Below are 49,257 nucleotides of genomic sequence, written 5' to 3' on the forward strand. Positions count from 1 at the left end.
GTCGATCCACAATATGCTCATCTTATAAAAATTGAAATACTGAGAAAAACCGAGAAAACAAAAGAGAAACCTTACTTTAATGAGGGAGTTTAAGTTGATTAAAGTATTAACGCATTAAAGTTAGTTTTCGATGTCCAGCTCAGGCGGACAGAACGTCCTACTGCCGGCAGGCATAAGGCCGTGACGTCCTTGCCGTCCAGGCGCCATCGTCCCTTAGGTCTCAGGGCCAATCCGTCCGAGAAGGTTAAAGAACAACCTTCCAGCCGGCTCGCCCGAATGCTTGTCGCCGAAGGGCTAGCGCCCCTGAGCTTTTCGTTCTGGAAGCTCGCTTATGAATGGGGTACAACCCTAAGAATAGGATAAAGGAGTTGTGTAAATGGCGAAAAGGCTGATCTTCATTTTTTTATGCCTTTTCCTCTTGTCAGGATGTGGACAACCTTCATTTACAGGAAAGCTTGAAAAAGTCGGTTTGCTCGTTCCTGAGACAATCAGTGACCAAGTTTGGGGGACAAAAGGATATAAAGGATTATTAACAATACAATCCAAGTTTAATGTTGATGTATTTTATAAAGAAGGAATGGATAATCGATTATCTGTCGAAAAAGCTGTCGATGATTTCCATCAAAAAGGAGTTAATTTGGTTTTTGGACATGGAAGTGAGTATGAGTCCTTTTTTAAAGACATCAGCAAAAAATATCCAGACATCCACTTTGTTTTTTTTAATGGAGATGCCAAAGGAGAAAATGTCACCAGTTTAAATTTTGAAGCTCATTCTATGGGTTTCTTTGGAGGGATGGTCGCCGGGGAGATGACGAAAACAAGAAAGGTTGGCGTTATCGCATCTTTCGAGTGGCAGCCTGAGGTGGATGGTTTCCGTGAAGGAGCTCATTATCAAAACGATCAAGTTGATGTGGAGGTGAAATATGTCAAGCATTGGGATGACATCGATGCAGCACTGAAGATACTTGATCAAATGATAGTGGAAGGCGTAGATGTTGTGTATCCGGCTGGAGATGGATACAATGTACCTGTAATCGAAAGATTAAAGGAAGAAGGTTTGTATGCAATTGGATTTATTTCTGACCAATCAGATCTTGGGGAAGGTACTGTTCTTACAAGCACGATTCAAGATGTTGATAAACTTTATGAACTTGTTGCACAGCAATACAATAAAGGGTCTTTGAAGAGTGGAGAGTTATCTTTTGATTTTAGCGATAATGTGATTGAGTTAGGAGAATTCAGCCCTCATGTAGATGAGGAATTTAAACAAAAAATCATGAAAGATATCGACACCTTTCGCAAAACAAAAAAGCTTCCAAACGAACTATAAGGAGGAATTTGAAATGGAACAACACCCAAAAACAATGGAATTTATGCAAATTGCAATGAAATACTTACCGGAGGCAAAAACAGCCATGGATGAAGCTGGAATCGAAGTTTCTATGGATCACCTTCAACCAATGCTCACTTTACTAACAAAAGCAATGGCTGATGCTTATGAATTAGGGAAACAAGAAGCAAGTGAGGAATAAAAAAAGTGCCATTTCGGCACTTTTTTTGATGAAAGGGATCCTGCTGCCAAACTTCCTAAACTAAACGGCGCCACTGACTATAGAAAACGGCGTAGTTAAACTTTTGGTATGAAAGTAGACGCAACTACTTTATAAGTTAGGACTTGAATTTCTTTTTGAAATAATCAACTACTGGTGAGAACTCACTGAGTAATGGTTTTAGCTCTTGGATCGATGAGTAGATATCCTCCAGCTGGTTCATGAGCTCCATGTAATCTATTTCTTGGCCAGTCTGATTTGTTGCATCTGACGGTTTTGCGGATTTTGGTTTTTTTTTACTTGATCCGAACATCATTTGAGAAAAAAAATCCCCCGGCTCATTCTTTGGTTGTTCATTTAACTGGTCCTCGTTCTCAGCGGTATTTTCTTGTTTTTCTTCCTCGCTCATATTAATCACCATCCTTTTTAAAATAAGGAAGTTTTATTAAGTTTTTGTGATTAGCCAGCCTCATGCGCCAATAGATCCAAGGCAACTAGTCAACCTGTCATTAAAGGACAACTTTATGCCGAACGTTCTTGTTTGTGCCTCCCAAGGACTTGAGCTTCTGCTTTTTTTATCATCCTGTTAATACTCTATGTATTTTTTGAAAATAGGATTAGACATAAATACAGTAAATATTGATATACTTTTGGAAATAAGATAATATTAGTACCAAGTACTAATATTTGATTATAAGTAATGGCTTATTTTAGAATGAACAGAAAAAAACTAGGCCTATATAAAGGGGTTGGGTATATGAACGCAGGTATTATTGGAATTGGACGCTACGTTCCAGAGAAAGTGTTAACAAATGCTGATTTGGAGAAAATGGTAGATACATCTGATGAATGGATTCGTACTCGTACCGGTATTGAAGAGAGACGGATTGCAGAGGATGATATGGATACATCACACATGGCATTTCTAGCAGCAAAAAATGCACTGGAGAATGCAAATGTGAATGCTGAGGACTTGGACATGATTTTAGTCGCAACCGTCACCCCAGATCAACCATTTCCGACGGTAGCTTGCATGCTCCAGGAACAATTGGGTGCAAAAAAAGCATGTGCGATGGATATAAGTGCTGCATGCGCTGGCTTTATGTATGGAATGGTAACGGCTAAACAATTTATTGAAGCTGGGACTTACAAACATGTGCTGGTCATAGGAGTTGAGAAGCTCTCAAAAATTACAAACTGGGATGACCGAAATACCGCTGTCCTGTTTGGTGATGGAGCTGGTGCTGCGGTTTTGGGACCTGTCCCCGATGGAAAAGGGATTTTATCATTTGAATTAGGAGCAGATGGTGTTGGCGGGAAACATCTTTATCAGGATGAAAAGATCATCATGAATGGAAGAGAAGTTTTCAAGTTTGCTGTCCGTCAAATGGGTGAATCCAGTGTAAATGTGCTCGAAAAAGCAGGATTAGGTAAAGAAGATGTAGATTTCCTAATTCCACATCAGGCGAATATAAGAATTATGGAGGCAGCACGTGAGAGATTAGAACTGCCGGAAGAAAAAATGTCAAAAACAGTTAATAAATACGGAAATACATCTGCTGCTTCTATTCCTATTTCTATTGTAGAAGAGGTTGAAGCTGGTAAAATAAAAGATGGAGACCTGGTTGTCATGGTAGGCTTTGGTGGTGGTTTAACCTGGGGTGCTATCGCGATGCGCTGGGGTAAATAACGGTAATCCCACTTTTAACGGGCAGTAAAACTCAATCTAATCTTCTGAGAGATAACGAAGATAGGTGGGGGATAACTGCCCGCAGATGTCCGGGAATAAGGAACACAGACTCAAAGCGCCGCATCCTGGCAAGTCTGTGTGACCACATTCTGTGGGCCTCGGGCTAACGATCAGTTGGGAAAGAAAAAATATTCTGATAGAAGTTTCACTTTATCTTTGGAGAAAGGAAGGGTACTCAAATATGAAAAATAAACGAGTGGTAGTAACAGGACTAGGGGCTGTCACCCCTTTAGGAAATGATGCAAAGACAAGTTTTGATCAAGCTGTTAAGGGAGTATCAGGTATTGGTCCCTTAACTCGAGTAAATGCTGAGGATTATCCAGCGAAAGTTGCAGGTGAATTGAAGGACTTTAATGTTGAAGAGTATATGGACAAAAAAGATGCTAGAAAAATGGATCGCTTCACACAATATGCAATAGCAGCCTCTTTTATGGCTGTAAAAGATGCAAATCTAGAAATTACGGATGAAAATGCACCCCGGGTTGGTGTATGGATTGGATCAGGCATTGGCGGAATGGAGACATTTGAAAACCAATTTCAAACACTTCTTGAAAAAGGACCGCGCCGGGTAAGTCCATTTTTCGTTCCAATGATGATTCCTGATATGGCAGCAGGACAAGTATCAATCGCACTTGGTGCAAAAGGGTTTAACTCTTGTACAGTTACAGCGTGTGCAACTGGTACAAATTCAATTGGCGATGCCTTTAAAGTCATTCAACGCGGTAACGCAGATGTCATGGTCACCGGAGGGTCAGAAGCTCCTTTAACAAGAATGTCGTTTGCAGGCTTTTCAGCTAATAAAGCATTGTCCACAAACCAAGATCCACAAACGGCAAGCAGACCATTTGATTTAAACCGCGATGGATTTGTCATGGGTGAAGGGGCAGGGATTCTTGTTCTTGAGGAACTAGATCATGCGCTTGCTAGAGGTGCTGAGATTTATGCTGAAATCGTGGGGTATGGATCAACAGGCGATGCTTACCACATTACAGCACCGGCTCCAGGCGGAGAAGGCGGTGTCCGGGCAATGAAGGAAGCCATTGCAGACGGAGGCCTTACTCCTGATCAAATTGATTACATTAATGCTCATGGAACAAGTACTCCATATAACGATAAATTTGAAACACTTGCAATTAAAGAGGTATTTGGCGAACATGCACAAAAGCTTGCCATCAGCTCAACAAAGTCAATGACAGGCCACCTCCTTGGAGCAGCTGGAGGCGTTGAAGCAATTTTCTCTATCCTTGCGATTAAGGAAGGAATCATCCCTCCAACAATCAACCTTGAAACTCCCGATCCAGATTGTGATCTTGACTATGTTCCAAACGAAGCAAGAAAACAAAACATAAACACAGCATTAAGCAACTCCCTTGGTTTTGGCGGTCATAATGCCACAATCGTCTTTAAAAAATATGAATAATTAATTATGAAGCTACTCTCTTATAATGGGGGTAGTTTTTTTGATTTTTACTAATTATCTGGAGGGTTAAAGCAAGTGAAGTCCTTTCACTAATAAAAAGAACAAATGGCCAGAATCCAGGGACAGCCGACAATAAAGATATCGTCGGGCCAATAAAATTGCCTTACGGAAAATAAAATCGCTCATCAGGCCAATAAATTCTCGGAAATGGCCAGTAAAATTCACGGTAAGGAAAGAAAGTGAGTACCCGCAGACAGTAAAAAGATGGTGTGGCCAGTAAATGGAGGATGGCAAAAGCAAGTGAAGTCCTTTCACTAATAAAAAGAACAAATGGCCAGAATCCAGGGATAGCCGACAATAACGATATCGTCGGGCCAATAAAATTGCCTTACGGAAAATAAAATCGCTCATCCGGCCAATAAATTCTCGGATATGGCCAATAAATTCTCGGATATGGCCAGTAAATTTCACGGTAAGGAAAGAAAGTGAGTACCCGCAGACAGTAAAAAGTTGGTGTGGCAAGTAAATGGAGGATGGCAAAAGCAAGTGAAGTCCTTTCTGCTAATAAAAAGTACAAAAATCCAGAATCTAGAAAAAGCCGACAATAAAAGTTACCGGCTTGAAGACCTGATTTCCCGGAATTCCCTCAATCTTCGCCGAAAAACAAAATAATTCAGTTGAATTAGATACTTGAATGTACATAAATGCATAGGATGGGGCATAAGGAGGGGAGTGTTAGCAGAGTGAGTGTACTTCCTACAAACAACTGGCTGAAGACGGCGGACAGGCGCGAGGATTTGTTGAAAAAAATTTATCGGTATTTTCCTGATAGAGGTGAAAGGGAAGTCAATCATACCTTGACATCATTTGGGATGTTTAAAACGATGAACAATGTGAGTGATTGGCTTGCTCGGGCGGAGGAACAGGGTTATTGGAAAACTGTGAAGCTCGAAGAACGGCGATTAATAAAGGAATGGGATGGACCAGATACAACTGTTTTTATCCTCCCTAATGATCACACAAATAGCGTTATTCAAAAGGAATATAACGGAAAGGCAGGATTAGCATTTCACGATAAGCTTTTTTTATTTCTTTCCAAGGATTGTAAAAAGAAGGATATCCAAGCAATAATCACACATGAATACAATCATGTGTGCCGGCTGGCTCGCGATCCAAAAGATGAAAAAGATTATACTCTAATCGATACAATTATTCTCGAAGGAATGGCCGAAAATGCAGTGAGAGTCAGGCTTGGAGAGGAGTCCGTTTCTCCGTGGGCCTCTGCATATTCTGATAAACAGTTAACCTATTTTTATAAAGAGATTATCTTGCCTAACGATCAGTTGACAAGAGCAGAAAGAAGATTCCCGCAGGTGATGTTTGGAACGGGATTCTATCCGAAGATGGTAGGATATGCTGTTGGCTACTACATCGTTAAAAATTTCATGAAAAAGGAAGGGGCAACGATAAAATCATTGCTAACAACAAAAAGTGAGGAAATAATAAATAGTTTAATGCTATAAAGCTTTATAGTAAAAAAGTTTACACAAAAACATTTTCATTCACTTGTAAAGAGATAAAGTAACTAAAAACTCTTATTATTAGGGGTTTTTTATCTGTGATAAATTTACTAAATGGTAATAATTTTAAAAATATATTGCACATGTAACATTTTTGTAATAATATCTTAGTCAAATATAATAAATATTAATAATCTTTTAAATATTCAGAGGTGTCAAATGAATCAGACTATTATTTTAGATAAAGAAACACCGCTGTTAGAAGTAAATAATTTAAAGACGGGTTTTAAGATTGATAAAGAATTTCATAATGCTGTAAATGGAGTCTCTTTTTCTGTGAAAAAGAGACAAATTGTTGGGGTTGTAGGAGAGTCTGGCTGCGGAAAAAGTGTAATGTCCCTGTCTATAATGAAGCTTTTACCTAAAGGTATTGGTCAAATAACAGGCGGAGAAATAAAATTTGAGGGGAAAAATCTAGCAAAGTTATCTGATAAAGAAATGAACAAGGTTCGCGGGAAAGAAATCAGTATGATCTTCCAAGAACCAATGACTTCACTTAATCCGGTATTTACAATCGGTTTTCAAATTGAAGAAGCAATGTTTAATCATATGAAACTCTCGAAGGCAGAGGCGAGAAAGAAATCGATTGCTCTTTTAAAAAGTGTAGGAATTTCACGGCCGGATAAAATTGTTGAAGAATATCCTCATCAATTATCTGGCGGTATGAGGCAGCGGGTGATGATTGCGATAGCCATTGCCTGTCAACCGAAATTGCTTATAGCGGATGAACCGACAACTGCACTGGATGTAACCGTTCAAGCTCAAATATTAGAGCTGTTAAAAGATATTCAAGAGAAAAATGAGATGTCGATCATCTTGATAACACATGATCTAGGGGTAGTAGCTGAAACCTGTGACGAGGTCATTGTGATGTATGCGGGAAATATTGTGGAACGAACAAATGTGGAAGCCTTGTTTTATGATCCGAAGCACCCTTATACAAATCTACTTCTAGGATCGATCCCGAAATTAGAAGGGGAAACCGATCGGCTTGCAAGTATAAAGGGAATCGTTCCTTCTTTAAAAAATATGCCTGCCTTCGGTTGCCGATTTACTGATCGCTGTCCAAAGGCAATGGAAGATTGCAAACATATTACTCCACAGCTGGCCAGGGTTTCAGATGGACATGAAGTGTCCTGCCTCTTATATGAAGAAAGTTATCCTATAGAGAGTGTGAGGTAGCTAAATGAGCCAAACAACAGAAAAAAATGTACTGTTAGATGTTCAAAATTTAAAGACCTATTATCCAGTAAAAGGCGGCTTTCTCAGAAGAACAGTTGGCCATGTAAAAGCTGTTGATAATATTAGCTTTAAAATCAAGGCAGGCGAAACACTTGGACTTGTCGGGGAGTCGGGATGCGGAAAATCTACTACAGGACGGACTATTCTCCGATTATTAAATCCGACAGATGGAAAAATTCTTTTTGATGGAAAAGATATTACGAGTTTAAGAGGAAAGTCTTTGCGTGATATCCGTCAAGATATGCAAATGGTATTTCAGGATCCTTACGCTTCCTTAAACCAAATGCAAATGGTCGGAGACGTCATAGCCGAGCCTATATTAAATTTTGGAAAGCGCTCAAAAAAGGCTTTGAAAGAAGAAATTATGGACCTTTTAGAAAAAGTAGGCCTACCACCTGATGCTTACTATAAGTACCCCCATGAGTTTTCCGGCGGACAGCGGCAAAGAATTGGGATTGCTAGAGCCCTCGCCCTGCGTCCGAAGCTGATAATAGCCGACGAACCGGTCTCTGCTTTAGATGTATCCGTACAATCTCAAGTTCTGAATCTACTAAATGATCTGCAGGATGAATTCGATTTAACATTTTTATTTATTGCCCACGACTTAAGTGTTGTGAAGCATATGAGTGACAGAATCGGAGTGATGTATCTTGGCAACATGGCAGAGATCGCAGATAACATAAGCATTTATGCAGATCCTCTTCATCCATATACTCAGGCACTTATCTCAGCTATTCCAGAACCTGATCCTAAAAAGCGAAAACAGCGCATAGTGTTAGAAGGGGATGTCCCAAGTCCGATAAATCCTCCGGTCGGATGTCCGTTTCATCCAAGATGTCAGCATGCAAAGCCAGAATGCTCGCAAATCAAACCTCAATTAAAGGAGGTGAAGAAGGGTCATCAAGTAGCTTGTCACCTATATTCATAAATTAGCGTTAGTTTATTCTACTTAACAATTGGCTATTTCTTTTGAACTTGTTGCTATTTACATACTAGAGATCGTTAAATAGAGGCAATCGATGAATCTCATATGCCTCAGAGTCTTACATCTAACCTCTCACAACATAAACTCACGAAGTGATGAGCTTTCCAGCAGGTAGCAACAAAGTAGAAAAAACAGCCTAACAATTAATAATTGGGGGGAAAAAGATGAAAAAAACATCATTATGGGCAATTGCATTGTTGCTCGTTATGTCAATGTTCTTGGCTGCATGCAGCGGCGGCCAAACGACGAGTAATGAAGGTGAAGGTGGAGAAAAAGAAGGAACATCAGGAGAAACAGGTGAAGCAAAAGAAGGGGGAATAGTAACATTTGCTGTAGATACAGCTCCTGAAGGGATTTTCGAAGGTGCATTTTCAGGAAGTGCAGTAGACGGCAACATCCAAGAGTTTATGACTGAAGGCGTCTACAAGGTTAATGATGAATTAAAATATGTGCCGAACTTTGCTGAATGGGAAATCAGCGAAGATAACCTAACTTATACATTCAAATTTAAAGAAGGAATTAAATGGCATAATGGTGAGGAGCTAACTGTTGAGGACTGGAAATTTGCATTAGAAGTTCTTGCAGACCCTGATTATAATGGACCTCGTTATAACTATGTTTCAGGTGTAAAGGGTGCAAAGGAATATAAAGAAGGTAAAGCTGACTCGATCTCTGGTATTGAGGTGGTTGATCCTTACACAATCAAAATTACATTTGCAGAGAAAAAGGTTAATAACTTAGAAAGTTTATGGTCTACTCCAATGCCGAAGAAAGAATATGAAGGCATTGCAATTAAAGATTTAGCCGAATCAGATCCAGTTCGTAAAAACCCGGTGGGACTCGGACCTTTCAAAGTAAAGAAAGTCCAATCTGGTGAATATGTAGAATTAGAGCGTTTTGATGATTATTGGCAAGGAAAGCCGAAACTTGATGGTGTAATTGTAAAAGTTATCGACCCTTCTTTAACAGCTGGTGCATTTGAAAAAGGTGAGATTGATTTAATGGGTATCCGCCCAGCTGACCTTAAACAAATTGGTAACCTTGATAATGTGACGATAGAAGAAACGAATGGGGTTGCTTATTCATATATTGGACTGCGTTTTGGTACTCGTGATAAAGCAACTGCAAAAAGTGTTCAAGATAATCCGAAATTTGAATCTAAAGAGCTGCGTCAAGCGTTATTATATGCCATTGACCGTCCTGCATTAATTAAAGCCTTTTTAGCTGGGAAAGCAAAAGTTGCTAACACAGTGATCCCAACTGCATTCTGGGCTACAGCACCTGAATCAGAATTAAATGAATACAAATACGATCCTAAAAAAGCGAAAGAGCTTTTAGCTGAAGCAGGCTATAAAGATACAAACGGTGATGGATTTGTTGAAGATCCAGATGGTAAAGAATTCAAAATTTCATTTGGACACTATGCTGGTCCTTCAGAATTTGAAGGCCGTGCTAAAGCCATTATCCAAAGCTGGAATGATATTGGTGTGAAAACAGAGCTTGCAACCGGCCAGTTAATTGAATTCAATCTGTACAATGAAATGAAAGACAATGATGATAAGTCATTAGATGCATTCTTTGGCTCTTGGTTTACTGGAGCTGACCCAGATCCAGAAGCATTATGGGGCTCACATGCTGAATGGAACTATGGAAGATATGTAGATGAAGAAAATGACAAGCTGATTAAAGCAACAGCAAGCGATGCGGCATTTGATGAAGAAGTTCGTAAACAAGGATTTATCGATTGGCAAAAATATTTTAATGAAAACTTGCTTGCGCTACCTCTTTGGGAAAACATGGATTTATATGCAGTGAACAAAAGACTTCAAGGAGTTCATGTGAATGCCTTGACCCCGCTAAACGACTCTTATAAATGGTATGTAACTGAGTAATAGTCACAGCTGAAATGACTAGATTTTCATCAGATAAGGAGAATGGTCAATGCTTAAGTTTACTTTACGCAGACTATTAGGCATGATTCCGATGTTAATCCTTGTCTCCTTCGTGGTGTTCACCCTGGCGAAATTAATGCCAGGGGACCCATTTGGAGGGGAGATTGATCCGACAAATACTGATCCTCAATATATTGAAGAAATGCGGGAAAAGTTAGGATACAATGATGCGATTCATATTCAATATTGGAGATGGGTGACAGATTTTGTTCAAGGAGACTTTGGAAAATCAACAGCTCATAAAATGCCTGCCGCAGAAATTATTGCAGAAAGGATTCCGAATACACTTTTCCTAGCGATTACCTCGCTTATTATTACTTATTTCTTTGCTTTTATCATGGGGATGTACTCTGGTAGAAAGCCCTATACAGTTGGAGATAACTTAATTGCGACATATAACTATATTGGTCTAGCGATTCCTTCTTTTATTGCCGGCATCCTCTGTATTTATTTCTTTTCCTTTCAATTAGGCTGGTTCCCTTTCAGCGGTTCCGTTCAGGTTGGAATGGAAGAAGGGACTCTCGCGTATTTTATAAGCAGACTCCATCATGTAACACTGCCGGCATTAGTTTTAGGATTGCTTGCAACCGCGCAATATACCCAGTTTTTACGCAATGATATTATCGATAATTCACGAAAGGACTATGTTCGTACAGCTCGTGCTAAAGGGACAAAAGAATCCGCTATTTATAATAAGCATATTTTGCGAAATTCCATTATTCCAATTGTGACATATCTTGGATTCGATCTAGTGACATTAATAAGTGGAGCAGTTATTACGGAAACTATCTTTACATATCCAGGGATTGGCTATTTGTTTTTGGAATCAGTGGAAAGAAGAGATTACGCAGTAATGATGGCCATTACAATGATGTTTTCTGTTTTAACAATAATAGGAAATCTTGTAGCCGACCTGTTATACAGTGTCGTTGATCCTCGTATTCGAGTCGAGTAGAAGGGAGGGAAACAGATGGAAGTCGTTACAAATAAGAATACACAGCAGATGAAGGCTGATAAAAGTCCCTCTCCATGGTCAATTGCAAGAAAGAAATTTTTGCGGAACAAACTTGCTGTTATCAGCTTAGCATTTTTGACACTTGTTATTATTTTGTGTGCATTGGCACCTTATATTACTACAAATGACATCAATCGAGTTGATTTTATGAAAATGAAATTAGAACCATCAGGAGAAAACTGGCTTGGTACTGATTCCAATGGCAGAGACGTGTTTACCTTACTATTATATGGGGGAAGAACTTCTTTACTCATAGGCCTCTCATGTATGTTTTCTATTACGTTTATTGGCACGCTTATCGGATCTATAGCAGGGTATTTTGGCGGCTTTATTGATAATGCTTTAATGCGTTTTACTGATTTTGTTTTAAACTTTCCGTTTTTAATCTTTGTAATCGTTATTAATACGATATTAACAGGTAAGCTTACTGGTCCTTGGGTACTGATTATCGTCATCAGCTTATTAAGCTGGGGAAGTGTGGCAAGAATTGTCAGAAGTAAAATTTTATCGGAGAAAGAAAATGAATATGTCCTTGCGGCTGTTTCGATTGGTTGTTCACCTGGAAAAGTCATTCGAAAACATATCCTTCCGAATGTAGCTTCGACTATTATTGTGCAAGCAACCCTAATTCTTGCTATTATGATCTCGGTAGAATCTGCATTAAGCTTTATTGGTTTTGGTGTTCCAGCTGATACACCAACATGGGGGAACATGCTGTCTGAAGCAAGGCAGTCCAATGTCCTTAGAAATCTTCCTTGGATGTGGATGCCACCGGCGGCAATGATTGTTTTGTCAATTTTGGCCATAAACTTCATAGGTGAAGGGTTGAAGGATGCATTAAATCCAAAATCCTCACGTTAAATCCATCAATAAAATTGTGATGGATTTTTCCCTTTTCACTCATTTAAAAACTTGTATAAAAGTGTTCTTTATAAAATAAAAAAAATGATCATCCATAATCTGAACAGATTGGAATAATTTTTCTTTATCCTGCCTATACTGAAAAACAAATAGTTTTGAAGTGAGGGGTAAAAAATGTTGTTTCTTCATGATGTATGGGTGAACTGGTTTGAAGGTGAAGAGAATGGATATAATGTTTGTCATTTCCACGAATGGCGCAAGGATGACAGTGTAGAGCTATTAGATCAAGTGCCGCTCATTCGAGTGAATTCGGTCTTATTTCATTATATTGAAAATGACTTATCTGAGTTGCCTCAAAGACTATTAAGCGACATATTCCAAAAGGCTTACATACGAAAAAATCATGAACGGACTCAGCTTGATTATTGCTTTGTAGTAACAGATGGAGAAGGTATACTTGCTGTAGATACGATCGGATACACCATTCCCATTCGAAAAAGCAGACTAATTCCGAGACAAGAACAGCTGGTTTTTGAAATGGTCAAAGAGGTTGAAGCGGAAGATTACAATTTTAGCCTTGAGCAATATGCACAAGAAAAGGAATTTCATATTCTTTCAGTAGCTCCTGATTATATGAGGGGACTGACTAGAAAAGAAAGACAGCTGAAGCAATTGTTGTGTATGGCGCTCGACCAGCTGCAGTCAACGAAAAATTCAGCGGAGGTCAAGTATTGGTATACAGAATGGAATCCGCAAAAATATGAAATCATCCAGGATATGAACTTTGAACAAGTTTGGGAGATGCTCTATCAGGAAACGATAGAAGGCTGGACAAGCAAGCACGCGCAACTGTGCGAGGATTTAATTAAAGGACAACCCTTCTTCGAGAAGCTGTGGGATATGGAGCATGGATCTAAAGTAAACTAATGTATAACTAAGAGGTGCCAGGCACCAAATTTAAAATTTGGTGCCTGGCACCTTTTTTTCGTCGCTCTATCTTTTCTTTCTGCCAAGTCCCATAGCATTTTCCATTTTCTTCAGCATTTTTAATGCGTCTTTATTTGCTTTTTCTGCCCCGTTGTCAAGGATTCGGTCAAGCTCTTCTGATTCCATAAGTTCATGATATTTATCCTGAATAGGCTTCAAGGCTTGAACAACTACTTGGGCAAGCTCTGCTTTAAATTCTCCATACCCTTTTCCTTCATATTTCGCTTCAATGGATTCGATTGATTCATGGGAAAGAATCGAGTAAATCGAAAGAAGATTTGAAACTCCTGGCTTATTCTCTTTATCAAATTTGACAAGCCCATCAGAGTCGGTTACTGCGCTTTTTATTTTCTTTTCGATTTGTTTTGGGTCATCAAGCAAGGAAATGAATGCTTTTTGATTTTCATCAGATTTACTCATCTTTTTATTCGGTTCAGCAAGTGACATAATTCTAGCACCTACTTTAGGAATCCGAACTTCCGGAATGGTGAAGATATCGTTATATTTCCTATTAAAGCGTTCCGCTAAATCACGGGTTAATTCCAAATGCTGCTTTTGGTCTTCGCCAACCGGAACTAAATCTGTTTTATATAACAATATATCAGCTGCCATTAGAGGCGGATAAGTTAATAATCCAGAAGAAACGGCTTCCTTGCCTTTTGATTTGTCCTTATACTGCGTCATTCTCTCAAGCTCTCCAATATATGAAACACATTGTAACATCCATCCAGCTTGAGCGTGTGCAGGTACTTCTGATTGAATAAACAAGGTAGATTTATTCGGATCAATACCAACTGCTAAGTATAGAGCTGCGAGACTTCTAATGTTTTTTCTTAAAGCAAGACGATCTTGGGGCATTGTAATGGCATGCTGATCAACAATGCAAAAATAACAGTGATAATCATGCTGCAGTTCAACAAATTGCTTCATTGCTCCAATGTAGTTGCCAAGAGTTAATGTCCCGCTTGGCTGAATACCGGAAAAAATTGTTTTCATTCTTCCACTTCCTTTTAAAAAATATATGCTGCCTTCGTAAGCTTTGTTGCCTTTGGAAAAAAGCCAATCACTTTTCTTGAAGTGACGTTTTAACTCGAGACAAAAAGTAATCGGCGAATTACCGACTGCCTTTATTAATACGTCCTTAAGAATGTTAAAGGCAGCAATCTAAAAAATAAAAAGGCCCATCCGTTCCTATCTGGATAGGGACGAATGGACCGCGGTACCACCCTAATTATTTCAAAACTAGCTTGAAATCACTTGAAAAACCTCTTTTAACGCAAGAGAAACGACTAAGCCTACGTGCTAGAAAAAGGTGTTTAGACACACGTTACTTAAATTGATATCCCTGACTTCTAATTAAAAACAGCAGAAGTGAGAGGTTAGATTTGAAACAAATGGCGAGATGCCAATTGTTGATTAAGTAACGATATGATTTCCAGTTTCGGTTAGCTGCTCAAAAGTCCATTCCACGAATTTCATTACCTGCTCACAGCACCCGCAGGCTCTCTTTAAATGATTTAAACGTGTACTAATCTTTGTCATCGCAAGTAAATTTAAATTTTTTATCATTATAAAGAATTCCATGATCATTATCAACAAAAACATTAAGAGCTATACATAATAAATAAACAAACCAGCCAGCATTATGATTCCAAGTAGAATGCCGGCAAATAAAATAGGTGCATATTCAATATCAATCATTTCAGATAGCGGAATCATTTCTTCGACTTCCTTTTTTGTAATCGTTTTTCCGCCCGACTGAAAAAGCCTTCTAAAGCCATAGGAAACTCCATCAAAAAAACCGCCGTTTACAACAACCAGCAGAAGTGAAAAGAGGATTAAGAGCCCTGAAATGATGAAAGAAATATTAATAAAATCAACCAGGCTTATTCTCTTGTATATGATAAAGCTTACAGTAACTGTGGCAAGCAGAGAGAAAATAAAAATAATAAATGCTTTTCTTATATACATGGAAATCTCTCATTTCTGTAAATTATAAGATGTTTATCTTGATTTAGTATTAATAATCCTGGTTATAGCCTAATTCTTTAGAGATGCAGACAACCGTACGATTATCTGCCCTTAGGCCATAGGCAATTCAAGAACAGCATTATCTTGGTCACAGAAAAACAGGAGACCTCCACTGTTCTAAAAATCAAACAATTAAAGTATAGCAAAATGACAAACCTGGTGCTAGTGAAGTTAAGTGAAAATGTTTTCTGGGAAATAAACAAGCCAGCTTGCATATATCTATTAAATCCTTTTCTATTTTCAGAAACTAAAGAAAGTCAAATTTTTCAAACACTTTTAGTCATGGTCCATCTTGGCTTGATCAGACTTAAATTTTAAGGTACAGAACAGGCATAAGGAGGATAAACGGCTGTATTCTAGCACTCGAGAAGTGGGGCTAATCGAATGAACCAACGCCAAATAAATTAGTCCAGTAAAGCGTTAATACTTTAATAGAAAAACAAAATGAGCTGAATTTGGTGAATATTGTTAATTTATTTGCGGTTTATAAATGCTGTGTAATGAATTTGTAGTCAATTTTACATTGAATTTAATAAAGGTTTACAAATCAAAGCACCGTTAGTCTTTTTAGTTGAAATAAGTGAAATGATTCATGAAAAAATAACCTATTAAATAGGCTGAAAGAATCATTTTTAATAGGCCTATTTCTTATAAATATTGCATTTGTGTAAATTTTTTTAAAAAAATGAATGCATAATAGTCCGAATACTTGTATAATAGTCCTTGTAATAAATTTTCAGAAAAATAAAAGGGAGGTCTTTCTGAGTGAAAAAATCAAAATTTTCATTGCTTTTAGTCCTTTCTCTAGTACTTAGTATGTTTTTATCAGCATGCTACGGCGGGGGAGAACAAGGGGCGTCAGATGGTAATAGTAGTGAAGGTGATTCAAAAGAATCAAATGCAAAACAAGAATTGAATGTAATCGAAACAAACGGTATTCCGTCTGTAGATAGTTCTGTAGCACAGGACACCATTGGTTTTACTACATTAAATAATGTTATGGAAGGGCTTTACCGTCTTGATAAAAATCAGGAGCCGATTCCTGGTATGGCAGAAGGGGAACCTGAGGTTAGTGAAGATGGTTTAACATATACGATTACACTTAGAGATGCAAAATGGTCGAATGGAGACCCTGTAACTGCAAATGACTTCGTATTTGCTTGGCAAAGGGCAATTGACCCTAAGACAGCTTCTCCATACGGCCCTTATATGATGGATGGCAAGATTAAAGGCGCTGCTGAGATTTCAAAAGCAGGTGCAGAGAAAAAAGAGTATGATTTAAATACATTAGGTGTTAAAGCAATCGATGATAAAACTTTAGAGATTAAGCTGGAAGTACCGATTCCATACTTCAAATCATTACTTGCGTTTCCAACATTCTACCCGTTAAATCAGAAGTTTGTTGAAGAACAAGGAGACAACTATGCGAAAAACGCAGACAGCTTAATTTATAACGGACCTTTCGTATTAAGTGACTGGAGCGGCACAACTGCTTCTAAATGGACATACGCAAAAAATGAAGATTATTGGAATACTGAAGAAGTTTCTTTGGACAAAATCCAATTTAATGTTTTAAAAGAGTCACAGGCACAAGCTAATGCCTATGAAACTGGTGAAACTCATATCACTTCAAAGCTTTCATCTGATATTGTTCCACAATATGAAGGTGACCCAAATGTAGTTAAATGGTTAGAGCCAACGATTTTCTGGCTGAAAATGAACCAACAAAATGAAGCATTGAAAAACGAGAATATTCGCAGAGCGATTGCAATGTCAATTAACAAGGAAGATTATGCGAAGAGTATTTTAAATAATGGTTCCCTTCCTGCAAACTATGCTGTACCTCAAGAATTTGTTGAAGGGCCAGATGGGAAGGACTTCCGTGAAGGTAACGGAGATTTACTAACACATAATGCAGAAGAAGCCAAAGAGCTATGGGCTAAAGGGCTTGAAGAGCTTGGAACTGACTCAGTTAAGCTAGTATACTTAGGTGATGATACTGAGAATGCAAAGAAAACAGCCGAATACATTAAAAACCAATTAGAAACAAATTTAGAGGGCTTATCCCTTCAAGTTGATTCTGTTCCGTTCGCTGTTCGTTTAGACCGTGAAAATTCACAAGATTATGACTTACAGCTTGCTGGATGGGGTCCAGACTACTTAGACCCAATGACATTCTCTGATTTATGGCTTACAGGCGGCGGTAACAACAAAATGGACTACTCGAATGAGCAATATGACAAGCTTGTGAAAGACGCTCAGACTACTCTAGCTCAAAAGCCTGAGGAACGTTGGAAGGCCCTTCAAGAAGCTGAAAGAATTTTATTAGAGGAAGACGCTGCTCTGGTGCCTCTTTACCAACGTGCAGCAAATATCTTAGTGAATGAAAAAGTCGAAGGGTTTACTTATCACTTAGTAGGACCTGAATACAGCTACATGTGGATTGAAATGAAAGAATAATAGATATTATAGTTGATGGAAAATGAAAATAAAAGAGAGTATATTTTGAGAATATACTCTCTTTTTCCCTGAAAAGGAATTGTCGAAATTTGTAGAATATGTACACAACAATAGGAGGTGCTACTTATGGTCAAGTATATTTCACAGCGTATCATTTATATGATCATTACATTATTCTTAATTGCCACTTTTACTTTTTTCCTCATGAAGTTAATCCCTGGTACTCCATTTGTAAATTTTAATAAGCTGTCAGAAGTCCAGCGTACCATAATGATAAATAAATATGGGTTAGACGAACCCATACCTGTTCAATATATGAATTATATGTTGAATTTAGTGAAGGGTGACCTTGGAATTTCATTTCAATTTGACAATACTCCGGTTACCGAAATTATAAAAGATCGACTAGGGCCATCAGCTGTCCTTGGATTTCAAGCAATTATAGTTGGCACAATTGTAGGTGTATTCCTTGGAATTGCTTCAGCATTAAGGCAAAATACGTGGGTGGATTATGGATCAACTTTTATTGCCGTATTGGGAAAATCAATCCCATCCTTTGTATTTGCGGGCTTACTGCAATATTTTGTTGGAGTAAAGCTTGGTTGGCTGCCGGTTGCTTTCTGGAGAGGACCGGAATATAGTATTCTCCCTACAATCGCACTAGCCATGTTCCCTATCGCTACTGCAGCCAGGTTTATGAGAACTGAAATGATCGAGGTGCTTGGCTCAGATTATATTACTCTAGCAAAAGCAAAAGGTGCCTCTTCATTTGAAGTAGCTTTTAAACATGCATTAAGAAATGCTTTAATTCCGGTAATTACAGTAATTGGACCTTTAACGGTCAGCTTAATGACTGGTTCTCTTGTTATTGAGAATATTTTTGGTGTCCCCGGGATTGGAGAGCAGTTTGTAACTGCGATAAATGTAAATGATTACTCTGTCATTATGGGAACTGCTCTTTTGTTTTCTACATTATTTGTTTTTATTATTTTAGTAGTGGATCTGCTGTATGGAATCATTGATCCGCGGATCCGTATAGCGGGAGGGAAGAAGTAATGGCTCAACATGATAAAAACTTTTCAAAAGATATGTTTGAACCCGCCCATATAGACTCTGCAAAAAGTGAAGAAATCTCAAAGCCAAGCTTAAATTATTGGCAGGATGCCTGGCTTCGTGTCAGAAAGAATACAGGTGCACTTATTAGCTTGGTCGTTTTACTTCTTTTAACGATAATGGCTTTCCTCGGACCAGTTATAAGCGGATACGACTCCGCGGCTCAGAAAGCAAGTCAATCTAACCTGCCGCCAAAAATTCAAGGATTAGAAAATATTAGCTGGCTTCCATTTGACGGAATGCTTGAGAGAAAAAATGGTGAAGTCTATGATGTCTATGAACAAAAGCAAGTAGATGAATACCATTGGTTTGGAACAGATAGTTTGGGAAGAGATATCTTTACACGTGTCTGGAAAGGAACTCAGATTTCTTTATATATTGCCTTGCTAGCAGCAGTTATAGATATGGTAATTGGTGTTGCATATGGAGCAATTTCTGCATTTTATGGCGGGAAAGTTGACAATGTCATGCAGCGGATTACGGAAATATTAGTTGGTATACCAAACTTGGTCATTGTAATCCTAATGATCATTTTGCTCGGTCCGGGTATTTTATCAATTACAATTGCTTTGACCATAACGGGTTGGGTAACGATGGCAAGGGTTGTACGTGCCCAAGTCCTAAAAATGAAGAACCAAGAATTTGTATTGGCGTCGAGGACGTTAGGTGCAAAGGACAATCGATTAATATGGAAGCATCTTTTGCCGAATTTAGCTGGCGTCATTATTATTAACACGATGTTTACCATTCCAAGTGCCATATTTTTTGAAGCCTTCTTAAGCTTTATTGGTTTAGGACTGCAGCCTCCCTTGGCATCACTAGGTACTTTGATTGATGAAGGGTTTAAAGTTCTACAATTATACCCTACGCAAATGATTTTCCCTGGAATAATAATAAGCTTAATTATGATTTGCTTTAATATGATTGCAGATGGTCTTAGAGACGCACTAGATCCGAAAATGCGTGACTAGAAAAGGTAGGTGACTATGATGGAGAAAATATTAGAAATTAAAGATTTGCACATATCGTTCCATACCTTTGCAGGAGAGGTTCAGGCAATTCGTGGAGTTGATATTGATTTATATAAAGGGGAAACCCTGGCTATTGTTGGAGAGTCAGGTTCAGGGAAATCTGTCACAACTAAATCCATTATGAGATTATTACCTGAATCCAATTCTGAAATCAAAAAAGGAGAAATTCTTTTTAATGGAAGAAATCTAGCCAAGCTATCTAATAAAGAAATGCAAAAGATCCGCGGGAAGGATATTTCAATGATTTTTCAGGATCCAATGACTTCATTAAATCCAACAATGAAGGTTGGAAAGCAAATTATGGAGCCAATTGTAAAGCATCAGAAATTAAGTAAATCTGCCGCTAAGGAACGGGCGATTGATTTATTAAAGCTGGTTGGTATTCCAAATCCAGAAGCACGGTTTGACCAATATCCTCATCAATTCTCCGGGGGTATGAGGCAACGGGTAGTCATCGCGATCGCACTTGCTTGTAATCCGAAGGTTCTCATCGCTGATGAACCTACTACTGCCCTTGATGTAACGATACAAGCTCAAATATTGGAGCTGATGAAAGATCTGCAAAAGAAAATTGACACATCAATTATTTTTATAACACATGACCTTGGTGTTGTAGCGAACGTAGCTGATAGAGTGGCCGTCATGTATGGCGGGAAAATTGTTGAAACGGGAACAGTTGATGAAGTATTTTATAACCCGCAGCACCCTTATACTTGGGGTCTGATTAGTTCCATGCCAAGTCTTGATACAGATGATGAAGAATTATATGCTATTCCCGGTACACCGCCAGACTTGTTAAATCCTCCTAAAGGAGACTCGTTTGCACCTCGTAATGAGTTTGTGATGAAAATTGATTTAGAGGAACAGCCGCCTATGTTCAAGGTATCGGATACACATTATGCTGCAACATGGCTGCTCCATCCTAATGCGCCTAAAGTAGAACCACCTGACGCTGTTAAGAAAAGAAAAAAATTATTCCCTGAAATAAAGGAGGGGAATTAAATGACCAATAAAGAAAAACTTCTTGAAATTAAAAATTTAAAGCAATACTTTAATATAGGGAAACCAAATGAAGTGAAGGCTGTAGATAATATCTCTTTTGATATCTATAAGGGAGAAACATTAGGGTTAGTAGGAGAGTCGGGCTGCGGAAAATCGACAACAGGACGGACAATTATTCGTCTTTATGATGCAACAGGCGGTGAAGTGCTTTTTGATGGAGAAAATGTCCATGGAAAAAAATCTTCCGCCAAGCTTAAAGCATTTAATCGTAAAATGCAGATGATTTTTCAAGACCCATATGCTTCTCTCAATCCGCGCATGAAGGTCTCTGATGTTATTGCTGAAGGAATTGACATTCACGGTCTTGCTAAATCAAAAAGTGAAAGAATGGAAAAAGTATACCAATTACTTGAAACAGTTGGACTGAACCGTGAACATGCAAACAGATATCCTCATGAATTCAGCGGCGGGCAAAGACAACGGATCGGAATTGCTAGAGCTCTTGCTGTACAGCCGGAATTTATTATCGCTGATGAACCGATATCTGCCCTTGATGTATCGATTCAAGCGCAAGTGGTTAATTTGATGAGAAAGCTTCAAAAAGAGAAGGGGTTAACATATCTCTTTATTGCCCATGATTTGTCTATGGTGAAATACATCAGTGACCGGATAGGGGTTATGTATTTTGGTCGCTTAGTAGAGCTCGCTGATGCGGATGAATTGTATAAAAATCCAATTCATCCATACACAAAGTCCCTTTTATCTGCAATCCCTCTGCCTGATCCCATTTATGAACGAAGCAGAGTAAGAACTGTTTATGATCCAACGAAGCACAAAATGCAGCCTGGCGAAGAAATGGAATTCCGTGAAGTCAAACCGGGGCACTATGTGATGTGTTCAAAAGAGGAATTTGCAGCCTATCAGGCAGAGTATGTGAAATAATAGAATGAAAAACGATCTCTTCAGGAGGTCGTTTTTTTGTGATTAAATCATGAACGAGGTGGATAAGCGGGTTTGTTTCCCAGCCCTTAACCCCTGTAAAATGCAATTTCTCTTTCCATCTAGCTAACCTCCTAAAGTTATAACTCAGAGTAAACCTCTATTTTATAACCAAGTGCCCCTTTAAAAATCTTTTTACACCGAATTTATTTTATATAATTCTCCCTTAACCCAAATCTGATGCCGTTATTTTATTACCAGAACTGCCGCTATTCTTTCTCTTTCTCTTGTTCTTGTTGATTTGTTAAGGCAAGATACGAAGCGTATTCAAGAGGTCTAGTCATTGAAAGATCATCTACACCTCTTAATGGATATGGGAGAGGGTTTACTTCAAAGATCCACAAATGTCCATTTTCATCTACTCCTAAATCGATCCCTAGATCTGCCATATGATGTTCAGATTTATCTAAAACGTGGCAAATCTTAAATCCAAGATTGACAACAGATATTTCAATATTTTCCATGTTTTTATTCTGGGGGTACATTTTAGGTAAATTACTAAAAGGATGAGCTGCTAAAATTCCCGGCATGCTATGGCTATCATTTGAAGCGATACGGAACAACAAAAGAGTTACTTCCCATTCACCTTTACCATTTTTATTCATATTAAGACGGATATCGGTTACCTTTTTACCCCATTTTATGGTTGCAATACTTTGTTGCACGATATAGTCCTTAAAATATTTCGGTGAAATCCAATCCTGGAATTCTTCATAAAATTCGAATGATTTCCTCCGTAGTCCTTTTTGTCGATAGGTAACCTCGATGCCACCTTCCCTCTGCAACTTTACCCGAACAATCCCTTTACTGTTATGTGCATAAATCGGATTGATAGGCTTTAAAAATATATCTTCATAATCGTACAAAAATTGTTGCAGATCTATTTCACTTTCTAGTTTCCGTGTATCCGGAAGATGATGACAAAGCACCTTATCATTTGCGAGTAGATGCCAGCCTTTCCATTTATCAAATATAAAACTATTAAATACCTTATGACCTATCACCTGTTCGAACTCTTTCAGCATCTTATGATCCAAATCACACTGCATGTAAATCACATCAGGAAAGGGAAAAATCCCCTTTGAACGGCTAATTTCACCTGCTCGCTTCTCTAAACAGGTTCCTCTCACATTGTGTTTTACCAAATCCACATCCTCAATATAGAAGGTTATGATGGTTGCATCATCGGGGTATTGTTGAAGTCTTTGTTTTACCAACTTGCGTAGTCTTCGTTTAGCTTTTGATACACAAATGCCTATATGGGGATGATCAGATTTCTCTTTGTCTATACTTCTCGCCTCCTTTAAAAACATCTCTCCTAAGGTTAATTTTTAATATCATTTATATTTAGTTGGCTAGGAATATTATGAGAGAGTTTTCTGTTATTAATAACTTACGCAGTTGAATTGTTCGTGTTCTATAAATATGACTAGAAATGGTTTTAATTAAAAAAACATGTATGCACGTGTATTGAAAATTTCCCAATCCATGTTTTTAGTTTCTATCCTCTTAAGAAAAAGGGCTGAAGACAATTCTATATTGTCTTCAGCCTAATACCACGCTTCGAGACCGAAAACACGATAGTTCAAAGTGATTTATTACTAATTAAGCTTCGCATTAAACTTCGCGCGAGCTTGATTTAACTTATTTTTGGCAGCAAGTGCGCCATCGATGTCATCACCAAACACACAATCGATTAAATCCAATAAACAATCGAAAGCTTCTTCTAAAAACTCTTCTAAAGAACCGCTTGTCAAAAATGCTACTACTATACAACCGATAAATTGTTCAACACATTCTTCACAACTTAATGGACCATTTCCCATTGATATCCCCTCCCTTCAGTTTTATTAATATATTATTATGAAAAATTCTATTAGCCCGTTATCTATTATGGTAGAAATATACTTTCAACCATAAATTTCACGTAACTACTTAGGTCCTCGTTCCATTTGAGTGCTTCCATCTATTCTGTGTTCCCAGATTTATTGCTTTTTTTAACGTCAACACTGGTGACTCCTAACGGATCAGGAGGTGAAGATCATGAAGCGAGAAGACATTTTACGTGCCTATCATTAAGGATCAGGAACAATAGCTTCTCTTTTTACTACGATAGTACGAGCTATGAACAACGGATTCTTAATACCTGTCATTTGAGGGAGAAGAAATCATTCTTAAAAAATATACAGTTTATAATGCATGTAACTGGAGAGATTTCAGAGAACCAATATCTCACTTGCTAACGTAAAAATCGTGTTTAGTCCTGAAGAAGCAATGAAACTAGTAAAAGAATTAAAAGTGCAGCTTTCTAATCCGGTAAAATAAATCTTAACTCCCACCTCCGACTTCTCACATCTAGAAGTGAGAATAGAAGCAATCGGCAAGGCACCGATTGCCTAATTTAAGAATTATAAGTTTATCGAAGTAATAAAAGGGTAAATGGTGGTACTTATAAACAGAAAAGCAATTCGCTGATTTCATCAATTCCCACCTCCGACCTCTCACCTTAAGATTTTTGGGGATGAACCTTGTGGAAATCAGTCCAAATTTATCTATTAACCTTACAAACTTTTCTTTATAATAGAATGAGAGATGTAATTTGGGGGTTTTACGACATGGATATCCTAAAAAGGTTGGTTACAGTCATTACTATTCTCTGTCTCTTTCTCCTTCTTTTTCCTTCTGTGGGAATTGCTGAACGAGAGCTAGTAAACCACAATCATCCCGCAAAGCAGCTAACATTAGAAAAAAGGGTCTTACCCGAGAGTATGGCGCGATTTGTCTATGATTCAGGCTTTGATTTTGAATATCCTGATGCTGTTAGAGGAATTTATGTGACTGGACATTCCGCAGGTGGAAGCAAGTTTGAAACATTAACGAAAATGATCGATCAAACAGAGCTGAATGCGATGGTCATTGATATTAAAGATGACTTTGGAAATCTTACCTATCTTCCAGAAGACAGGTCAAAGTATAAAGAGATAAGTAAACCATACATAAAAGATCCGAAAAAGATATTGAAAACGTTAGAAGAAAAACAAATATACCCGATTGCACGAGTTGTTGTGTTTAAAGATTCTATCTTAGCGAATAAAAGACCGGAGCTTTCATTTAAAGAAGGAGATCATGTTTGGAAAAATGGACGAGGTGAATCGTTCGTTAATCCTTTCTTAAAAGAAGTTTGGGACTATAATGTTGATATCGCAATTGAAGCAGCAATAATGGGTTTTGAAGAAATTCAGTTCGACTATGTCCGATTTCCCGAAGGATTTGAGACTCGTGATGATGTCTTAAAATATCAAACAGGTGAATATGAAGGGGGAGACGAGGACAATATTCGTAAACGAGTTAGTGCTGTTACTGATTTTGTAGAATATGCGAAGAAGAAGCTTGAGCCATATGATGTAAAGGTTTCTGTTGATATTTTTGGCTATTCAGCTACATTGCCTGAAGCACCGGGAATCGGTCAAAACTTTTCGATGATCTCAGAAAATGTCGATGTTATCTCTTCTATGATTTACCCAAGCCACTGGACATCCTATTTTGGCATTTCAAAGCCTGATACTGAACCTTATAATATTATTAATGAATATGCCAAGCTGGAAAATAAGAAGCTTAGTGAATTAAAGGAGAGGCCCATATCAAGACCTTGGCTTCAGGATTTCACCGCATACTGGTTAGGCAGCGGAAACTATATTAAGTACGGAAAATCTGAGGTTGAAGCACAAATAAAAGCCTTAAATGATAACGGAATCAAGGAATTTTTATTATGGAATGCAAGCAATGCGTATACGGAGGGTGTTGACTATACACCATAAGACTTCCTTAAAAGTCTAAAAAAAGAAATCGGTAAAGGAAGGAGCCGGTTTCTTTTTTTACATTTAAACAAACCGGAAAGGATTTGTACCCCTCCCGGTTTGTTTTTAATCCTTATTTTATATTTTATGGATTACGTCCGCCAACCTTCCTCCAGCCTTCTTGCGTTTTTAAGGAATGTGAGACGCTTACATTTTTGTTTTTACCCCCGAAAAATCTCTGACCAATTCCATTTATCAAAACCCCAAGCACTGCAGTGATTCCAATTACGAGCAAGGCAACTACAATAAAATCGAATAAATATTGTCCCATACTCACCATCCCTATAAATAATTTCTACTTTTATTGTAAATCATGTTTAGTAATGAAAAAAGAGGGTAAATAATACTTGGGTAAAAATAAAACCTTAACGGTAAAACTTATTAATCATAATAAGGTTTTATTATTACCTTAATAAATTGTAAGTGGTTTTTTTTGGTACACTATAAGAGTAATAAAAAACTAAGTGGTCATTAAGGAATCCATACGGCCAAAAATTCAAAGGGGCAGATCGATGAATTGGTATGAAAAGTTGAATCAATATTTCCCAGAAGAAGAGATGAAATCCAAAGAGCATATGGAAGCTCTTCTGAAGGAAAGGGGTAACATTTATTACAAAGATGAGGGTCCTCACCATGTAATGATGTATGCGGAACTGGATGATTTTTTATTCATTGATTACTTATTTGTTTCAAAAGATGCACGTGGTCAAGGGCTGGGACACAAGTTAATTGAAAAAATGAAAGTTAAGCAAAAGCCAATTCTGCTGGAAGTTGAACCAGTAGATGAAGATGATTTGGATACCGAGAAAAGACTGAAATTTTACCAAAGGGAAGGGTTTAAGCACGCGCATACAATTGGATACAGAAGACGTTCTATCGAAACAAATGAAATTAATCAGATGGAGATTCTTTTTTGGTCTCCGACAAATGAATCCGAGGAAGTCATTTACGAGGCTATGAAAAAAACCTATCAGCTTATTCACACATATAAAGATGAAGAGCTCTATGGTGCGTCTCATTGTGATGTGGAAGAAGTGCTGACTTTAGAAGATGATCAGAACCGGAAGAATATTTTCGATCAATTAAGCTAATTGAGAACGGAAAAGTCGTTCTTTCCTAATAGGTCAAATTGGTCAAAATGCAAATAAAAAAGTTATTTAGGGTTTTATTTTCGCTAAGGAATCAAGCAATAACAAGATTTTTAACTGTTTTGACAAACTTTTATTAAAAAAGTATATCACAACTTACTTTTTTATAGTATAATACTTCATATGGATTACTTAATTAAAGTAATTTCAATTTAGCATAAATGATTCGAAAGTTTACTCATTCTTTTAGAGGAGTGAAAGTTCATGGTTACATTATATACATCACCAAGCTGTACCTCATGCCGGAAAGCTAGAACATGGCTGGAAGAACATGAGATTCCGTATGAGGAGCGTAATATTTTTTCTGAGCCGTTGTCAATCGATGAGATTAAAGAAATTCTTCGTATGACAGAGGATGGAACGGACGAAATTATTTCAACTCGTTCAAAGGTTTTCCAAAAGTTAAACGTCAATGTTGAAAACTTACCTTTGCAAGACTTGTATAATATGATTCAGGAACACCCTGGATTACTTCGCCGTCCGATTATTATTGACGAGAAAAGATTACAAGTCGGCTACAATGAAGATGAAATTCGCCGTTTTCTTCCGAGAAAAATTCGTACGTATCACCTTAGAGAGGCACAGCGTTTAGTGAATTAATTTAAAAAAAGCATCAGATTATTCTGGTGCTTTTTCTGTTCCCTGAATTTATTGATAGATTTCATTAGTTTGGTCTGTTTTGAATAAAATGATTATAAACTAGCCCGCCAGCAATAATGAAAACTGTCATGACATAAGGGATACTTAGCGCAAGGTGCGGGTGGTAAAGTAAAAAAGGCTGCAGATTATGTTCCTGATTAATCATTTTTCCTGCGGTAAATGCCAGCATTCCGCCTCCAACATAAACAAGACCAGGAAAATGTTCCAATAGCTTTAAAATAAATCGGCTACCCCAAATAATGATCGGCACTGAAATAAGCAGTCCAATGATCACCAAAGTGGTTTTCCCATTAGCAGCTCCGGCAATTGCAACAACATTATCTAATCCCATCAAAATATCGGCAATCACGATCGTCTTTACCGCTTTCCAAAGCGATTGGTGACTTTGAATGTTGTCGTTCTTTTCATCTTTTCCAACGATTAAATGGTAAGCAATAAACAGAAGAAATAATCCGCCAATTAGCTGAAGAAAGGGAATTTTAAGTAAAATGACAGCAAAGCTGGTCAAAACAATCCGCACAGTTATTGCTAAAAAAGTACCTAGCAAAATCGCTTTCTGCCTTTGCTGTTCAGCTAAATTACGGCAAGCTAATGCAATAACAATGGCATTGTCTCCGCCAAGTATTAAATCTATTCCGATTATCATGAATAAGGAAATAAGAAACTCCTGTTCCATCCACTTAACCTCTTTCTGCTCGGTATGTAAATAATGGAAACTTCTTTATGCTTGTACTAAAATATATGACTAAGCCCAATGAATATGACTTAATGGTGCCAAAAAAGGGTGCCAAAAAAGGGTGCCAGGCACCAAAATGCACAACTGGTGCCAGGCACCAAACCACAAGCCCACAAATTACAAAAGGGGGTCTGACCCTAAATGGCAAAGAGTGCTTAACCTTCAAAACATGAAAAGGTTTTATAGAAGGGTGCCAGGCACCAAAATAAAAAAAGGTGCCTGGCACCCATAGTGGCACCCATAGGTAAATAACTGTTTTTTAGAATTGGGTGTTTTTTTATTTCTTTTACGATTGTTTTATCATAAAATAGGAGTACAAGAATTCTTCTTAACAAAAAGAGGGTTTTTGTACTATAAATGTTTTTAGCTGTTTCGCGCTAACGGTTAGAAAATAGACGTTTTGGGTAAAGTGTAGTAAAGTACAACTAATCGGGGGTTTAGTTGTCCCTTCAACATCTTAAATAGAGGGGAAGGATGACAAATGGAAATAGAGCGTATTAATGAACATACTGTTAAATTTTATATTTCTTACGGTGATATCGAAGATCGCGGCTTTGATCGTGAAGAGATTTGGTACAATCGGGAAAGAAGTGAAGAGCTTTTTTGGGAAATGATGGATGAAGTTCATGAGGAAGAGGATTTCATGGTTGAAGGGCCGCTTTGGATTCAAGTTCAAGCCCTCGATAAAGGACTTGAAGTAATCGTAACAAGAGCACAGATGTCAAAAGACGGACAGAAAATTGAGCTTCCTATTTCAGAAGACAAGCTAAAAGATCTCCCGGTTGATGAAAATATTGAATCAATGCTTGATCATCATTTTAATAAATCCGACCAAACAAAGGCTTCTTCTACAAGTACAGATGATACTCAGCAGCTTGAATTTGTACTGAAATTTGATGACTTTGAAAATCTCATCTCTTTATCAAAGAACACGGTCAATGGATTTGACAACAGTCTTTATTCCTTCGAGAATCAATACTATTTATTTGTAAATTTCGAGGAAGATGAACAAGAAGATGAAGAAGTTGAGAATATTTTAAGCATTCTGTTGGAATATGGACAAGAGTCAAAATTAACTATTCACCGATTAGAAGAGTATGGCAAAGAAGTCATCAAAAACCATGCTTTAAAAACAATACGGAAGCATTTTTCTTAATAGGAAATGCTGAAACTATATCCTATATAAAAACCCGTCATAAAACTTGACGGGTTTTTTCTTTTTTTGACAGGATTTCTTTGGTGACTGTCGAATTATAAGATGATTTGGCTTTTTCTTAAGGCAAATGGTGAATCTCCGACTGCTTCAAGTAAGCATCCTAACACTCACCCTGTTGGGGTGCCTAACTATGTTTCAATCACAGGAAAATAGTACAAAAACAGCTGGAGAATAAAAGGAGGTAAGCTCAGGTGTTTATTGCACAAGATGAAAAGGGGAAAATCTTTTCTTTAGCTGATTATCAAGATAAGCCCCATGAACTATTACATGTTAAAAAAAGTAAACGATTTTTTTGTCCGATTTGTAAAAATGGATTAGAGTTGAAATTAGGTAAGATTCGCACCTTTCATTTTGCCCACAAAAAAACAGAAAGCTGTTCATATCATTCTGAACTAGAGAGTGAGGAACATAGAAACGGCAAGCTTCACTTATATCATTGGCTAAAAAAACAAGACGGCGTAACAGCCCGCTTGGAGCATTATCTTCCCGATATCATGCAAAGACCAGATACATATTTTCAATGTCACAATGGTCAATTTGCAATAGAATTCCAATGTTCAACAATCGATCAAACCCTTTTTCGAAAAAGAACCCAAATGTATCTGGAAAAACGAATAACCCCAATATGGATCGTCTCATCAAAGTATATCAACAAATCTTCATCTACAATGTATCGATTTTCTCCATTTCTATGGCTTTTCCTTCAACAAGCGGGTTCATCAACAAGGATACTTGCTTACCACACTAGCAGTGAATCTCTACTTCATTTATCTTCCATAGTTTCATTTACAAAACAAAATGCGGCGGCAAATATGGAAATCATAAAGCTTTCTGAGCTCAATATAACATCTTTATTAAATAGGCAACCAGAATTTAGAATTCCGAAGGATTGGTTAATAAGGGTAAAAAATCACCGATTAAAACCAACTTTACATGAAACAAAGGAAGATCGAAATTTTAGAGAAAAGCTGTATATTGAAAAACAGCTCTCCATTCAAAATCTTCCTTCAAAAGTGTTCATCCCTGTCATGGCTGGATATGTTTTTGAAAACCATGTCTTTCAATGGCAAACTTATATTCTTCTTTTTTTAGATAAATTCTCCCTTCACACTTCATTTACAACAACATTAATTTCCAAGCACCTGAAATTCTTACTAAACAAAGAATATTTGAAAAAACGTTACCTTATAAATTCTCCTGACCTTTCCCTACCCATCCGCCAATACCTGGATGCATTATGCACATTCAACTATTTGAAAAAAACGAAAGATAATACTTATATAAAAGTAAAACCATTCGACTGGAATGACACAATTGATAACTTATTAAAAAGGGATAAACAAATCCTGATTCAAAAAAAGACATAAAATGAAGCAAAACAAGGAGAAAATCCTACCCATCAATTGGAAAATAGAGGGAGTTTTCCTACTAGTTTATACCTAATCTTAGGTTTGAACTGAACTTTAACCTTGAATCAAGAAGATTTGAAAAATAGAATTAATTTTACAAAAATCCCGAGGAGTATTTATATCCTCAGGCGTCTTTCCTAATTTCTCTTACTACATGAGTCATTTCAGGAATAATAAGCTTGTCCATTGCTAATTTTACTGCACCTGAAGAGCCTGGCATTGAAAAAACAGCGGTATCTTCGGCGACTCCTGCTATTGCTCTGCTTAAGATAGCAGCAGATCCTATATCTTCTAAATAGCTGAGCATGCGAAATATTTCACCAAACCCGTCTAATTGCTTATCTAAAAGTTCCTTGACAACTTCTACTGTAACATCTCGTTTTGCAATCCCGGTCCCGCCGTTTAATAAAATAACATCGACAGATCTGTCCTCACATCCAGAGACTATTGCTTCTTTAATTAAATGGTAATCATCTGTAACAATCTCATAGCCAAGAATTGAGTGGCCGTTTTCCTTTAATTTAGATAGAATCAAGCTGCCGCTTTTATCTGTTTCTTTTGTACGTGTATCACTAACTGTAATCACCTTGCATCTAATGGTTTTAGGTGCTTCCTCTTTATGTTGTTTAACACTCATGTACTCTCTCCTTTGAATTTTTTAATTTTAAATAAATTCTACTCTAATTTGTATGCTAGAGGCAATTAAGTGAAAAATAAATACCAGAAAATGAAGCTAGGGGCATATCTCTTGAAATACTAGAGCCATAAAGGATATTCTTAAGTTTATATAGAATATTAAGAGTACAAGCGAATAATTTTTGATAAGGGGGAATAGATACATGAGTGAACAAACAACGGTAAAGAAGCTGCCATCAAGAGATGAGATTTCTGCTGAGGATACATGGCGTTTAGAGGATATTTTTGAAAATGATGAAGCATGGGATAAGGAATTTCAGCAAGTTAAAGAAGCACTGCCGAAAATTGGTGAGTATCAAGGAAAACTTGGCGAATCTGCTGATGTATTATATGAAGCACTTGCTTATCAGGATGAAGTTATGGAACGTCTCGGAAAATTATATACATACGCACATATGAGATATGATCAGGATACAACGAATTCTTACTATCAAGGACAAAACGATAAAGCGGCAAATCTTTATACTCAAGCGTCAAGCGCTGCTTCTTATATTATCCCAGAGTTATTGTCGCTTGATGAAGAAAAGGTGAAGCAATTTTTATCGGAAAAAGAAGAGTTAAAGCTCTATGAACATGCTTTGGATGAAATTAACCGCCAGCGGCCACATGTTTTATCAGCTGAACAGGAAGCCCTGCTTGCTCAGGCCTCAGATGCTTTAAGTGCTTCAAGTAATACTTTTGGAATGTTGAATAATGCTGATCTTGAGTTCCCGTCGATAAAAGATGAAGACGGAGAAGAGGTTGAGGTCACCCATGGACGATATATTCGTTTCCTGGAAAGCTCTGACGGGCGCGTTCGCGAAGCTGCTTTTAAAGCGGTCTATTCTACATATGGCAGCTATAAAAACACGTTTGCCAGCACACTAAGCGGAGCTGTGAAAAAAGACAACTTCTATGCTCAGGTTCGAAATTATGAAAGTGCCCGTCAAGCGGCATTGAGTGACAATAACATTCCGGAAGAAGTATATGAAAATCTTGTGAAAACAGTGAATAAACACCTTCCGCTCCTACAACGATACATTGAATTGAGAAAGAAAGTGCTAGAGCTTGATGAACTTCATATGTATGATTTGTATACACCTCTGATTAAAGAGGTCAAAATGGAAATTCCGTATAATGAAGCTAAAGATTATTTGTTAAAAGGATTAGCCCCATTAGGCGAGGAATATTTAGAAATCTTAAAAGAGGGCTTTGAAAATCGCTGGGTAGATGTCCATGAGAATAAAGGGAAGCGCAGCGGAGCTTATTCATCAGGGGCATATGGGACAAACCCATATATCTTAATGAACTGGCAAGATAATGTGAATAACCTATTCACACTAGCTCATGAATTCGGTCACTCCGTTCACAGCTACTACACACGAAAGTTTCAGCCATATCCATATGGCAATTACTCAATTTTTGTGGCAGAGGTTGCTTCTACATGTAATGAAAACCTATTGAATGACTATTTATTAAAAACGATTGATGACGAAAAGCAGCGGTTATATTTGTTAAATCACTATCTTGAAGGTTTTAGAGGAACTGTATTCCGCCAAACGATGTTTGCAGAGTTTGAGCATGATATTCATAAAAAAGCCCAAGACGGAGAGCCGTTAACCCCTGAATTGTTAACCAGCACCTATTATGAACTAAATAAGAAATACTTTGGTGAAAAATTGGTGATTGATGAAGAAATTGGCTTAGAGTGGGCCCGTATACCACACTTTTACTACAATTATTACGTGTATCAATATGCAACAGGATTCAGTGCTGCTACAGCGTTGAGCAAGCAAATTTTAGAAGAAGGTCAACCGGCAGTTGACCGCTATCTTGAATTCTTAAAGTCGGGAAGCTCTGATTATCCAATTGAAGTTCTAAAAAAAGCAGGCGTCGATATGACATCTGCGGAGCCAATCGAAGAAGCGTTAAAAGTATTTGAAGAAAAGCTGACTGAAATGGAACAGCTGCTTTCATAATAAACCAAAAGAATGCACCGGAATCCGGTGCATTCTTCTATTTAGAATCCCTTAAATGTTTTTCGGTGACTAACTAGGTAGATTGTAACCAAGATCGTGATGAATAATAATGGTGAAGTAATGAACAAAGGTGCCATTTTCATTAACCCAAGAATGTTGAGAAAAAAAGTGAATACGATTGCCGCCACAGCAATGATCAATGGAACAAACCTCACAAAAATTCCTCCTTGTCCGTTCTCTTATACGTATATATGTAATGCTCCTTGATTTTATGCTTTGTGACATTTTTGTGAAAAAGGTCTGAACACCTTGTCAAAACTAGTCACAATTTGATATATTATAGATGTGAAGTTGATCACAAACAAACATTTACCCCTTTGTTTGACCGTGAAAAATTTCTCCCATCCCCTTTGTTGTCGTTAAGACATATTATTAGGGAGGTTGCGCTTTATCCCGAGCGTAACCTTCCTTTTTATATATTTTGTAAGCGATTTCCGATTTGGTGCCCCTGCTTTTTATTGAATGGAGAAAGTGGTGCCATAGAGCAGAAGACGACATGCATAGAACCGGTAAACTCATGCATTGAAGCAAAAAAGCCGTTCATAGGAAAGGGAAACTCGTTCATAGGACAGAGTAACTCGTGCATAGAGCAGAAGTCGTTCATAGAACCGATAAGCTCGTGTATAGAAGTAAAAAACTCGTTCATAGGACAGAGTAACTCGTGCATAGAACAGAAGTCGATCATAGAACCGGTAAACTCATGCATAGAAGTAAAAAGTTGTTCATAGAAAAGGGAAACTCGTTCACAGGACAAGAGGCCGTGCATAGAACTCGTTAACTAGTCCAAAAAGAGAAATAGCAGTTTTCGGATCTAATGATATCGTAAATCTAAAAAAGCACCTGAATATCCAGGTGCTTTACTCTATATATCGCCAGAAGGTAGCGTGTTTGACTGGGACTCTTTCCGCTTTTCTGGCAAGAATAAACTTTTTCATTTCTTTTTCTACTTCGTCCATAGTCATATTGTAGACGACAGCAATTTCTTTTGAAGCGACAAACTTGTAATAATGAAGAAAAACCTCTAAAGGTGGGTTTTCTGATGGTCTTGGGATATCTTCAAGCATTTCGAATAATACTTGTTCATATAAATCATACGAATAATAGCCAGTTACTTTTAGTCCTTCATCCTCAACTCTTTGATTAAAGAAGGCTAGTGTTGGAATTTCTGTAACTTCCATTTCTGAAGTAATCTTTAAATCACATTGTAATGCCTTGATGGCACTTGGAGAATGGAGGTCAGTTTGAAACAAATCGACATCAAGGTTAATTTCTTTGGCGATTTCTATTAGTACGCTCTCTTGGGCAATATTTTGTTTTTCGAGAAATAATACTTCCTGCATTTTTCTCAAGAAACGGATTCCGGCTCGCCTTCCTTGTAATTCGGCAGCCTTAATAGCAACTGATGCAATGTAGGGAGAATTGATTGGATTTTCAAACCAAATGTTTCCATCACAAGACATTCCTGAGCGGCTGCCTGTCTTTTCCCACGCTTCAGCCAATTTTTCCGGCTTCTTGCGTTTTGTAACATTCAGAGCAGCGATTTTTCCGCTAATAATATGGCGTAAAGTAAAAAAGCGGCCGTACTGAATTTGCAGCTTTTTTATTATAGGTTCTAAGGCCCAGCACTCAGGACATAATGGGTCAATAAACATATATATTTCAAGAGGCTTCTTTGAGTGGCCTTGACAGTGTGAGAAAAAGATTTTGTTTTTTTCTTGTCCACTGTTGAATAGCATCACGAAGACTCTCCTTTCTTATCTGTCTTGCCTTCAGGAGTATTTACCATGTGTTTTGCTGTCAACTCCAGCCGCGAATAGAAAAAATCTCGGAATTCCCCTTGTAATCCGACTTCATCCATCGCCTCAGCCATACAAGCAAGCCATGCCTTTGCATGGGATGGAGTGATAGGGAACGGCAAATGGCGGGCACGGAGCATTGGGTGTCCATGTTCGTCTGTATAATAAGAAGGACCGCCTAAATATTGGGTTAAAAACTGCTTTTGCTTTCTTGCAGTTTCTGTAAGATCTTCTGGGAAAATAGGGGCTAGTAGTGGATGCTTTTGCACCTTTGAGTAAAAGACATCGACAAGCTGCCAAAGAAGTTCTTCGCCAATTGCATCGTATGGTGTATGAAAAGACTCTGCCATGTTGATAACTCCTTTAACGAACATTCTATGTTTTCTTCAATTGATATATTTTATCCAATTATTCCTACTGGATTCAAAAAGAAAACTAATGGACTGAATTTCTTTAACCGTTATAAAAACGGTCCTCAAAAAGGATCAGGACTATAGTTTAATCATCGCTTGTTAATCAAGATTCACTTTATTTTAACAATCCGATCAATATATCTCAAACAAACCGTCTTGGGAAAGACAAGTAGATTGAAATATAATATGTATATGATGAGTTTTTAGACATGAATGCTTCGTATCGATTATTTTTTTGCAAAAAAATTGAAGGGTGTTTCTACACTTACACGATCTCATGAAGAAGTAAAATGAAATGAAAAAGCTGGAAACATAGTTTTCCCAGCTTTAAGCAAAATAGGTTGAGGTTACTTTTTGGACATAGTTTTGTGTTTCTTTAAATGGAGGAATGCCCCCGTATTTGTCGACATTGCCCGGCCCCGCATTGTAGGCTGCCAGTGCTAATGAAATATCGTTATTATACTTGGTAAGCATTTGTTTTAAATACTTTGTACCGCCTTCAATATTTTGAGCAGGATCAAATGAATTTTGTACACCAAGGTACTTTGCAGTTGCTGGCATGAGCTGCATGAGTCCTTGTGCTCCCGCATGACTTTCGGCAGCAGGGTTAAAGTTTGATTCCTGTTTAATGACCGCGCTAATTAATTGTTCATCAACTTCAAATGTTCTTGCTGAATCCTTAATTAATGAATCCACTTCTTCTGTTCCGGAGCTCTCTCGTACATGAATAGGCAGAGTAGTTTCAGGCAAGTTTAATGATGATTGTCTGGGCGTCATAGGCTCTGGGGCTTGTTTTTCAATTAAAAAAGAAAGCAGTTTCTGGAACGGAAGCTCAGTTGATTGTAAAGAAGAAATATAGGGCTGATCTTTAGGCGCTGATAGGTTTCTAAGTACATTTAATTCGAGCATTGCACGGAAATGATTGATTTGCATGAATAAACATTCTCCTATTTATCATCCGTTAATCCGGGTTTTTTCTTCATAAAAGCGTCTAATTTTATTTTTTGTCTCACGTATATCGATTTGCATTTCATCTAACAATTCATAAAAAATTTGTCTTCCCGCAAGTTCATCAGTGACTTCATATTCTATTTCAAAATCTTCTTTCTTTAAATATCGGCTGTGATCTAGGACTATTAAGCCATGCCGATATTTTTTTTCTGCCCGATCTGTGGAGAGGCGTCCAAAATAAACGATATCAATTGGATTAATTCCCAGCTTCTGAAGCTGAACTGACACCGAGCCGGCTGGAATTTTAAATCGCTTCAACTCCTGCGGAGATAATTCTTCAATCACTTGGTGTGTTTCCAACAGGCCTATTTCTGCCGGTTCTTTTAATGTGAGCACATATTGACCGCTTTTCTGGCGAACTCTTAACGCAGACCCTTTTTCTTTTAAAGAAAAGGAAGGAGTATCAAAATAAAAATTTGACTGAGTGATAAAATCATCCAAGGTGAATTCAAAATAGTCCATTAATCGATCAAACTCTTCCTTTAAAAGCAGATTTTTAAATTCAATTTCAATTTCTTGCGGCATGGGAAACGTCCTTTCTTAATAAATTGATGCTGGTTGCGTAATTTAATCATTGTTTTTTCAATCTAAGAGAAGCAATTTGATACACAGCGACTACCATTACTTACCTATCTTTTATCCTTTTCTAAGGAGTTATCTTTTAGAAAAGAGCCTTAATCAGTATATTCATGATAATATTTTCCATCGATAAGCAGGATTTTTTGCATAGCTTCACTTTATCATCCCGGGAGGCAATATGATAGAATAGATTTTGAAACAATGAGGAAGGAGATCTTTATGAAAAACAGAATTGAAATTATTACAGCAAATATCGAAGCATCTACCTTATTTTTGATTGCAGCTCCATACAAACAGGATGAACAGGAGCTCAAGCCAAAGGGTCAAATGCTGGTAGATTCTGATCAGCTTTCTTTTATATACATATTAGAAAATAAAGAGGACTTTGTTTACGTCGGCATTCCTCATGAGTGGTGGCCACTCTTTAGAGAAGCACAAGAAATCGGGGTCGAAGTGAAGTTGAATGTCAATAATAAAGAGATTGAGCTGGTTGATATTTTCAACGAATTAGACTATTTGGTGGAAAATATAAAAGATAATGCCAATTATGGAGAAGATATGGAACAAAAAGTAATTGAGCATTTTGGGTTGGAGAAATAGGAAGAGAAAAAGGGGGGGTACGATGGACACCAAACAATGGGACCTTTTTTTAGCTCCATATAAACAAGCTGTTGAGGAGTTAAAAGTAAAGCTTCGCGGAATGAGAAGTCAGCTCGAGTTAGAACATTCACATTCTCCCATCGAATTTGTCACGGGAAGGGTCAAGCCAATTCCAAGTATTATTGATAAAGCAAAACGAAAAAAAATGTCTATTCAATCGATCGAAGATGAAATGCAAGACATAGCCGGCCTTCGGATGATGTGTCAGTTCGTAGATGACATAAAGAGAGTCGTGGAAATGCTAAGAATTCGCAATGATCTTAAGATTGTTGAGGAAAGAGATTACATAACGAGCAAAAAAGACAGCGGTTATCGGTCTTACCATGTGGTAGCAACTTATCCTGTTCAAACAATTACTGGTGAAAAAAATATCCTTGTCGAAATCCAAATCCGCACTTTGGCAATGAATTTCTGGGCGACAATTGAGCATTCTCTTAATTATAAATATAGCGGTAATTTTCCTGACGATATTAATTGGCGTCTGCAGCGTGCTGCTGAGGCGGCTTACAGGCTTGATGAGGAAATGTCACAAATCCGCGAGGAAATTCAAGAAGCTCAAGCAATCTTTTCAAGAAAGACAGATAAAAAAGAGACTGGTAAAGAATAGTTCTAGCCTTAGCTACGCTTAGAAAGCTAATTCGGTTCTTATGGGCGAATGATATATGAGAAAGGGTTAATAGCCTATTAGAAGGAGACGTGAAATATGAAATTTGCGGTAACGTCAAAAGGGGATACCGTTTCTAACACTCTTATGCATAAAATAAAATCTTATCTGCTTGATTTTAAGCTTGAATATGATGAAGATCAGCCGGAAATTGTCATATCTGTTGGTGGTGATGGTACTTTGCTTTATGCTTTTCACCGTTACCGCAGCAGATTGGACAAAACCGCTTTTGTCGGGGTTCATACGGGCCACTTAGGCTTTTATGCAGACTGGGTACCTGAGGAAATAGAGAAATTAGTGATTGCAATCGCGAAAACGCCTTATCAGATTATCGATTATCCAATCCTTGAAGTGATCATCAGGCATAACGGCGGGGGAAGAGAGGCGCGTTATCTTGCATTGAACGAATGTACAGTCAAAAGTATAGATAACACTCTTGTCATGGATGTTGAAATAAAGGGTCAGCTTTTCGAAACGTTTCGCGGAGATGGTCTTTGCCTTTCTACACCATCTGGGAGTACTGCTTATAATAAAGCGCTCGGTGGAGCGATTTTGCATCCTTCCATAAGGGCGATCCAATTGGCAGAAATGGCTTCTATAAATAACCGTGTCTTCAGGACAATTGGTTCTCCTCTTATTTTACCTGATCACCATACATGTTTATTAAAGCCTGTAAACAATGTTGATTTCCAAATAACAATTGACCACTTAACATTGCTTCATAAGGATGTAAAATCCATTCAATGCCGAGTAGCTAATGAAACGATTCGGTTTGCCAGGTTCAGGCCATTTCCATTTTGGAAAAGGGTCCGTGATTCGTTTGTGGCTGAGGATAAATAAGGATTCTTTTCTAAAGATTGTTGCAGGGATAAAGGCAATCGGCAACTCGCCGATTGCTACTAGTCTTATATCTCGCTTCTGCCCCCAAGAACTTTGGACTTTGTTTCAACAGAAACAAGCAAACTTAATGATAAGGAAGACGCAAATTGTGACGAAGTTTAAATTAGAATGGGTTATAGTAAATGAGCAAGCAGGAATGATGGTCCGTGAATTTTTAAAGCTGAAAAGAATCTCAAAACGTGCACTAACTGATATTAAGTATTTTGGTGGAGATATAAAAATAAATGGTAAGTCGATTACTGTCAGGTACAATCTTAAAAAAGGAGATCTTCTCTCTGTTTACTTTCCAACAGAGCGACCAAGTGCATCTATTTTACCTGAGGAGCTTCCGTTAAAGATTGTATATGAGGATGATCATTGTTTGGTCATTAACAAGGATCCGTTTATCCCAACGATTCCTTCAAGGGAACATCCTTCAGGAACGATTGCAAATGGGCTGTTAGCTTACTTCCAAAAACAAAACCTCGCATCTACTATTCATGTTGTAACAAGGCTTGATAAGGATACATCAGGCCTTTTGTTAGTTGCAAAGCATCGATTTGCCCATTCTTTATTTTCAACGGAACAAAAGCAACGGAATATCAACCGTACCTATTTAGCAATTACTGAAGGAATTTTTCCTAAAATTAGCGGTACAATTGATGCCCCGATCGGTCGAAAAGACACAAGCATTATCGAACGCGAAGTAAGGAGAGAAGGTCAAAAAGCAGTTACCCATTATCAAGTAATGAGGCAATTTGGAGATAAAAGTCTTCTCTGTTTAAAGCTGGAAACTGGAAGAACGCATCAAATTCGTGTGCATTGTGCTCACTTAGGCCATCCGTTATGCGGGGATACTTTATATGGGGGAAAGCGCGATGAAATCAACCGACAAGCTCTCCACAGCAGTGAACTAACATTTTGGCATCCGATTTTAGAAAAACAGCTTTCTTTTAAGGCAGAGCTGCCTGCAGATATGGAAGCTTTAGTAAATCAGACTGGTGAATAGGAGACCAGAGTGATTTTTTTGAGCAAGGTAATGGAAAATATTTGACTCGACTATATAGGACCTGTAAGGGTCTTTTTTTTAAGATCAGAAAGTACCAGAGTTTGTCGAATAATCGATATATTGAAATTTTCGAAGATAAATCAATTGATTTCGAAGATAAAAAAAATCGAAGATATATTTCCGGTATAGATCGAAGGCAAGATTGAATAAACGGTGGCTTATCTAGAGTTGAAAGGGAACATAGAGAAATCGTTGAAATGAGGCTAAATTTATTCAAACATCCTAAAAACTAGTCACAAAGTATAGATAAAAAGGTGTCAGACCATCAACCTTTGACATCTGACTTTCAGAAAGGCATGAATTGTGTTTTTATTTCAGATAGTTTGCATAAAATAAACTTCCGGTGTAAAGGTTTACATAGTGGTGTTAAATTTACATATTTACGGTTTCTGTCTGTAACAGATAGTATAAGAGGCAATACGGAGGAGACTATGCTTTAACAGAGTCATAGATTTGTAATGCCGAATAAATACAAAACTATTTAAATTGGAGGTTGAAAAATGAGAACAGTTCCAAATGAAAAAAAATATGCAAACTGGCCTGCACAATATGGGGATCCGGAATGGTTTCTTCATGACCGCTTTGGTTTATTTATTCATTTTGGACTCTATTCACCGGCCGCGCGTCATGAATGGTTTATGACACACGAGAAAATACATCCGGATGGATACCGCAAATACTTCGAACACTTTGAGCCAGATCTATTAAATGCTAAGGAATGGGCTCGTACCGCTAAACAAGCAGGTATGAAATATTTTGTTATAACAACTAAACATCATGAAGGCTTTGCATTATGGGATACAAGATTAAGTGATTATAAAGTGTCAAATACATCGATTAAAAGAGATCTGTTGCGAGAAATAATTGATGCTTTCCGTGGAGAAGGTTTAAAAGTAGGGCTATATCACTCATTAATAGATTGGTATCATCCAGAGTTTACGCTTGATGGCCTGCACCCGCAACGAAATGATGAAGATTTCAAAGAAGAAAATATCAATCGTAATATGAATAAGTATTTGGATTTGTTGCATGGACAAGTTCGTGAATTATTAACGGATTACGGGAAAATCGATTATATTTGGTTCGACTTTTCTTATCCTCATCGGGATTGGGGCTGGTCAAAAGGGAAAGGGGCTAATGATTGGCAGTCAGAGAAGCTTGAAAAAATGGTGTTAGACCTGCAGCCTGATATTCTCATTAATGACCGCCTCGATTTAAATCGTGGTGTAACAACGCCGGAACAATATCAGCCAAATGAACCTGTTGAAAAAGATGGTCTTCCGGTCATCTGGGAAGCATGCCAGACTATGAATGGAACATGGGGCTATCACCGAGATAACCTAGACTGGAAATCTACTGGTATGTTGCTCAAAATGTTAATTGATACAGTTTCGAAAAACGGAAATTTACTTATGAATGTAGGACCTAATGGACGGGGTGAGTTTGACAGCCGTTCCATCCTGCGATTACAGGGAATTGGTGAGTGGATGAGGTTACACTCCCGTTCGATATATGGAGCAAAACATAGTGAATATAAAGCTCCAATTGACTGTCGCTATACGCAAAATGGAAATCGTTTGTATCTCCATATTTTCTCATGGCCATTCCGGCATATTCATTTAGAAGGTTTAGATGGAAAAGTAAAATATGCCCAACTTCTTAATGATGCATCAGAGGTTCATTTTAGAGAATTTGATCCCGAAGAAGTCATCACAAGTACAGAAACAAAAATTGATATTCATTCGGTTGTGTTGGATCTTCCGGTACAAAAACCAGATGTACTTGTACCAGTTGTTGAGCTTTTTATAAAGGAGTAAATAATAATTGTAAGTTTAACTGGCTTTCGAATAGCAGGGTCTAATCGGCTGGCCACATGGATCCGTATAAAAAGCTTGAATGACCTTCTAATACAAAAAAAATTAATTTTACTAAAACCGGAGGTAATACCACATGAGTAACATCGTTATTTTCTATGATTCTAGTTTTCCAATAGATGGAGAGAGACCAACAGGATCCTTTTTTGAAAACTTCAACAATGAAATCATAGTTGCGGATGCTGCTTCTTTAGGGAAAGTTTTAGCAAATAATGAAGTGGACTGCTTTATAAACATACATGGTCCTTATTTCCCGAAAAATGCTTGGCAAGCCGTATATAATTATCTTAATAGTGGGAAAGGAATCGTACATATTGGCGGTATTCCGTTTCGAATTCCATGTTATATGGTTAATGGTAACTGGGAATTGGAGCGTGAACAAACAGCCTATCATCAACAATTAAATATTCATGAGGCTTTACATGTAAATTCCGAACCGATCGCTTTTTTGCAGCATAATGATGATATTCCTGTGTTCTCAGGAATAGAGGATCTATTTACCATTGAGGATACGTGTAACTTTGTGCTTCATGTGACAAAGTCCAGTGCAATCGATGCCGAAATGGGTTCAGTGGGTCCGATGGATGCAAGTATTTATCCTTTGCTTAAAGGTATTTCAAAAAGCGGACGCGAAGTAGCCGCTCCAAGTGTATTAATTGAAAATACAAAAGGGAAATTCACAGGAGGACGCTGGCTCTTCATTAATCAGAAGGTTAATGAACGATTTTGGACAGAAAAAGGCGCACATGCGATACAGGAATTAGCTTTGTATGTTGCAAATGGAGTAACCGAAATATGGCTGAAAACAAACTATGCCACGTATGAAGAAGGAGAACGTCCAAAAGTAACCCTTCAATTACAGTCGTTTAAGAACGCGCCTGCAGAATGGACATTATCCACGACTATTACAAAAAATGACGAGCCAGTCTTTACAAAAAAAGAAGTAATAAAAGCATCGCAACAATTGAATGCCCTTTCTTTTATCATACCAATAGATATGATGCCGGGATTGTATGGTATTACTTGTCATGCTGTTTCAAGTACTGGCGAAACAAGAATTCTTCACCAAGGCTTCTGGGGAATGGATAAGAAACTTTTAAAAACTGGTGATCCATTAAGCTGTGATCGCGACTATTTCCAAAAAGATGGACGTCCATTGCCGATTGTTGGAATGACTTATATGTCGTCTGATGTTGCTCGTTATTTTCTTTTCTTACCTAACCCTTATGTTTGGGATCGGGATATGGCACAAATGAAGCGTGCTGGTATAAATTATATTCGTACAGGAATTTGGACAGCCTGGGGGAACATGATGTTTGTTGATGGCCATGTTGATGAGAATGTACTTCGTTCCATTGATGCCTTTATCCTATGTGCGAAAAAACATGATCTTGAAGTAACGTTTAACTTTTTTTCTTTTACACCGGAAAGATGGGGAGGAGAAAACCCATATCTTGATCCGCGAAGCGTTGAGGCGCAAAAACGTTTCATTACGGCAATCGTTTCAAGACATACAGAAACGTCAAATATTAATTGGGATCTAATCAATGAACCTTCATTATTTGATCCGAGTCGTACGTTCTCAGGCCCTCGAACACTTCATGATAAATATGATCGAAAAGCATATAGGGAATGGCTTAAGAAACGTCATAGCTCCATTCGCGAGCTTCAGGAAAAATGGAACATGACAGAGCAGGAATTGCCATCTTTTGATGCGATTGAACCACCTGAGCCCAGTGAGATCAACTTTGGCATCAAAGATATGCTTTTTGGAAAAAAAGGCTTAAAATGGCTTGATTATACGTTGTATACAATGGATATGCATAATAGATGGGCAAAAGAGCTTACAGAAACTATTAAGCAGTTGGCACCAAATCAACTTGTGACGGTTGGACAGGATGAAGCGCTTGGCTCACAGCGGCCATCACCGTTATTTTACAGTGAGGCGGTTGATTATACAACGAACCATACATGGTGGCTGATGGATCAATTAGTCTGGGATGGAATCTTTACCAAAACACCTACAAAGCCAAACCTGATACAGGAAACTGGAATTATGTACGTTGAAAATCCAAATAATCAAGCTAAGAGGAGCGAAGAGGAATTACGAAACATTCTTGAAAGAAAATATGCTTATGCCTTTTCGACTGGCGGGGCTGGGGCTGTCCAATGGCTCTGGAACACAAATTACTATATGAATAATATTAATGAATCAAATATAGGTGCGATTCGTGCTGACGGTACAGAAAAGCCTGAAACAAATGTTTCTTATGATTTCGGTGCGTTTATAAAAGATACACGTGATTTATTCAAAGGCAGGGAACTGGAAGAAATAGCCGTCGTATTCCCATATTCAAATGATTTCTCAAATCGCAGACTAGCACTGCATGCGACAATGAAGCTTACGAGAACACTAGCTTACGAGATGAATATACCATTTCGTGCATTAAGTGAATATCATCTTGATGGATTAAAAAACGAACCGCCTAAATTAGTTGTCGTTCCAAGTCCTCACAATTTTAGCACTACTTCCCTCACTACCATTTTGGAGGTTGTAAAAGAACAAGACATCACACTATTATTTACAGGTCCTATAAACTTGGATGAATATTGGCATGATACAGGTCGGATGAGGGACATCCTTGGATCAACCGGAATTGAGAATATCCTTCGTGAGGAAATGCTCGAAATAAATGAAAAGCATTATCCAATTTCATTTGGCGGAGAACGAATTGCTGAAACAATGAAAGAGGTATTGATTTCTGATCAAAATTCTATGACAATAAAGGAAATTTCTTATGGAAAAGGTGAAATTATTTGGTGTCCCTTACCCATTGAACTAAATGAACGAAGTGAGCCGATAATAGCTTTATATGAATATGTTATACAAAAAGCAGGAGTTCATGAACAAATAGATTGGCAAAAAGGTGTTCTGCCAGGTAATTATGGGAGAAAACTTTCCTTTGAAAATGGATCATTATTTATTTTTGTGTCCGAATTTGCGAAAGAAACATCTATTAAAATTAAAGACCCTGAAACAAATAGCACATATTCATTTCTGCTGGAGGCTGAAAGAACGGTTATGTTTGCAACAGATAAAAAGGGAAATGTCATTTCCGTTTACCGTCCAGATGAGGTTGGGATTAATAGCTAAGAAAGAATGGTTGTTCCAATCACAGAACAACCATTCTTTCGGTCATTGGTATGATTGGAGGATTCTGAATTTCTGCCATATCAACTCGATGAGAAAGGGAGGATGGACATTAAAAAGGTAAACGGGAAGTAAACCCCAACTGAGGGAAGTTTCACTTAATATGCTGACAACTTGTCCGAAAATATCTAAATTTATGATATAATTGGATCATAAAAAAGGGGAAACTGTCGAATAATCCTCCTGTCGAGATATCGGATTCTGCAAAAAAATGAAAGCGGTTTAATAAGAAATCGGCAAATAGTCCGGTTTGTTTTCTTACCTCTGTCTTATAACTTCAAGAATACACGTGGGAAGCATTTTTATGAGAGAGGGGATTTCAGAAATGACATCTTTACATGGTATTTTTAAATGGGTGTATGATTTAGGGGATTGGTTGGCTAAAATCATGTATCTTCACATACTTTGGGTCATATTTACATTTCTTGGACTGGGCGTTTTCGGAATATCGCCGGCAACAGCTGCATTATTCTCAGTTATACATAAGTGGTTAGAAAAAGATTTTGATATTCCGATCTTTAAGAATTTCTATTCAGTATATAAAACCCAATTTTTAAAAGCAAATAGGTTAGGGATTATTTTGATTGGTTTAGGCATATTTTTATATTTTGATATGAAAATCTCACAACAGTACATCCAATTGTTATATGTTCACCTCTTTTTATTAATGATTAGTTTCCTGTATTTTCTTACAGTCTTATATTTCTTTCCTGTATTTGTACGTTACGAACTCAAATTTTTCCTATATTTCAAACAATCATTTTTTGTTGCATTGGCTCGTCCACTAGAATCAATTGCAATGATCATTTGTCTGATTCTATTATATTACTTATTTAGTTTCCTGCCTGTTCTTCTATTTTTTGGCGGATCTTCCATGATTGCTTTTCCGCTTGCTTGGTTTGGATATCGAGCATGTATAGGAATAGAGGAAAGGAAATTGAACTAAATAGTGGCTAGTTTATTTAGAGATATAGGGGAGGGGAATTTGTTGCGTAATAGGATTAAATCTCGGCTATTATATAAATATATCGTCTCCTATCTTCTTGTTTTTCTTGTTCCATTTCTGATTATGAGTACGATTATTTATTATAATTCTGTATCCAGCCTGCGTCAGGAAATTGAACAATCAAATATAAATAAATTAGAGCAAGTAGAAAATCTAACAAACGAACGCATGAAAGAATTAAAAACTCTCGCAGCAAGAATTTCATATGATCCAAGACTGACGCCATATATGATCAGCCATAACTATTACAGTGGGGAAGCAATTGAGGAATTAAAAAAATATAAAGCAAATAGTTCGATCATTGAGGAGCTATTTGTTTATTATCATAATAATGAGACAATATACTCTACGAATGGGTCGTATTCCATAGACGCCTTGATGGAAAGAAAATATCGGTTCGGTGAATGGAAAAAAGAAGATCTTATCAGTGATTTGCATGAGAAAATACCATTCATAAAACCTGTTAATCAAGTAGTTATCGATAATGAAAAGTATAAAAATATGATTGCTTATTTTTTTCCGATAGCTCCTAGCAGTCACAATCCTTACGGTACTGTTTTGTATTTTATAGAGGAATCGACGATGACAGATTTGATTCAAAACATATTAGGGGAATCTGAAGGCAATGTATATATTTTCAATGAAAATAATCAGGTTATTGCATCGGCTATTAATGATGAATCAATTGGGAAAGAGCAATTAGAGTCTCTTTCTATTGATCATTACGGGGTTGATAATGTTGAATTAAATGGGAAAGATTATTCACTTGTGTCCGTTAAATCGGAGATGAGCGGGTGGAAGTTTATAACGTTGATGGATACTGATCAGTTTTTTAAACGGCTCGATAATTGGACAATATTAATTTTTGCAATGTTAATTGTCCTTTTAATTGTTGGCTTTGTATTGGCTGTATTACTTGGAAAAAATCAATATAAACCGATTCAAAATCTGTTTGAAATAACAAAGAGGAATGGAAAGAAAACTGCTGATTTTGAAGGTGGAAATGAATTAGAGACCATTCAGAAGACAATAACACATGTATTTAAAGACCATCAGATTTTGAATGAAACGATTTATAGGCAAAAACCTTTTGCTAGAGATCAATTTTTAGTGAAACTGCTAAAAGGTGATTTCAGTGATCAAGAAGAATTAAATTTGCTGCTGGATTCGTTAAATATTCAAATGCAGGAAGGGCATTATTTTGTGACGATTGTATATTTTGAAAAAGGAACTTTTAATGAGGACAATTTAGAAGAAAGGGAAAAAGCTTTTAACATCTTATCGAATTTTTCTTTGGAAAACGCCATAGCACATGGTATTGATTTGTTTTATAATGATGCAATGGCCGTAATTGTAAGTATGGATCAAGTAACCGATGCTAACAAAGAACGCCAAAAGCTTGTTCCCTCCATACAGCAGTTTATTCAAGAAACTTGCCTTTTAGATCCTACCATTGGGGTAGGGGGGCTTTACAATGAGAAAAACCGGATAAACCGTTCTTATATCGAAGCGCTTACAACATTGGAATATAAATTTGTCAAGCCCCAAGGAAGTATTATCTACTTTGAAGAAATCAGTATGCAGGCGGAACAGTCACTTGGATATCCGAAAGAAGAACAAATGAAGCTAGTCCAATGTATAAAGCAAGGGGACAAGATTGTTGCTGCTGAGACTTTACGCACCATGTTTACAAATCTGGCTGATAAAGATCTTTCCATCCAAGTATTAAAATGCATCTGCTTTGATATTATCAATTCAGTTGTGAAAACTATTACTGAAATAGGGCTGAGAAAACATATCCAGGATTTTAATAGAATAGTTGATTTTAATTCTATTGAACAATTACACGAGCAGCTCCACAAAATCGTTCTTGCAATATGTGAAGAGGTTGAGGATAAGAAAGAGAGCCATAATGATAAGCTGCGAAATGATATTTTGGATTATATTAAAGCCAATTATAAATTGTATGAGCTGTCTCTCGAAAGTATAGCACTTGAATTTCAATTATCTATATCTTACCTTAGTCGGTTTATAAAAGGACAAACGGGAGTTACCTTTACACAATATATCCAGGATCTTCGTATGGAAGATGTGAAGAAGCAGTTAAAGGAGACAGATCAGCCAATTAAAGATATCGTCATTCAAGTAGGTTATAAAGATGTTGCGAATTTTACGAGAAAATTCAAGAAAATAGTTGGAGTAACACCTGGACAGTATCGTAATTTAAGTAGATGATAAGCCCTACCAAAGCTATGATTTTTTATAATCATGGCTTTTTTGATAGTTTCAGAAAGCATTCCTGTATTAAAGCAAAATGGGGTTTGAATAAAAAAAGTCCCCTTGGTATGATACGAGGTGTCCAAAGCTGCGCAGCACA

General features: G+C 37.5%; 43 protein-coding genes, 1 pseudogene and 1 other annotated feature. Of the genes and pseudogenes, 31 read left to right on the top strand and 13 right to left on the bottom strand.

Annotated features, from left to right (window positions below):
• Positions 1 to 376: 376 nt before the first annotated feature.
• Both IC621_RS22830 and IC621_RS22835 read left to right on the top strand, forming a co-directional pair.
• Complete coding sequence (locus IC621_RS22830) at positions 377 to 1,330, top strand: BMP family ABC transporter substrate-binding protein (protein ID WP_191161823.1); 954 nt, start codon at positions 377 to 379, stop codon at positions 1,328 to 1,330.
• 13 nt (positions 1,331 to 1,343) lie between these two features.
• On the top strand, positions 1,344 to 1,532 hold the full coding sequence (locus tag IC621_RS22835) for a ComZ family protein (RefSeq protein WP_191161825.1): 189 nt from the start codon (positions 1,344 to 1,346) through the stop codon (positions 1,530 to 1,532).
• Between the two features lie 136 nt (positions 1,533 to 1,668).
• On the opposite strand, the gene IC621_RS22840 is transcribed toward IC621_RS22835, so the two are convergent.
• Positions 1,669 to 1,959: a hypothetical protein gene (locus tag IC621_RS22840; RefSeq protein WP_191161827.1), complete on the bottom strand. Its 291-nt coding sequence runs from the start codon at positions 1,957 to 1,959 to the stop codon at positions 1,669 to 1,671.
• A gap of 348 nt (positions 1,960 to 2,307) precedes the next feature.
• Between IC621_RS22840 and IC621_RS22845 the strand changes: the two genes are divergently transcribed.
• The 9 genes from IC621_RS22845 to IC621_RS22885 all read left to right on the top strand — a co-directional run bounded on the left by IC621_RS22845 (position 2,308) and on the right by IC621_RS22885 (position 13,282).
• Positions 2,308 to 3,240 (top strand): beta-ketoacyl-ACP synthase III, encoded by a 933-nt coding sequence (locus IC621_RS22845; RefSeq protein WP_191161829.1) that lies wholly within the window; start codon positions 2,308 to 2,310, stop codon positions 3,238 to 3,240.
• A gap of 241 nt (positions 3,241 to 3,481) precedes the next feature.
• Positions 3,482 to 4,720, top strand: a complete 1,239-nt coding sequence (gene fabF, locus IC621_RS22850) for a beta-ketoacyl-ACP synthase II (RefSeq protein ID WP_191161831.1) — start codon at positions 3,482 to 3,484, stop codon at positions 4,718 to 4,720.
• 743 nt (positions 4,721 to 5,463) lie between these two features.
• Complete coding sequence (locus IC621_RS22855; protein ID WP_191161833.1) at positions 5,464 to 6,243, top strand: DUF2268 domain-containing protein; 780 nt, start codon at positions 5,464 to 5,466, stop codon at positions 6,241 to 6,243.
• Between the two features lie 216 nt (positions 6,244 to 6,459).
• Positions 6,460 to 7,482 (top strand): ABC transporter ATP-binding protein, encoded by a 1,023-nt coding sequence (locus IC621_RS22860; protein WP_191161834.1) that lies wholly within the window; start codon positions 6,460 to 6,462, stop codon positions 7,480 to 7,482.
• A 4-nt stretch (positions 7,483 to 7,486) separates the two neighbouring features.
• Positions 7,487 to 8,470: an ABC transporter ATP-binding protein gene (locus IC621_RS22865; protein WP_191161837.1), complete on the top strand. Its 984-nt coding sequence runs from the start codon at positions 7,487 to 7,489 to the stop codon at positions 8,468 to 8,470.
• A 221-nt stretch (positions 8,471 to 8,691) separates the two neighbouring features.
• Entirely contained in the window at positions 8,692 to 10,419 is a 1,728-nt protein-coding gene (gene opp4A, locus IC621_RS22870; RefSeq protein WP_191161839.1) for an oligopeptide ABC transporter substrate-binding protein, read from the top strand.
• 49 nt (positions 10,420 to 10,468) lie between these two features.
• Positions 10,469 to 11,434: an oligopeptide ABC transporter permease gene (gene opp4B, locus IC621_RS22875; RefSeq protein WP_191161841.1), complete on the top strand. Its 966-nt coding sequence runs from the start codon at positions 10,469 to 10,471 to the stop codon at positions 11,432 to 11,434.
• 15 nt (positions 11,435 to 11,449) lie between these two features.
• Positions 11,450 to 12,355: an oligopeptide ABC transporter permease gene (gene opp4C, locus IC621_RS22880; RefSeq protein ID WP_191161842.1), complete on the top strand. Its 906-nt coding sequence runs from the start codon at positions 11,450 to 11,452 to the stop codon at positions 12,353 to 12,355.
• Positions 12,356 to 12,529: 174 nt separating this feature from the next.
• Positions 12,530 to 13,282 carry a YjbA family protein gene (locus tag IC621_RS22885; protein WP_191161844.1) on the top strand — a complete coding sequence of 251 codons (753 nt, stop codon included), beginning with the start codon at positions 12,530 to 12,532 and terminating at the stop codon, positions 13,280 to 13,282.
• A 66-nt stretch (positions 13,283 to 13,348) separates the two neighbouring features.
• On the opposite strand, the gene trpS is transcribed toward IC621_RS22885, so the two are convergent.
• A complete protein-coding gene (trpS, locus tag IC621_RS22890) occupies positions 13,349 to 14,338 on the bottom strand; it encodes a tryptophan--tRNA ligase (protein ID WP_191161846.1) in 990 nt (329 codons plus the stop codon).
• A gap of 202 nt (positions 14,339 to 14,540) precedes the next feature.
• Positions 14,541 to 14,893, bottom strand: a binding site (T-box leader).
• 60 nt (positions 14,894 to 14,953) lie between these two features.
• Complete coding sequence (locus IC621_RS22895) at positions 14,954 to 15,313, bottom strand: DUF3899 domain-containing protein (protein WP_191161848.1); 360 nt, start codon at positions 15,311 to 15,313, stop codon at positions 14,954 to 14,956.
• 825 nt (positions 15,314 to 16,138) lie between these two features.
• Here IC621_RS22895 and IC621_RS22900 point away from each other — a divergent pair.
• The 5 genes from IC621_RS22900 to IC621_RS22920 all read left to right on the top strand — a co-directional run bounded on the left by IC621_RS22900 (position 16,139) and on the right by IC621_RS22920 (position 21,921).
• A complete protein-coding gene (locus tag IC621_RS22900) occupies positions 16,139 to 17,833 on the top strand; it encodes a peptide ABC transporter substrate-binding protein (RefSeq protein ID WP_191161850.1) in 1,695 nt (564 codons plus the stop codon).
• 126 nt (positions 17,834 to 17,959) lie between these two features.
• Positions 17,960 to 18,889: an oligopeptide ABC transporter permease gene (opp3b, locus tag IC621_RS22905; RefSeq protein ID WP_191161851.1), complete on the top strand. Its 930-nt coding sequence runs from the start codon at positions 17,960 to 17,962 to the stop codon at positions 18,887 to 18,889.
• Positions 18,889 to 19,917, top strand: a complete 1,029-nt coding sequence (opp3C, locus tag IC621_RS22910) for an oligopeptide ABC transporter permease (protein ID WP_191161852.1) — start codon at positions 18,889 to 18,891, stop codon at positions 19,915 to 19,917. Before opp3b ends, opp3C begins: the two co-directional genes overlap by 1 nt.
• Before the next feature lie 18 nt (positions 19,918 to 19,935).
• On the top strand, positions 19,936 to 20,979 hold the full coding sequence (locus IC621_RS22915; RefSeq protein WP_191161853.1) for an ABC transporter ATP-binding protein: 1,044 nt from the start codon (positions 19,936 to 19,938) through the stop codon (positions 20,977 to 20,979).
• Positions 20,980 to 21,921 (top strand): ABC transporter ATP-binding protein, encoded by a 942-nt coding sequence (locus IC621_RS22920; RefSeq protein ID WP_191161854.1) that lies wholly within the window; start codon positions 20,980 to 20,982, stop codon positions 21,919 to 21,921.
• 266 nt (positions 21,922 to 22,187) lie between these two features.
• Here IC621_RS22920 and IC621_RS22925 read toward each other — a convergent pair whose 3' ends face one another.
• Together IC621_RS22925 and IC621_RS22930 are read right to left on the bottom strand one after the other, a co-directional pair.
• Positions 22,188 to 23,291 (bottom strand): YheC/YheD family protein, encoded by a 1,104-nt coding sequence (locus IC621_RS22925; protein WP_191161855.1) that lies wholly within the window; start codon positions 23,289 to 23,291, stop codon positions 22,188 to 22,190.
• A gap of 288 nt (positions 23,292 to 23,579) precedes the next feature.
• On the bottom strand, positions 23,580 to 23,804 hold the full coding sequence (locus IC621_RS22930) for a hypothetical protein (protein WP_191161856.1): 225 nt from the start codon (positions 23,802 to 23,804) through the stop codon (positions 23,580 to 23,582).
• 789 nt (positions 23,805 to 24,593) lie between these two features.
• Between IC621_RS22930 and IC621_RS22940 the strand changes: the two genes are divergently transcribed.
• The gene (locus tag IC621_RS22940) at positions 24,594 to 25,796 is read left to right on the top strand and encodes a putative glycoside hydrolase (RefSeq protein WP_191161857.1); all 1,203 of its coding nucleotides are present in this window, start codon (positions 24,594 to 24,596) and stop codon (positions 25,794 to 25,796) included.
• A gap of 124 nt (positions 25,797 to 25,920) precedes the next feature.
• Here the strand turns inward: IC621_RS22940 and IC621_RS22945 are convergent, their stop codons facing one another.
• Positions 25,921 to 26,106 carry a hypothetical protein gene (locus IC621_RS22945; RefSeq protein ID WP_191161858.1) on the bottom strand — a complete coding sequence of 62 codons (186 nt, stop codon included), beginning with the start codon at positions 26,104 to 26,106 and terminating at the stop codon, positions 25,921 to 25,923.
• Between the two features lie 241 nt (positions 26,107 to 26,347).
• On the opposite strand from IC621_RS22945, the gene IC621_RS22950 reads away from it, so the two are divergent.
• Positions 26,348 to 26,926, top strand: coding sequence for a GNAT family N-acetyltransferase (locus IC621_RS22950; protein ID WP_191161859.1), 579 nt, complete (start codon positions 26,348 to 26,350; stop codon positions 26,924 to 26,926).
• Positions 26,927 to 27,187: 261 nt separating this feature from the next.
• Positions 27,188 to 27,583, top strand: a complete 396-nt coding sequence (spxA, locus tag IC621_RS22955) for a transcriptional regulator SpxA (RefSeq protein ID WP_191161861.1) — start codon at positions 27,188 to 27,190, stop codon at positions 27,581 to 27,583.
• Between the two features lie 64 nt (positions 27,584 to 27,647).
• On the opposite strand, the gene IC621_RS22960 is transcribed toward spxA, so the two are convergent.
• Positions 27,648 to 28,319, bottom strand: coding sequence for a TerC family protein (locus IC621_RS22960; protein WP_191161862.1), 672 nt, complete (start codon positions 28,317 to 28,319; stop codon positions 27,648 to 27,650).
• A gap of 455 nt (positions 28,320 to 28,774) precedes the next feature.
• Between IC621_RS22960 and IC621_RS27270 the strand changes: the two are divergent.
• The 3 genes and pseudogenes from IC621_RS27270 to IC621_RS22970 all read left to right on the top strand — a co-directional run.
• Positions 28,775 to 28,837 (top strand): annotated as a pseudogene (locus IC621_RS27270) (hypothetical protein); the annotation flags it as partial.
• 23 nt (positions 28,838 to 28,860) lie between these two features.
• Positions 28,861 to 29,535: an adaptor protein MecA gene (gene mecA, locus IC621_RS22965; protein WP_191161864.1), complete on the top strand. Its 675-nt coding sequence runs from the start codon at positions 28,861 to 28,863 to the stop codon at positions 29,533 to 29,535.
• A 251-nt stretch (positions 29,536 to 29,786) separates the two neighbouring features.
• Entirely contained in the window at positions 29,787 to 30,962 is a 1,176-nt protein-coding gene (locus IC621_RS22970; protein WP_191161865.1) for a competence protein CoiA, read from the top strand.
• A gap of 166 nt (positions 30,963 to 31,128) precedes the next feature.
• Here the strand turns inward: IC621_RS22970 and IC621_RS22975 are convergent, their stop codons facing one another.
• Positions 31,129 to 31,641 (bottom strand): MogA/MoaB family molybdenum cofactor biosynthesis protein, encoded by a 513-nt coding sequence (locus tag IC621_RS22975; protein WP_191161866.1) that lies wholly within the window; start codon positions 31,639 to 31,641, stop codon positions 31,129 to 31,131.
• Between the two features lie 202 nt (positions 31,642 to 31,843).
• On the opposite strand from IC621_RS22975, the gene pepF reads away from it, so the two are divergent.
• Positions 31,844 to 33,658, top strand: a complete 1,815-nt coding sequence (gene pepF / locus IC621_RS22980) for an oligoendopeptidase F (protein WP_191161868.1) — start codon at positions 31,844 to 31,846, stop codon at positions 33,656 to 33,658.
• Positions 33,659 to 33,699: 41 nt separating this feature from the next.
• On the opposite strand, the gene IC621_RS22985 is transcribed toward pepF, so the two are convergent.
• The 5 genes from IC621_RS22985 to IC621_RS23005 all read right to left on the bottom strand — a co-directional run bounded on the left by IC621_RS22985 (position 33,700) and on the right by IC621_RS23005 (position 37,463).
• Positions 33,700 to 33,858, bottom strand: coding sequence for a hypothetical protein (locus IC621_RS22985; RefSeq protein ID WP_224752754.1), 159 nt, complete (start codon positions 33,856 to 33,858; stop codon positions 33,700 to 33,702).
• A gap of 717 nt (positions 33,859 to 34,575) precedes the next feature.
• Positions 34,576 to 35,454: a ClpXP adapter SpxH family protein gene (locus tag IC621_RS22990; RefSeq protein WP_191161887.1), complete on the bottom strand. Its 879-nt coding sequence runs from the start codon at positions 35,452 to 35,454 to the stop codon at positions 34,576 to 34,578.
• Positions 35,454 to 35,864 (bottom strand): globin domain-containing protein, encoded by a 411-nt coding sequence (locus tag IC621_RS22995; RefSeq protein WP_191161871.1) that lies wholly within the window; start codon positions 35,862 to 35,864, stop codon positions 35,454 to 35,456. The genes IC621_RS22990 and IC621_RS22995 overlap by 1 nt, the downstream gene beginning before the upstream one ends.
• 390 nt (positions 35,865 to 36,254) lie before the next feature.
• A complete protein-coding gene (locus tag IC621_RS23000) occupies positions 36,255 to 36,860 on the bottom strand; it encodes a lytic transglycosylase domain-containing protein (protein WP_191161872.1) in 606 nt (201 codons plus the stop codon).
• Positions 36,861 to 36,881: 21 nt separating this feature from the next.
• Positions 36,882 to 37,463 (bottom strand): CYTH domain-containing protein, encoded by a 582-nt coding sequence (locus tag IC621_RS23005; protein ID WP_191161873.1) that lies wholly within the window; start codon positions 37,461 to 37,463, stop codon positions 36,882 to 36,884.
• Between the two features lie 273 nt (positions 37,464 to 37,736).
• On the opposite strand from IC621_RS23005, the gene IC621_RS23010 reads away from it, so the two are divergent.
• From IC621_RS23010 to IC621_RS23045, 8 genes are all read left to right on the top strand, one after another.
• Positions 37,737 to 38,117 (top strand): UPF0738 family protein, encoded by a 381-nt coding sequence (locus tag IC621_RS23010; RefSeq protein ID WP_191161875.1) that lies wholly within the window; start codon positions 37,737 to 37,739, stop codon positions 38,115 to 38,117.
• Between the two features lie 22 nt (positions 38,118 to 38,139).
• A complete protein-coding gene (locus tag IC621_RS23015; protein ID WP_191161876.1) occupies positions 38,140 to 38,784 on the top strand; it encodes a GTP pyrophosphokinase in 645 nt (214 codons plus the stop codon).
• A 96-nt stretch (positions 38,785 to 38,880) separates the two neighbouring features.
• Complete coding sequence (locus tag IC621_RS23020; RefSeq protein ID WP_191161878.1) at positions 38,881 to 39,681, top strand: NAD kinase; 801 nt, start codon at positions 38,881 to 38,883, stop codon at positions 39,679 to 39,681.
• A 148-nt stretch (positions 39,682 to 39,829) separates the two neighbouring features.
• A complete protein-coding gene (locus tag IC621_RS23025) occupies positions 39,830 to 40,729 on the top strand; it encodes an RluA family pseudouridine synthase (RefSeq protein WP_191161879.1) in 900 nt (299 codons plus the stop codon).
• 560 nt (positions 40,730 to 41,289) lie between these two features.
• A complete protein-coding gene (locus IC621_RS23030) occupies positions 41,290 to 42,606 on the top strand; it encodes an alpha-L-fucosidase (protein ID WP_191161880.1) in 1,317 nt (438 codons plus the stop codon).
• 133 nt (positions 42,607 to 42,739) lie between these two features.
• Positions 42,740 to 45,817 carry a beta-galactosidase gene (locus tag IC621_RS23035; RefSeq protein ID WP_191161882.1) on the top strand — a complete coding sequence of 1,026 codons (3,078 nt, stop codon included), beginning with the start codon at positions 42,740 to 42,742 and terminating at the stop codon, positions 45,815 to 45,817.
• A gap of 382 nt (positions 45,818 to 46,199) precedes the next feature.
• The gene (locus IC621_RS23040) at positions 46,200 to 46,820 is read left to right on the top strand and encodes a YesL family protein (RefSeq protein ID WP_191161883.1); all 621 of its coding nucleotides are present in this window, start codon (positions 46,200 to 46,202) and stop codon (positions 46,818 to 46,820) included.
• A gap of 42 nt (positions 46,821 to 46,862) precedes the next feature.
• The gene (locus IC621_RS23045; RefSeq protein ID WP_191161885.1) at positions 46,863 to 49,115 is read left to right on the top strand and encodes a helix-turn-helix domain-containing protein; all 2,253 of its coding nucleotides are present in this window, start codon (positions 46,863 to 46,865) and stop codon (positions 49,113 to 49,115) included.
• The last annotated feature ends 142 nt before the right edge of the window (positions 49,116 to 49,257 follow it).

The sequence above is a fragment of the Metabacillus arenae genome (assembly GCF_014773385.1).
Taxonomy (GTDB): domain Bacteria; phylum Bacillota; class Bacilli; order Bacillales; family Bacillaceae; genus Metabacillus_D; species Metabacillus_D arenae.

What these genes read in the sequence shown, in the direction of transcription:
- IC621_RS22845 (WP_191161829.1), top strand. Translation starts at nt 2,308, where the DNA reads ATGAACGCAGGTATTATTGGAATTGGACGCTACGTTCCAGAGAAAGTG.
- IC621_RS22915 (WP_191161853.1), top strand. Translation starts at nt 19,936, where the DNA reads ATGGAGAAAATATTAGAAATTAAAGATTTGCACATATCGTTCCATACC.
- IC621_RS23005 (WP_191161873.1), bottom strand. Translation starts at nt 37,463, where the DNA reads ATGCCGCAAGAAATTGAAATTGAATTTAAAAATCTGCTTTTAAAGGAA.
- IC621_RS22960 (WP_191161862.1), bottom strand. Translation starts at nt 28,319, where the DNA reads ATGGAACAGGAGTTTCTTATTTCCTTATTCATGATAATCGGAATAGAT.
- pepF (WP_191161868.1), top strand. Translation starts at nt 31,844, where the DNA reads ATGAGTGAACAAACAACGGTAAAGAAGCTGCCATCAAGAGATGAGATT.
- IC621_RS22930 (WP_191161856.1), bottom strand. Translation starts at nt 23,804, where the DNA reads ATGGGAAATGGTCCATTAAGTTGTGAAGAATGTGTTGAACAATTTATC.
- IC621_RS22885 (WP_191161844.1), top strand. Translation starts at nt 12,530, where the DNA reads ATGTTGTTTCTTCATGATGTATGGGTGAACTGGTTTGAAGGTGAAGAG.
- IC621_RS22950 (WP_191161859.1), top strand. Translation starts at nt 26,348, where the DNA reads ATGAATTGGTATGAAAAGTTGAATCAATATTTCCCAGAAGAAGAGATG.
- IC621_RS22920 (WP_191161854.1), top strand. Translation starts at nt 20,980, where the DNA reads ATGACCAATAAAGAAAAACTTCTTGAAATTAAAAATTTAAAGCAATAC.
- IC621_RS22940 (WP_191161857.1), top strand. Translation starts at nt 24,594, where the DNA reads ATGGATATCCTAAAAAGGTTGGTTACAGTCATTACTATTCTCTGTCTC.
- opp4A (WP_191161839.1), top strand. Translation starts at nt 8,692, where the DNA reads ATGAAAAAAACATCATTATGGGCAATTGCATTGTTGCTCGTTATGTCA.
- IC621_RS22995 (WP_191161871.1), bottom strand. Translation starts at nt 35,864, where the DNA reads ATGGCAGAGTCTTTTCATACACCATACGATGCAATTGGCGAAGAACTT.
- IC621_RS22990 (WP_191161887.1), bottom strand. Translation starts at nt 35,454, where the DNA reads ATGCTATTCAACAGTGGACAAGAAAAAAACAAAATCTTTTTCTCACAC.
- mecA (WP_191161864.1), top strand. Translation starts at nt 28,861, where the DNA reads ATGGAAATAGAGCGTATTAATGAACATACTGTTAAATTTTATATTTCT.
- IC621_RS23030 (WP_191161880.1), top strand. Translation starts at nt 41,290, where the DNA reads ATGAGAACAGTTCCAAATGAAAAAAAATATGCAAACTGGCCTGCACAA.
- IC621_RS22835 (WP_191161825.1), top strand. Translation starts at nt 1,344, where the DNA reads ATGGAACAACACCCAAAAACAATGGAATTTATGCAAATTGCAATGAAA.
- opp3b (WP_191161851.1), top strand. Translation starts at nt 17,960, where the DNA reads ATGGTCAAGTATATTTCACAGCGTATCATTTATATGATCATTACATTA.
- IC621_RS23015 (WP_191161876.1), top strand. Translation starts at nt 38,140, where the DNA reads ATGGACACCAAACAATGGGACCTTTTTTTAGCTCCATATAAACAAGCT.
- IC621_RS23020 (WP_191161878.1), top strand. Translation starts at nt 38,881, where the DNA reads ATGAAATTTGCGGTAACGTCAAAAGGGGATACCGTTTCTAACACTCTT.
- IC621_RS22945 (WP_191161858.1), bottom strand. Translation starts at nt 26,106, where the DNA reads ATGGGACAATATTTATTCGATTTTATTGTAGTTGCCTTGCTCGTAATT.
- IC621_RS22830 (WP_191161823.1), top strand. Translation starts at nt 377, where the DNA reads ATGGCGAAAAGGCTGATCTTCATTTTTTTATGCCTTTTCCTCTTGTCA.
- opp4B (WP_191161841.1), top strand. Translation starts at nt 10,469, where the DNA reads ATGCTTAAGTTTACTTTACGCAGACTATTAGGCATGATTCCGATGTTA.
- opp4C (WP_191161842.1), top strand. Translation starts at nt 11,450, where the DNA reads ATGGAAGTCGTTACAAATAAGAATACACAGCAGATGAAGGCTGATAAA.
- IC621_RS22925 (WP_191161855.1), bottom strand. Translation starts at nt 23,291, where the DNA reads ATGTTTTTAAAGGAGGCGAGAAGTATAGACAAAGAGAAATCTGATCAT.
- IC621_RS23000 (WP_191161872.1), bottom strand. Translation starts at nt 36,860, where the DNA reads ATGCAAATCAATCATTTCCGTGCAATGCTCGAATTAAATGTACTTAGA.
- opp3C (WP_191161852.1), top strand. Translation starts at nt 18,889, where the DNA reads ATGGCTCAACATGATAAAAACTTTTCAAAAGATATGTTTGAACCCGCC.
- IC621_RS22895 (WP_191161848.1), bottom strand. Translation starts at nt 15,313, where the DNA reads ATGTATATAAGAAAAGCATTTATTATTTTTATTTTCTCTCTGCTTGCC.
- IC621_RS23040 (WP_191161883.1), top strand. Translation starts at nt 46,200, where the DNA reads ATGACATCTTTACATGGTATTTTTAAATGGGTGTATGATTTAGGGGAT.
- IC621_RS22975 (WP_191161866.1), bottom strand. Translation starts at nt 31,641, where the DNA reads ATGAGTGTTAAACAACATAAAGAGGAAGCACCTAAAACCATTAGATGC.
- IC621_RS23035 (WP_191161882.1), top strand. Translation starts at nt 42,740, where the DNA reads ATGAGTAACATCGTTATTTTCTATGATTCTAGTTTTCCAATAGATGGA.
- IC621_RS23010 (WP_191161875.1), top strand. Translation starts at nt 37,737, where the DNA reads ATGAAAAACAGAATTGAAATTATTACAGCAAATATCGAAGCATCTACC.
- trpS (WP_191161846.1), bottom strand. Translation starts at nt 14,338, where the DNA reads ATGAAAACAATTTTTTCCGGTATTCAGCCAAGCGGGACATTAACTCTT.
- spxA (WP_191161861.1), top strand. Translation starts at nt 27,188, where the DNA reads ATGGTTACATTATATACATCACCAAGCTGTACCTCATGCCGGAAAGCT.
- IC621_RS22860 (WP_191161834.1), top strand. Translation starts at nt 6,460, where the DNA reads ATGAATCAGACTATTATTTTAGATAAAGAAACACCGCTGTTAGAAGTA.
- IC621_RS22840 (WP_191161827.1), bottom strand. Translation starts at nt 1,959, where the DNA reads ATGAGCGAGGAAGAAAAACAAGAAAATACCGCTGAGAACGAGGACCAG.
- IC621_RS22865 (WP_191161837.1), top strand. Translation starts at nt 7,487, where the DNA reads ATGAGCCAAACAACAGAAAAAAATGTACTGTTAGATGTTCAAAATTTA.
- fabF (WP_191161831.1), top strand. Translation starts at nt 3,482, where the DNA reads ATGAAAAATAAACGAGTGGTAGTAACAGGACTAGGGGCTGTCACCCCT.